The sequence below is a fragment of the Spiribacter onubensis genome (genome assembly GCF_040838425.1).
Lineage (GTDB): Bacteria > Pseudomonadota > Gammaproteobacteria > Nitrococcales > Nitrococcaceae > Spiribacter > Spiribacter onubensis.
On the sequence record NZ_JBAKFI010000004.1, the window covers coordinates 55,801 to 112,066 of the forward strand.

General features: G+C 64.0%; 55 protein-coding genes and 1 tRNA gene (1 of these 56 cut by a window edge). 32 read left to right on the forward strand and 24 right to left on the reverse strand.

The window, feature by feature from the left end; genetic code table 11:
- A protein-coding gene (locus tag V6X63_RS08045; RefSeq protein ID WP_367978582.1) for a TRAP transporter substrate-binding protein crosses the window boundary here: on the forward strand, window positions 1–182 show its 3' portion. 904 nt of this gene lie to the left of the window's left edge; only the last 182 of its 1,086 coding nucleotides appear in the window; its start codon lies off the left edge, out of view; its stop codon occupies window positions 180–182.
- A 47-nt stretch (window positions 183–229) separates the two neighbouring features.
- On the opposite strand, the gene V6X63_RS08050 is transcribed toward V6X63_RS08045, so the two are convergent.
- The 3 genes from V6X63_RS08050 to V6X63_RS08060 are packed head-to-tail and all read right to left on the reverse strand — an operon-like array spanning window position 230 to window position 3,313.
- Entirely contained in the window at window positions 230–1,600 is a 1,371-nt protein-coding gene (locus tag V6X63_RS08050) for a TRAP transporter large permease (protein WP_367978693.1), read from the reverse strand.
- Window positions 1,600–2,124 (reverse strand): TRAP transporter small permease subunit, encoded by a 525-nt coding sequence (locus V6X63_RS08055; RefSeq protein WP_367966442.1) that lies wholly within the window; start codon window positions 2,122–2,124, stop codon window positions 1,600–1,602. The genes V6X63_RS08050 and V6X63_RS08055 overlap by 1 nt, the downstream gene beginning before the upstream one ends.
- A 46-nt stretch (window positions 2,125–2,170) precedes the next feature.
- Window positions 2,171–3,313, reverse strand: coding sequence for an iron-containing alcohol dehydrogenase (locus V6X63_RS08060; protein WP_367966441.1), 1,143 nt, complete (start codon window positions 3,311–3,313; stop codon window positions 2,171–2,173).
- A 259-nt stretch (window positions 3,314–3,572) separates the two neighbouring features.
- On the opposite strand from V6X63_RS08060, the gene V6X63_RS08065 reads away from it, so the two are divergent.
- The 5 genes from V6X63_RS08065 (at window position 3,573) to V6X63_RS08085 (ending at window position 8,559) form a co-directional block, all read left to right on the forward strand.
- Window positions 3,573–4,592 carry an amino acid ABC transporter substrate-binding protein gene (locus V6X63_RS08065; protein ID WP_367966440.1) on the forward strand — a complete coding sequence of 340 codons (1,020 nt, stop codon included), beginning with the start codon at window positions 3,573–3,575 and terminating at the stop codon, window positions 4,590–4,592.
- A gap of 86 nt (window positions 4,593–4,678) precedes the next feature.
- A complete protein-coding gene (locus tag V6X63_RS08070) occupies window positions 4,679–5,866 on the forward strand; it encodes an amino acid ABC transporter permease (protein ID WP_367978583.1) in 1,188 nt (395 codons plus the stop codon).
- 4 nt (window positions 5,867–5,870) lie between these two features.
- Window positions 5,871–6,971 carry an amino acid ABC transporter permease gene (locus V6X63_RS08075; protein ID WP_367978584.1) on the forward strand — a complete coding sequence of 367 codons (1,101 nt, stop codon included), beginning with the start codon at window positions 5,871–5,873 and terminating at the stop codon, window positions 6,969–6,971.
- Between the two features lie 14 nt (window positions 6,972–6,985).
- Window positions 6,986–7,789 (forward strand): amino acid ABC transporter ATP-binding protein, encoded by an 804-nt coding sequence (locus tag V6X63_RS08080; protein ID WP_456154531.1) that lies wholly within the window; start codon window positions 6,986–6,988, stop codon window positions 7,787–7,789.
- Between the two features lie 95 nt (window positions 7,790–7,884).
- Window positions 7,885–8,559, forward strand: coding sequence for a response regulator (locus V6X63_RS08085; RefSeq protein WP_367978585.1), 675 nt, complete (start codon window positions 7,885–7,887; stop codon window positions 8,557–8,559).
- Between the two features lies 1 nt (window position 8,560).
- Here V6X63_RS08085 and V6X63_RS08090 read toward each other — a convergent pair whose 3' ends face one another.
- From V6X63_RS08090 to ppsR, 3 genes are all read right to left on the reverse strand, one after another.
- Window positions 8,561–8,989, reverse strand: coding sequence for an Rrf2 family transcriptional regulator (locus tag V6X63_RS08090; protein WP_367966435.1), 429 nt, complete (start codon window positions 8,987–8,989; stop codon window positions 8,561–8,563).
- A gap of 10 nt (window positions 8,990–8,999) precedes the next feature.
- Complete coding sequence (locus V6X63_RS08095; protein ID WP_367978586.1) at window positions 9,000–9,503, reverse strand: DUF1249 domain-containing protein; 504 nt, start codon at window positions 9,501–9,503, stop codon at window positions 9,000–9,002.
- A 62-nt stretch (window positions 9,504–9,565) separates the two neighbouring features.
- The gene (gene ppsR, locus V6X63_RS08100) at window positions 9,566–10,387 is read right to left on the reverse strand and encodes a posphoenolpyruvate synthetase regulatory kinase/phosphorylase PpsR (protein WP_367978587.1); all 822 of its coding nucleotides are present in this window, start codon (window positions 10,385–10,387) and stop codon (window positions 9,566–9,568) included.
- A gap of 77 nt (window positions 10,388–10,464) precedes the next feature.
- Between ppsR and ppsA the strand changes: the two genes are divergently transcribed.
- Window positions 10,465–12,840, forward strand: a complete 2,376-nt coding sequence (ppsA, locus tag V6X63_RS08105) for a phosphoenolpyruvate synthase (RefSeq protein WP_367978588.1) — start codon at window positions 10,465–10,467, stop codon at window positions 12,838–12,840.
- A complete protein-coding gene (locus V6X63_RS08110) occupies window positions 12,837–13,676 on the forward strand; it encodes a sulfurtransferase (RefSeq protein ID WP_367978589.1) in 840 nt (279 codons plus the stop codon). Before ppsA ends, V6X63_RS08110 begins: the two co-directional genes overlap by 4 nt.
- Before the next feature lie 16 nt (window positions 13,677–13,692).
- On the opposite strand, the gene orn is transcribed toward V6X63_RS08110, so the two are convergent.
- Window positions 13,693–14,253: an oligoribonuclease gene (gene orn, locus V6X63_RS08115; protein WP_367978590.1), complete on the reverse strand. Its 561-nt coding sequence runs from the start codon at window positions 14,251–14,253 to the stop codon at window positions 13,693–13,695.
- Between the two features lie 74 nt (window positions 14,254–14,327).
- On the opposite strand from orn, the gene rsgA reads away from it, so the two are divergent.
- From rsgA to V6X63_RS08145, 6 genes are all read left to right on the forward strand, one after another.
- Window positions 14,328–15,239, forward strand: coding sequence for a ribosome small subunit-dependent GTPase A (gene rsgA / locus V6X63_RS08120; protein ID WP_367978591.1), 912 nt, complete (start codon window positions 14,328–14,330; stop codon window positions 15,237–15,239).
- Window positions 15,236–15,730: a hypothetical protein gene (locus V6X63_RS08125; RefSeq protein WP_367978592.1), complete on the forward strand. Its 495-nt coding sequence runs from the start codon at window positions 15,236–15,238 to the stop codon at window positions 15,728–15,730. The genes rsgA and V6X63_RS08125 overlap by 4 nt, the downstream gene beginning before the upstream one ends.
- Window positions 15,703–16,215 carry a hypothetical protein gene (locus V6X63_RS08130; RefSeq protein WP_367978593.1) on the forward strand — a complete coding sequence of 171 codons (513 nt, stop codon included), beginning with the start codon at window positions 15,703–15,705 and terminating at the stop codon, window positions 16,213–16,215. The genes V6X63_RS08125 and V6X63_RS08130 overlap by 28 nt, the downstream gene beginning before the upstream one ends.
- Before the next feature lie 235 nt (window positions 16,216–16,450).
- Window positions 16,451–17,413, forward strand: coding sequence for an ABC transporter substrate-binding protein (locus V6X63_RS08135; protein ID WP_367978594.1), 963 nt, complete (start codon window positions 16,451–16,453; stop codon window positions 17,411–17,413).
- A gap of 77 nt (window positions 17,414–17,490) precedes the next feature.
- Window positions 17,491–18,510 (forward strand): ABC transporter permease, encoded by a 1,020-nt coding sequence (locus tag V6X63_RS08140; protein ID WP_367978595.1) that lies wholly within the window; start codon window positions 17,491–17,493, stop codon window positions 18,508–18,510.
- Window positions 18,511–18,528: 18 nt separating this feature from the next.
- Window positions 18,529–19,590 (forward strand): quaternary amine ABC transporter ATP-binding protein, encoded by a 1,062-nt coding sequence (locus V6X63_RS08145; protein WP_367978596.1) that lies wholly within the window; start codon window positions 18,529–18,531, stop codon window positions 19,588–19,590.
- 82 nt (window positions 19,591–19,672) lie between these two features.
- Here V6X63_RS08145 and V6X63_RS08150 read toward each other — a convergent pair whose 3' ends face one another.
- The 7 genes from V6X63_RS08150 to katG form a co-directional block, all read right to left on the reverse strand.
- On the reverse strand, window positions 19,673–20,023 hold the full coding sequence (locus V6X63_RS08150) for a carboxymuconolactone decarboxylase family protein (RefSeq protein WP_367978597.1): 351 nt from the start codon (window positions 20,021–20,023) through the stop codon (window positions 19,673–19,675).
- Window positions 20,020–21,477, reverse strand: coding sequence for a TolC family protein (locus tag V6X63_RS08155; RefSeq protein WP_367978598.1), 1,458 nt, complete (start codon window positions 21,475–21,477; stop codon window positions 20,020–20,022). Before V6X63_RS08155 ends, V6X63_RS08150 begins: the two co-directional genes overlap by 4 nt.
- Window positions 21,423–23,372, reverse strand: coding sequence for an FUSC family protein (locus V6X63_RS08160; RefSeq protein ID WP_367978599.1), 1,950 nt, complete (start codon window positions 23,370–23,372; stop codon window positions 21,423–21,425). Before V6X63_RS08160 ends, V6X63_RS08155 begins: the two co-directional genes overlap by 55 nt.
- The gene (locus V6X63_RS08165; RefSeq protein ID WP_367978600.1) at window positions 23,369–24,502 is read right to left on the reverse strand and encodes an HlyD family efflux transporter periplasmic adaptor subunit; all 1,134 of its coding nucleotides are present in this window, start codon (window positions 24,500–24,502) and stop codon (window positions 23,369–23,371) included. Before V6X63_RS08165 ends, V6X63_RS08160 begins: the two co-directional genes overlap by 4 nt.
- Window positions 24,503–24,532: 30 nt before the next feature.
- Window positions 24,533–24,730, reverse strand: coding sequence for a hypothetical protein (locus V6X63_RS08170; RefSeq protein WP_367978601.1), 198 nt, complete (start codon window positions 24,728–24,730; stop codon window positions 24,533–24,535).
- On the reverse strand, window positions 24,727–25,458 hold the full coding sequence (locus V6X63_RS08175) for a YrhK family protein (protein WP_367978602.1): 732 nt from the start codon (window positions 25,456–25,458) through the stop codon (window positions 24,727–24,729). The genes V6X63_RS08170 and V6X63_RS08175 overlap by 4 nt, the downstream gene beginning before the upstream one ends.
- A 216-nt stretch (window positions 25,459–25,674) precedes the next feature.
- Complete coding sequence (gene katG, locus V6X63_RS08180; RefSeq protein ID WP_367978603.1) at window positions 25,675–27,852, reverse strand: catalase/peroxidase HPI; 2,178 nt, start codon at window positions 27,850–27,852, stop codon at window positions 25,675–25,677.
- 287 nt (window positions 27,853–28,139) lie between these two features.
- Here katG and V6X63_RS08185 point away from each other — a divergent pair, with 287 nt between their 5' ends.
- On the forward strand, window positions 28,140–28,841 hold the full coding sequence (locus tag V6X63_RS08185) for a fumarylacetoacetate hydrolase family protein (RefSeq protein ID WP_367978604.1): 702 nt from the start codon (window positions 28,140–28,142) through the stop codon (window positions 28,839–28,841).
- Between the two features lie 36 nt (window positions 28,842–28,877).
- On the opposite strand, the gene V6X63_RS08190 is transcribed toward V6X63_RS08185, so the two are convergent.
- From V6X63_RS08190 to V6X63_RS08205, 4 genes are all read right to left on the reverse strand, one after another.
- Window positions 28,878–29,423, reverse strand: a complete 546-nt coding sequence (locus V6X63_RS08190) for a GNAT family N-acetyltransferase (RefSeq protein WP_367966415.1) — start codon at window positions 29,421–29,423, stop codon at window positions 28,878–28,880.
- Window positions 29,424–30,058: 635 nt separating this feature from the next.
- A tRNA-Ser gene (locus V6X63_RS08195) sits at window positions 30,059–30,149 on the reverse strand.
- A 36-nt stretch (window positions 30,150–30,185) separates the two neighbouring features.
- Window positions 30,186–30,518, reverse strand: coding sequence for a DUF1820 family protein (locus tag V6X63_RS08200; protein ID WP_367966414.1), 333 nt, complete (start codon window positions 30,516–30,518; stop codon window positions 30,186–30,188).
- A 134-nt stretch (window positions 30,519–30,652) separates the two neighbouring features.
- Complete coding sequence (locus V6X63_RS08205) at window positions 30,653–31,315, reverse strand: peroxiredoxin (RefSeq protein WP_367978605.1); 663 nt, start codon at window positions 31,313–31,315, stop codon at window positions 30,653–30,655.
- A 110-nt stretch (window positions 31,316–31,425) separates the two neighbouring features.
- On the opposite strand from V6X63_RS08205, the gene V6X63_RS08210 reads away from it, so the two are divergent.
- Entirely contained in the window at window positions 31,426–31,932 is a 507-nt protein-coding gene (locus V6X63_RS08210; protein ID WP_367966412.1) for a hypothetical protein, read from the forward strand.
- Window positions 31,929–32,285, forward strand: a complete 357-nt coding sequence (locus V6X63_RS08215; protein ID WP_367978606.1) for a histidine triad nucleotide-binding protein — start codon at window positions 31,929–31,931, stop codon at window positions 32,283–32,285. Before V6X63_RS08210 ends, V6X63_RS08215 begins: the two co-directional genes overlap by 4 nt.
- A 22-nt stretch (window positions 32,286–32,307) precedes the next feature.
- On the opposite strand, the gene derI is transcribed toward V6X63_RS08215, so the two are convergent.
- Together derI and V6X63_RS08225 are read right to left on the reverse strand one after the other, a co-directional pair.
- Window positions 32,308–32,766: a D-erythrulose-4-phosphate isomerase gene (gene derI, locus V6X63_RS08220; RefSeq protein ID WP_367966410.1), complete on the reverse strand. Its 459-nt coding sequence runs from the start codon at window positions 32,764–32,766 to the stop codon at window positions 32,308–32,310.
- 29 nt (window positions 32,767–32,795) lie between these two features.
- Window positions 32,796–33,590 (reverse strand): triose-phosphate isomerase, encoded by a 795-nt coding sequence (locus V6X63_RS08225; protein ID WP_367978607.1) that lies wholly within the window; start codon window positions 33,588–33,590, stop codon window positions 32,796–32,798.
- A gap of 96 nt (window positions 33,591–33,686) precedes the next feature.
- Here V6X63_RS08225 and tkt point away from each other — a divergent pair, with 96 nt between their 5' ends.
- Both tkt and fsa read left to right on the forward strand, forming a co-directional pair.
- Entirely contained in the window at window positions 33,687–35,672 is a 1,986-nt protein-coding gene (gene tkt / locus V6X63_RS08230; RefSeq protein WP_367978608.1) for a transketolase, read from the forward strand.
- 20 nt (window positions 35,673–35,692) lie between these two features.
- Complete coding sequence (gene fsa, locus V6X63_RS08235; protein WP_367966407.1) at window positions 35,693–36,346, forward strand: fructose-6-phosphate aldolase; 654 nt, start codon at window positions 35,693–35,695, stop codon at window positions 36,344–36,346.
- Window positions 36,347–36,358: 12 nt separating this feature from the next.
- Here fsa and V6X63_RS08240 read toward each other — a convergent pair whose 3' ends face one another.
- The 4 genes from V6X63_RS08240 to V6X63_RS08255 are packed head-to-tail and all read right to left on the reverse strand — an operon-like array spanning window position 36,359 to window position 41,352.
- Window positions 36,359–37,327 carry a sugar-binding transcriptional regulator gene (locus V6X63_RS08240; RefSeq protein ID WP_367978609.1) on the reverse strand — a complete coding sequence of 323 codons (969 nt, stop codon included), beginning with the start codon at window positions 37,325–37,327 and terminating at the stop codon, window positions 36,359–36,361.
- 12 nt (window positions 37,328–37,339) lie between these two features.
- Window positions 37,340–38,272 carry a sugar phosphate isomerase/epimerase family protein gene (locus V6X63_RS08245; RefSeq protein WP_367978610.1) on the reverse strand — a complete coding sequence of 311 codons (933 nt, stop codon included), beginning with the start codon at window positions 38,270–38,272 and terminating at the stop codon, window positions 37,340–37,342.
- 1 nt (window position 38,273) lies between these two features.
- The gene (locus tag V6X63_RS08250) at window positions 38,274–39,785 is read right to left on the reverse strand and encodes a glycerol-3-phosphate dehydrogenase (protein WP_367978611.1); all 1,512 of its coding nucleotides are present in this window, start codon (window positions 39,783–39,785) and stop codon (window positions 38,274–38,276) included.
- A gap of 1 nt (window position 39,786) precedes the next feature.
- Window positions 39,787–41,352 carry an FGGY-family carbohydrate kinase gene (locus tag V6X63_RS08255; RefSeq protein ID WP_367978612.1) on the reverse strand — a complete coding sequence of 522 codons (1,566 nt, stop codon included), beginning with the start codon at window positions 41,350–41,352 and terminating at the stop codon, window positions 39,787–39,789.
- Window positions 41,353–41,524: 172 nt separating this feature from the next.
- Between V6X63_RS08255 and V6X63_RS08260 the strand changes: the two genes are divergently transcribed.
- From V6X63_RS08260 to dhaL, 13 genes are all read left to right on the forward strand, one after another.
- Window positions 41,525–42,181: a DUF2291 family protein gene (locus V6X63_RS08260; protein ID WP_367966402.1), complete on the forward strand. Its 657-nt coding sequence runs from the start codon at window positions 41,525–41,527 to the stop codon at window positions 42,179–42,181.
- Window positions 42,182–42,183: 2 nt separating this feature from the next.
- Window positions 42,184–43,695: a sugar ABC transporter ATP-binding protein gene (locus V6X63_RS08265; protein WP_367978613.1), complete on the forward strand. Its 1,512-nt coding sequence runs from the start codon at window positions 42,184–42,186 to the stop codon at window positions 43,693–43,695.
- Between the two features lie 23 nt (window positions 43,696–43,718).
- Complete coding sequence (locus tag V6X63_RS08270; protein ID WP_367966400.1) at window positions 43,719–44,750, forward strand: ABC transporter permease; 1,032 nt, start codon at window positions 43,719–43,721, stop codon at window positions 44,748–44,750.
- Window positions 44,751–44,859: 109 nt separating this feature from the next.
- Entirely contained in the window at window positions 44,860–45,807 is a 948-nt protein-coding gene (locus V6X63_RS08275) for a D-ribose ABC transporter substrate-binding protein (RefSeq protein WP_367978614.1), read from the forward strand.
- A 72-nt stretch (window positions 45,808–45,879) separates the two neighbouring features.
- Entirely contained in the window at window positions 45,880–47,406 is a 1,527-nt protein-coding gene (locus tag V6X63_RS08280) for an FGGY-family carbohydrate kinase (protein ID WP_367966398.1), read from the forward strand.
- A 20-nt stretch (window positions 47,407–47,426) separates the two neighbouring features.
- Window positions 47,427–49,088, forward strand: a complete 1,662-nt coding sequence (locus V6X63_RS08285) for a glycerol-3-phosphate dehydrogenase/oxidase (protein WP_367978615.1) — start codon at window positions 47,427–47,429, stop codon at window positions 49,086–49,088.
- 61 nt (window positions 49,089–49,149) lie between these two features.
- Window positions 49,150–49,995 carry a DeoR/GlpR family DNA-binding transcription regulator gene (locus V6X63_RS08290; RefSeq protein WP_367966396.1) on the forward strand — a complete coding sequence of 282 codons (846 nt, stop codon included), beginning with the start codon at window positions 49,150–49,152 and terminating at the stop codon, window positions 49,993–49,995.
- Window positions 49,996–50,171: 176 nt separating this feature from the next.
- A complete protein-coding gene (locus V6X63_RS08295) occupies window positions 50,172–51,653 on the forward strand; it encodes a sugar ABC transporter ATP-binding protein (protein WP_367966395.1) in 1,482 nt (493 codons plus the stop codon).
- Between the two features lie 38 nt (window positions 51,654–51,691).
- A complete protein-coding gene (locus V6X63_RS08300) occupies window positions 51,692–52,723 on the forward strand; it encodes an ABC transporter permease (protein WP_367966394.1) in 1,032 nt (343 codons plus the stop codon).
- A gap of 60 nt (window positions 52,724–52,783) precedes the next feature.
- Window positions 52,784–53,770 (forward strand): substrate-binding domain-containing protein, encoded by a 987-nt coding sequence (locus V6X63_RS08305; protein WP_367966393.1) that lies wholly within the window; start codon window positions 52,784–52,786, stop codon window positions 53,768–53,770.
- 65 nt (window positions 53,771–53,835) lie between these two features.
- On the forward strand, window positions 53,836–54,588 hold the full coding sequence (locus V6X63_RS08310) for a GolD/DthD family dehydrogenase (RefSeq protein WP_367978616.1): 753 nt from the start codon (window positions 53,836–53,838) through the stop codon (window positions 54,586–54,588).
- A 30-nt stretch (window positions 54,589–54,618) separates the two neighbouring features.
- Window positions 54,619–55,623 carry a dihydroxyacetone kinase subunit DhaK gene (locus tag V6X63_RS08315; protein WP_367966391.1) on the forward strand — a complete coding sequence of 335 codons (1,005 nt, stop codon included), beginning with the start codon at window positions 54,619–54,621 and terminating at the stop codon, window positions 55,621–55,623.
- The gene (gene dhaL, locus V6X63_RS08320; protein ID WP_367966390.1) at window positions 55,620–56,249 is read left to right on the forward strand and encodes a dihydroxyacetone kinase subunit DhaL; all 630 of its coding nucleotides are present in this window, start codon (window positions 55,620–55,622) and stop codon (window positions 56,247–56,249) included. Before V6X63_RS08315 ends, dhaL begins: the two co-directional genes overlap by 4 nt.
- Window positions 56,250–56,266 lie beyond the last annotated feature (17 nt).

Here is a 56,266-nt window from a genome sequence, read left to right on the forward strand (position 1 = left end):
TCCCTGACTCGGTGCTGGAGGCCTTTGCCCAGGCTGCCCGCGAGATCAACGATGAGGATATGAGCAACCCGGACTACGCCCGGATTCACTCGTCATGGTCGGCGTTCCTGGAGCGGCTCCGTGGCTGGGACCAGACCAACAGCTTCCGCTATCGCGAGTTCATCTACCGCGACCGGGGGTAAGATGCCGCGTGTAGCCATCCGCCTCAAGCTGGGATGCAGGTGTCCGCTCAGCCGGCCAGATCCGGCAGCCAGGTGACCAGATCGGGGAACGCGACGATCACCCCCAGCATCAGCAGCTGGATGGCGATATAGGGCAGTATTCCCCGATAAATGGCGCCGGTGGGCACAGCCTCTGGCGTCACGCCACGCAGGTAGAAAAGCGAGAAACCAAACGGCGGCGTGAGAAACGAGGCCTGAAGGTTCATTGCGATCAGCACCGCAAACCACACCGGGTCCAGGCCAAAGCTGTCGGCGATGGGGGCGATGAGCGGCACGACGATAAAGGTGATCTCGATGAAATCGAGAAAGAATCCGAGCAGGAAGATCGTCAGCATCACAAAGAGGATGAAGCTCATCTCGCCGCCGGGCAGCGCGAGGAGGAAATCCTCGACCAGCCACTTGCCACCCATGGCGCTGAATACGGTAGCAAAGACCGTGGCCCCCACCAGGATGGTGAACACCATGGCCGTCAGGCGCACGGTGCTGTCGGAAACCGAGAGCAGATTGCCGCGCGAGAGTTTGCCGTAGAAAAGCGCCAGCAGAGTGGCGCCCAGCGCACCCATGGCGCCGGCCTCCGTGGGTGTCGCGATGCCGAGGAAAATGGTGCCCAGCACCGCACCCACCAATGCCAGCGGCGGAACCAGACAGCGCATCACGGCCCGCCACAGAGGACCGGTACCGCCTTCGTCATCCGCACCCGCCGGCAGTGCCGGCGCTGCCAGTGGCCGGCGCCACGCCACGATGACCAGCCACGCCACATAGGCGGCCCCCAGCATCATGCCGGGCAGCAGTGCGCCAACGAAAAGGTCCCCGACGTTCACGCCCATCTGGTCGCCAAGAATGATCAGCACGATCGAGGGTGGAATGATCTGGCCGAGCGTCCCGCTCGCCGCGATGGTGCCGGTGGCGAGTCGCTGGTCATAGCCGTACTTGAGCATCACCGGCAGCGCCAGCACGCCCATTATGACCACGGATGCGCCCACAACCCCGGTCGCCGCCGCCAGCAGCATACCCACCAGCACGACCGAAACAGCCAGCCCGCCCCGCATTCGCCCGAAAAGCCGCCCCATGGTCTGGAGCAGGTCCTCGGCCAGGCCGGAGCGCTCAAGCATCGTGCCCATAAAGATGAAAAACGGCACCGCCACCAGGGTGTAGTTCTCCATGATCGAGCCGTAAAGACGCTGGGGCAGTACGTTCAGGCGGGCGACACGAAACACGGGCTCCCATGGCAACGCCAGGCCAAGTGACGGAAGCCAGTCGCTGCCGAGCACTGTGAAAAGCAGCCCGGTGCCGGCCAGCGCGAACGCCACCGGATAACCGGTGAGCAGCAGCAGGAGCAGAACGGCGAACATCGCCAGCGGCATGAGTTCGACAAGCATCATGCGCGGCGACCGCGCAGGCGGGCGGCGGCTTTTATCGCCTGGCTGACCCCCTGGAGCAACAGCAGCGAGAAGGCGACCAGGATCATGGTCTTGATCGGATAAAGCGGCAACCCGCCGGGATTGGGACTGACCTCGAGTCGCGACCACGCCCGCGCCACGTAATCAACGCCGTAGACCAGCATGACCACGCAAAAGGGAATCAGGGCCATCAGCGCACCCAGCAACTCGATCCAGGCACGCAGGCGCGGACTGAACCGTGACTGCAGGATATCCACGCGAATATGACCGTCGTGCCGCAGCAGATAAGCGCTGCCAAGGAGGAAAATCACCGCGAACGCCTGGATCTGCGCCTCCAGCAGGGCATTGGAACTGAGTTGCATGCCGAGCTGTGCGCCAAGATAGCGGCCAATGACATTGACCACCCCCAGAATGACCAGCAGCAGAGCCACCCAACGCAGCCCCCGGCCCACGCCGTCGCTGAGCATGTCGATCCATTCGCTGAGACGCAGGAGCGGGTTCATGGGGTGGCGGAGTATGGCCAAGGCGGCAGCGGGGAGCAAGCAGCCCCTACCAGGCCTCTTCCATCGCCTGCACCAGCCTCGCCGCCGGCAGGACCACGGGGTTGCCCTTCATGGACGACGAACCGGCGGCCGTCCCGGCGATGGCCGGGAGCGATGATGGGTCCAGTCCCGATGACCCCAGACCAGGTAATCCCGCGGCACGGGACCAGACGGCAAGACGATCGATGGCCTCCTCGGCACCACAGCCAAGCGCCGCTGAAATCCAGTGCTCCACTTCATGGAGGCGCGCGGCTGTCCGGCCATCAACGGACTCGCGATTAGCCCGCAACACCGGGGGCAGTAGCGCGCCGGCAATCACCCCATGCGGCAGATCCGTCACGCCCCCCAGCGGGCCGGCCAGACCATGGACTGCGCCGAGCTTCGCATTGGCGAGCGCGAGCCCGCCACTCAGGCTGACCCAGGCCATGTCGTCACGAGCCGCTGCATCCTCCTTGTCCATCAGGCGTACCAGGGCCTGCAGACCAACAGGAATGGCATCTCGGCAGATGGCGTCCGTAAACCGGTTCGCCTGACAGCTGATATAGGGTTCGATGACCTGTGTAATGGCGTCCAGGCCGCTCGCCAGGGTCACGTTTGCTGGCGCGTAATCAGTCAATGCTGGGTCCACGATGGCCGCTGCCGGCAGCAGTCTCGGATCACGTAATGAGACCTTCCGCTGTGCAGAGGGCACGTCGATGACCGCGTTCCGCGTGGCTTCCGTACCGGTGCCCGCCGTTGTCGGCAATGCTACGAAGGGCAGCGGCTCGGCATCCAGCGCCTGCCCTCCCCCCACGATCTCTAGGTAATCGATCACCTCACCGGTGGCGGGAATCAGGCCGGCGACCGCCTTGGCCATATCGATCACCGAGCCGCCGCCCAGCCCGATGACTATGTCGGCACCCACCTCCCGGCCAAGGATGACACCCTGCTCGATCAGTTCGATGTCGGGCTCCCGCGGACAGCCAATGCCCCAGGGCTTGCGTCCGGCTTCATCAAGGGCCTGAATGAGCCAGCGCGCCCGGTCCGCATTTGCACCATGGATGAGCAGCGGACGCCGGCCGAGTGCGGTGATGGTGTGGACTGCATCCCCGGCCGTCCCGCGGCCGAAGCGGATATTACGGGGAAGGAACAGGGCGAACCCAACGGTCATTCGGCAACTCCATGGAATCCAGGGGCATATGCTCTATCGTCGCAGCCGCGCCAACCCCCGTCCATACAGACCCTGTGCGCCATAACGATGCAATCTTGCCATGTCTTGTCCACGCTGGTGCATTCATGCCATAAGGGGAGAGCAATCAAAGGACGCGGGCCGGCCGGGAGGAGGAGCGTACTCTGTTGGCACGGGCCTTGCGTACAAGAGATCGCCATGACGGCTTCGCACAACCTCGATGCAACAGGGGAACGCAGTGATGAAGAAGACGATGATCACGCTGGGGCTCGCCGCCACGGGGCTACTGGCCCTCGGAGGACAGGCTCAGGCCTCGACACTGGAAGATGTCCGCGACGCTGGGCAGTTGCGCTGCGGCGTCAGCAACGGCCTGCCGGGATTCTCGCAGCCGGACAGCGACGGCACCTGGACGGGGCTCGACGTTGATACCTGCCGGGCCGTGGCGGCCGCCGTTCTCGGAGACGCCGACGCAGTCGAGTTCATTCCGCTGACGGCCGCGGAGCGATTCACCGCGCTTCAGTCCGGCGAGATCGATGTACTCTCGCGCAACACGACCTGGACCACGACGCGTGACGCCTCGCTGGGCCTCAACTTCACCGGCACCAACTACTATGATGGCCAGGGTTTCCTCGTCAAGGAGGCGCTCGGCGTCGACAGTGCCTATGACCTTGACGGTGCCGCCGTCTGCACCCAGGCGGGCACGACCACCGAGCTCAACCTCGCCGATTTCTTCCGTGCCAATGACATGGAATATGAAGCGGTGGTGTTCGACACCTCGGAAGCCAGCGCCCAGGGCTTCGACAACAACCGCTGCGACATCCTGACCTCCGACACCTCCCAGCTGGCGGCACTGCGCACGCAGCTGAGCGACCCGGACTCGGCGGTCATCCTCCCTGAGGTGATCTCCAAGGAACCCCTCGGTCCCGTGGTCCGTCAGGGTGACGACGAGTGGTTCAACGTCGTGAAGTGGGTACTGTTCGGCCAGATCAACGCCGAGGAGTATGGCGTCGACTCAACCAACGTCGATGAGATGACCGACTCCAACAACCCGAACGTCCAGCGCATCCTCGGTGCGGATGGCAACATGGGCGAGATCCTCGGGCTCGACGATGACTTCATGGTCGAGGTGATCAGCGAGGTGGGCAACTACGGTGAGATGTTCAACCGCAACGTCGGGCCGGATACCCCGATCGGGCTGAGCCGTGGCGTCAACGCGCTGTGGACGGATGGCGGCATCCTCTACGCACCGCCGTTCCGGTAGGCCGGTCATCGGCGGCTGACCAACGGGCGGGGCCGGACCACCGGCTCCGCCTCAAGCAACGACCATCAGCGGAATAGGGCGGTAACATGACCACCGACCCGCGGCCGATTCGCCCCGGACGTCCAAGACCCTGGAACGACCCCCGGGTCCGTTCCGTCGTCTTCCAGATTCTCGCCATCGCGGGTGTGGCCTGGGTTGGTTACACCCTGTTCCAGAACACCATCAGCAATATGGAAAGCCGCGGGATCAGCACCGGCTTCGGCTTTCTCAATGAAACCGCCGGCTTCGGCATCATCATGAGTCTCATCCCGTACAACGAGACCATGAGTTACGGCCGGACATTCCTGGTGGGGCTGGCGAATACCCTGCTGGTTTCCGGGCTGGGCATTCTGCTGGCGACCATTGTGGGTTTTGTCGTCGGCATCGCCCGGCTGTCAAGCAACTGGCTGGTGGCCAAGGTTGCCCTCGCCTACATCGAAATCTTCCGCAACATTCCGCTGCTGCTGCAGATATTCTTCTGGTACTTCGCCGTACTCGGTGCCCTGCCCGGCCCCCGTCAGGCAGTGAGCGTGGGCGATATCGCCTTCATGAGCAATCGCGGCATCGTGCTGCCCAAGCCCGTGTTCGAGCCCGGCGCCTGGGTCATGGGCGCGGGGCTGGTCATCGCGCTGGTCACGATTCTGGTGCTGGCCATCTGGGCCCGGCGCCGGCAGGCGGCCACCGGCCGGATTTTCCCGGTCCTGCCAATCGCTATTGTTCTGATCCCGGGCCTGCCGCTGCTCGGCTATTTCCTCACCGGCGGACCGGTGAGCTGGGATGTCCCTTCGTTGGGCGGCTTCAATTTCCGCGGCGGCATCACGGCGATCCCCGAACTGGGCGCCCTCCTGCTGGCGCTGACGCTCTACACCGCCTCGTTCATCGCCGAGATCGTGCGATCCGGTATCGTCTCCGTCAACACGGGGCAGACCGAGGCGGCGCTGGCGCTGGGCCTGCCGGCGCGCCGGGTGCTGCGCCTGGTGGTCATCCCGCAGGCGCTGCGGGTCATCATTCCGCCACTGACCAGCCAGTACCTGAACCTGACCAAGAACTCATCACTGGCGGTGGCCATCGGCTATCCAGACCTGGTCAACGTTTTCATGGGGACAACGCTCAACCAGACCGGTCAGGCGGTGGAGATCGTGGCCATGACGATGGCGGTGTATCTGACCATCAGCCTGGCCATCTCGCTGCTCATGAACCTGTACAACCGCGCGGTCGCGCTCAAGGAGCGATAGAACGATGGCCACGCACCAGGCACTGCCCGACCAGCCGCCACCCGTGAGCCAGCGTGGACTGCTGCGGTGGCTGCGGGAGAACCTCTTCTCTACGTGGTACAACAGCGTGCTGACGGTCGTGATCGGCTATTGGCTGATCACCACGTTCGTGCCGCTGATCAACTGGGCGTTCATCCAGGCTGTATTCACCGGCGATGGCGCTGATGCCTGCAATCCCGACGGGGCCTGCTGGGTATTCGTCGAGCAGCGACTCGGGTTTTTCATATACGGTTTCTACCCGGCCGAATTCCGGTGGCGTCCCAATCTGGTTTTCGTGCTGTTCGCCATCAGTGTGGTACCGCAGTTCCTCCCGCTGTCGACGACGATCCGCAAGTGGCTGGCCATTTTTGGCATCACCGGTCTACCGCTCGCCGCCTACTTCCTGATCGCGGGCGGCCACTTCGGACTCGAGTCCGTGCCCACCTCACGCTGGGGCGGGCTCATGCTCACCCTCATACTCGCCTATGTGGGCATCCTCGCCGCGCTGCCCATCGGGATCCTGCTCGCCCTCGGCCGCCGCTCGGAGATGCCCGTCATCCGGGGCATCTGCGTGGTCTTCATCGAATTCTGGCGAGCCGTGCCGCTGATCACCATCCTGTTCATGGCATCGGTCATGCTGCCGCTCTTCCTGCCCGATGGAGTGACCTTTGACAAACTGCTGAGGGCGCTGGTGGGCATCACCCTCTTTCAGTCGGCGTACATGGCAGAGGTCGTGCGCGGTGGATTGCAGGCCATCCCAAGGGGACAGTACGAGGCAGCGGAGGCCCTCGGACTGGGTTACTGGCGCCGCATGCGGCTGATCATCCTGCCCCAGGCGCTCAAGATCGTCATTCCGGGCATTGCCAATACCGTCATTTCGCTCTTCAAGGACACCACACTTGTCCTGATCATCGGCCTGTTCGACCTGCTGGGCGCGGTCAAATCCACGCTGAGCGACCCGGCCTGGAGCAGTGTCATGGCAGAGGGCTACCTCTTCGTCGCCTTCTGCTTCTGGGTGTTCTGCTTCGGCATGTCGCGCTACAGCCACCGCCTCGAGAAGCAGTTGGAAACCGGTCACAGAAACTAGGGGTAGGATCGATCATGCAGCAGACGGGGACGGGGTCGGCGCCCGACAACATTGCCTCGCCGGTGGAGTCGGTGGCCCGAGACGAGGCCATTATCCGGGTCGATGACCTGAACAAGTGGTTCGGCGAGTTTCATGTGCTCAAGTCGCTGAATCTCGATGTGCGCAAGGGCGAACGCATTGTCATCTGTGGCCCCTCGGGATCGGGCAAATCCACCTTCATCCGTTGCATCAATCATCTGGAGGCGCACCAGCGAGGCCAGATCATCGTCGACGGCGTTGAGCTGAACGAAGACGTCAAGAACATCGAGGCGATCCGACGCGAGGTTGGCATGGTGTTCCAGCACTTCAATCTCTTCCCGCACCTCAGCGTGCTGGAGAACTGCCTGCTCGCCCCCATCTGGGTCAGGAAGACGCCACGCAACGAGGCCATCGAGACGGCCATGCACTACCTCGAACGGGTTCGTATCCCCGACCAGGCCCACAAGTATCCCGGGCAACTCTCCGGCGGCCAGCAGCAGCGCGTGGCCATCGCCCGTGCACTATGCATGCAGCCCAAGATCATGCTTTTCGACGAGCCGACCTCCGCCCTGGATCCGGAGATGATCAAGGAGGTCCTTGATGTCATGGTGGAGCTTGCCAGCAGCGGCATGACCATGCTCTGTGTCACCCATGAGATGGGGTTCGCGAAAACCGTCGCTGACCGCGTCATCTTCATGGACGGCGGCGAAATCGTCGAGACGGCGGCCCCGGGTGATTTCTTCACCAACCCGCAGCAGCCCCGCACGCGTGAATTCCTCGAGCAGATTCTCCAGCATTAAGCGCTGAACGGCCGCAAAGGCTATGAACATGCCGCCGGGCCTGCTATACGTCAGGACTGGGGCCGCGACGAGGGCGTTTGGCAAAGGACTGTGGAATGAAGCGTGCGCTGGTGATCGACCCGGATCCGATGGAACAGCATCGTGTCAGCCAGATTCTCGTCAACCTCTGGCCGCAGATTGATCTCACCACGGCGACCGGGATCAGGGATGGCCATGCCCGTCTCGGGCGCCATATGCCGGGATTGCTGGTGACCGACTTCTACCTGCCGGATGGCTCGGGGCTGGAGCTCATCGAGCAGACGCTGACACTGTACCCGGAAGCGGCGCGTGTGCTGATCACCCGGCATGATGACGATGCGCACATCCTGGCCGCGCTTCGGCACGGCATTGATGGCTATATCCTCAAGGATCAGAGCGACGCCGGTATCAAGCGCCTGCTTGCGGGTATTAGCAAAGGAGAACCGGGCCTCTCACCCGAGATCACCCGACAGATCCTTCGCCGCTTCCACCGCCAGGCGATCAGGGATGGGTCCGACGAGGAGACGTTGCGTGCCAGCGTCGACACGGTCGGGCTCACGCGCCGCGAAGTGGAGGTCCTGAAACTGCTCTCTCAGGGATGGGATCGGCACCGGGTGGGTGAGGCACTGGCCATTCGCCCATCGACCGTGGCGGGACACATCAAGGCGATCTATCTCAAGCTCAACGTCTCTACCCGGGCGGAGGCGACCCTGGCGGCCGTGAAAATGGGTCTCGTCAACCTGGAGAGCTAGTTCACTCCGGTCCGGCTGCGTTCAGCAGCTCGGGGTCGGAAGCCAGGGCCGCCAGACTGATTCCGGCCAGAAAGGTCTGGATCTGTCCGGAGAGCTCGGCCCAGAGATCGTGAGTGAGGCAACGCTCGCCGGCGTCGCAGTCCTCCTCACCGCCACAGGCCGTGGCATCCACCGGCTGCTCTACCGCCAGAATGACATCGGCCACGCTGATCGCTTCGGCCGTGCGCGCCAGGCAGTAGCCACCCCCCGGGCCGCGTACCCCCCGCACGAGGCCGTGGCGGCGCAGCTGTGCGAAGAGCTGCTCGAGGTAGGAAAGCGAGAGATTCTGGCGGCGGGAGATATCGGCGAGCGCCACCGGACCGCTGTCCTGGTGCAGGGCCAGATCCATGATGGCCGTGACCGAATACCGCCCCTTCGTGGAGAGCCGCATGGCGGAGCGTCTAGACCGCCCAGCGCCGGGCCGGTGGGCGGAACTCCCCCCATTCGCCCTCATCCACCGGGAACCCGTGCCCCTCGCCCAGACAGTACAACAGCCAGCGATTGAGGAACCGATTGGCCGCCCAGCGCCAGGCCAGCGTGCCACCCGTCTGTGAAGGCTCCGGCGATGACATCGGCACGGCGGGCGATGCACTCGCCATGAGCACTTCCGCAACGCGTGCATCGTGGTAGATGCGCACCTGCAGATCCGGCAACGCCTCCTCGCCACGGGCCCTGGGAAACCGATGCGTGAGCAGCAGACTGGTCGTGTAGGGGCACCGCTCGATGACCTCGAGGTGCAGATCAGGACCCCGATCGACGCTGGAGACCTGCGCATCCCGTTTTCCGTCGAGCTGGGGCACAAGCCGCCGCAGGTAGATGTAGTTGTTCTCGTAGAGCTCCATCAGCGCGGCGAAACTGCCCTGCTCTGGAGATTCCGCGATGGTGTTGGTTGCCTGCCTGACCATGCGCCAATCGTAGCACAGGCGCAGGGCCCCTCTGCCCCCAGACTGGCATTCGGCGGGGGAATTTAATAAAGTCGCCGCGGCAGTTGACGGGTCTGGATGATCATGGCGGCGATCTCTTCGATGGACATCGTCGTGGTATCGGAGAAGGGCAGCTTTTCCTGGTGGAACAACCCCTCCGCACGGACCGTTTCGTACTGGCACTGCCGCAGGGAGGCATATCGCGTGTCCGGCCGCCGCTCGGCGCGAATCTGCGCCAGGCGCTCCGGACGGATGGTGAGGGCATAGAGATGGTCACGATGCCGGCGCAGGACCTCAGGCAACCGGCCGCTGAGCAGGTCATCATCGGTCAGCGGGTAGTTGGCCGCGAACAGCCCGTAATGAAGCGCCATGTAGATACAGGTCGGGGTTTTCCCGCAGCGCGATACCCCCACGAGAATGACATCCGCCTGCTCATAATGCCGCACGATGGCTCCATCGTCGGCGGACAGCGCGTAATTCATCGCATCAATGCGCAGATTGTAGGCGCCCGGGTCGGCCATGCCATGGCTCTGCCCGACGGTGTGACTCGACTCCATGCCGAGTTCGCTCTCCAGCGGGCCGATGAAGGTATCGAAGAAGTCGAGCACCACGGCATTCACCCGACGCAGCCGATTGCGCAGCCCGGCATCGATGATGGTGCTGAACACGATGGGCCGCGCACCCGTCGCCCGTCCGGCGGCCTCGATGCGCTCGATCGCCGCGTCCACCGCTCCGGGGCTGTCGGTGAACGGCAGGCTGACCGGGTTGCAGTCCAGCGAGAACTGGGTCAGCAGGCTGTGACCGAGGGTCTCGGCGGTAATGCCGGTCCGGTCGGAAACAAAGAAAACGCTTCGATCGGGATTCATGACACCCTTCAACCAGGCTATCCATTATTAACCCCCAGTGTACCGGGGCCAGCATATTCTTGAACGGGAGAGCGCAAGTGAGCGAGTACGTAGTGTGGTTCGAGTCCCTCGGCATGAACGATGTCGAACATGTCGGGGGCAAGAACGCCTCACTCGGTGAGATGATCAGCAACCTGGCGGATGCCGGCGTGCAGGTGCCCGGCGGTTTTGCGACCACGGCACAGGCTTATTGGGATTTCCTCGATGAGAGCGGTCTACGCCCGAAGATCGAAGCCGAACTCGCCGGCCTCGACGTCGAGGATGTGCGGGCGCTCGCCAGGGCGGGCGCACGGATCCGCCAGATGATCATCGACACGCCCTTCCCGGGCCGCCTGCATGAGGAGATCACCGGCGCCTGGGACCAGTTGCTTACCCGCACCGGGAAGACCGATCTCGCCGTCGCCGTGCGCTCCTCCGCCACCGCCGAGGACCTGCCGGATGCCTCCTTCGCCGGCCAGCAGGAGACCTTCCTGAACGTCCGCGGCCTGGACAACGTCCTGCGCACGATACGCGACGTATTCGCCTCGCTGTTCAACGACCGGGCGATCTCCTACCGCGTCCATCATGGTTTCGAGCATGATCAGGTCGCGCTGTCGGCGGGCATCCAGGAGATGGTGCGCTCCGATACGGGCGCCTCCGGCGTGATGTTCACCATGGACACCGAATCGGGGTTCCGCGACGTGGTCTTCGTGACCGCGTCCTACGGCCTCGGCGAGACCGTGGTGCAGGGCTCGGTCAACCCCGATGAGTTCTACGTGCACAAATCCACGCTCGCGGCCGGCCGACCCGCCGTTCTGCGGCGGATGCTCGGCGAGAAGGCCATCAAGATGGTCTACGACACCGACCCGCAGAGTGATGAGACGGTCGCGGTGGTGGAGACCCCCGAGGAAGACCGCATGCGCTTCTGCCTGACCGACGCCGAGGTGGAGTCCCTTGGACGCCAGGCCATGACCATCGAGGCCCACTACGGCCGGCCCATGGATATCGAGTGGGGCAAGGATGGCGAGACCGGCCGTCTGTTCATCCTCCAGGCACGCCCCGAGACCGTGAAAAGCCGCGATGGCGGACAGAGCCTTCAGCGCTACCAGCTGCATGAACGCGGCCAGGTGCTCATCGAGGGCCGCGCCATCGGCCAGCGTATCGGCGCCGGCCGGGCCCGCGTGGTCGACTCCATCGACGACATGCACACGGTAGAGGCCGGCGATGTGCTGGTCACGGACATGACGGACCCCGACTGGGAGCCCATCATGAAGCGCGCCTCCGCCATCGTCACCAACCGCGGCGGCCGCACCTGTCACGCCGCGATCATCGCCCGCGAGCTGGGCATCCCCGCCGTGGTGGGAACCGGCACCGGCACTGAGCGCGTCCGGGACGGCATGGAGGTCACCGTCTCCTGCGCCGAGGGTGATACTGGATACATCTACCGCGGGATCCAGGACTACGAGGTGCGGGAAATCGCCCTGGGGAGCATGCCGGAACTGCCGTTCAAGATCATGATGAACGTCGGCAACCCGGACCGGGCGTTCGACTTCGCCCAGTTGCCCAACGCGGGCATCGGCCTGGCGCGCCTGGAGTTCATCATCAACCGCATGATCGGCATCCACCCGCGCGCCCTGCTGGAGTACGACCGTCAGTCGGATGACCTCAAGGCGGTGATCGACAACCAGATCAGCGGCTACGATGATCCGGTGAGCTTCTATGTCGACAAGCTCACCGAGGGCATCAGCACGCTGGCGGCGAGCTTCGCCGACAAGCCGGTCATCGTGAGGATGTCCGACTTCAAGTCAAACGAATATGCCAACCTGATTGGCGGTGCTGCATACGAGCCCGAGGAAGAGAATCCGATGATCGGCTTCCGCGGTGCCTCCCGCTACATCTCCGAGGACTTCCGGCCCTGCTTCGAGCTGGAGTGTCAGGCGCTGCGTCGGGTCCGCGACGACATGGGCCTGACCAACGTCTGGATCATGATCCCGTTCGTCCGCACGCCGGACGAGGGCCGTCAGGTGGTGGAACTGCTCGCGCGGAACGGCCTCGAGAAGGGCAAGGACGGCCTCAAGGTCATCATGATGTGCGAGCTCCCATCCAATGCCGTACTGGCCGATGAGTTCCTGGAGATCTTCGATGGCTACTCGATCGGCTCCAATGACCTCACCCAGCTGACACTCGGGCTGGATCGCGACTCCGGCCTGGTGGCGCACCTCTTCGAGGAGCGTGACCCTGCCGTCAAGGCGCTGCTGCACATGGCCATCCAGGCCGCGCGCCGCGCCGGCAAGTATGTCGGCATCTGCGGCCAGGGCCCCTCCGATCATCCGGATCTCGCGCGCTGGCTGATGGAGGAAGGCATCGACAGCGTGTCGCTCAATCCGGACAGCGTGGTCGAGACGTGGCTGTACCTGGGTGAGGAGGATCAATGACGGGATCGTCACTGCGCGTCGTCATCGAACCCGAGGCCGTCGCCGGGCGGCTCGGAGACGACAACGTGACGGTGGTTTTCGTCGGCGAGGCCGATGTCTTCGCCAGCGGCCACGTGCCAGGAGCGACCTGTATCGACTATGCGTCACTCAACGCGCAGCGTCCGCCCGTCGGCGGGCTGCTGCCGGCGATGCATGACCTGGCGCAGGTACTTGGCGAGGCCGGCATCACCCCGGAGAGCCATGTCGTCGCCTACGACGCCAGCGGTGGCGGCCGGGCCTCGCGTCTGCTCTGGACACTGGACTGCCTTGGGCATGATGGATGGTCATTGATGAACGGCGGATTGGCGGCCTGGCAGGCCGAGGATTTACCGCTCGAGACAGGAGACCGGGCCGCCGGCTGCGCGGCGGCGCCCTATCCGGCTGTCCTCGCCCACCCCGAGGCCCGGGCGGACCGCGGTTACGTACTCGATCATCTCGACGATCCGGATGTCGTCATACTCGATGCCCGCTCCCCGGCGGAGTATCGCGGTGAAGCCGTGCGCGCGGCGCGGGGCGGTCATATCCCCGGTGCCGTTAATCTCGAGTGGACCGACAACGTCGACCCCGCGAACGCCGGCCGGCTCCGCCCCCGCGCCGAACTCGAGCGCATGCACCGCGAGCGCGGGATCACCCCGGATCGGGAGGTCATCGCCCACTGTCAGACCCACCACCGTTCGGCACTGAGCTGCGTCGTGCTGCGCTACCTCGGTTACCCGCGGGTACGCGGTTATGATGGTTCCTGGTCGGAGTGGGGTAATGACCCTGCCATGCCCGTCAGCTCAGGACCGGATGACTGATTGCCGGTCCGATCCGTCAGCCGCCCCGGGCCGCCTCGCAGAGAAATGCCGAGCGATAGTGCCGAAGCTCCTGGATGGAGTCACGGATATCGTCGAGCGCGAGATGCGAGGACTGCTTTTTGACCGCATCCGCGACCGGTGGCAGCCAGCGCCGGGCGAGTTCCTTGAGCGTACTGACGTCGATATGCCGGTAGTGGAAGTAGCGCAGCAGCTCCGGCATGGCCCGATGCAGGAAGCGACGGTCCTGGCAGATGCTGTTGCCGCACATGGGCGAGACGCCGGCAGGCACCCACTGCTGCAGGAATGCGATGGTGCGCCGCTCGGCTTCGGCTTCATCGATGTCACTGTCCCGGACCCGCTGCATCAGCCCGGAACCGCCATGCTGGGTCTGATTCCAGCTATCCATGCCAGCCAGTACGGATTCAGGCTGATGGATGGCGAGCACCGGCCCTTCAGCGAGGATGTTCAGCTGGACATCGGTGACAATGGTGGCGATCTCAATGACCTGGTCGCGGTCGACATCCAGGCCGGTCATCTCCAGGTCAATCCAGATCAGGTTGCTGGCCGAGTAAGACATGAGCGCTGCATTCCGGCTGCTTTCGGTGACCGCGCAGTCTACCAGAGGCATCCCGGACCGGGATCGAAGCCGCCATGAGCCGGGCGACGGGCCTCGTCATCATGAGCACGGCGGATCATTGCCTGGTCGACGACCTGGCCGGTGGACTCCATCGATGCCAACTGCGCGGACGGCGGGCAGGCCGGCCGGTCTGCGGTGATCGCGTATGCTGGACGCCGGGTACGCCGGAAGGCGTGATCAATGGCATCGAGCCACGGAAGAACCTGATCGAGCGCGGTGATTTCCGCGGGCGACCGCGCGCGCTCGTGGCGAATGTCGATCGACTGGTGATCGTGGTGGCGCCGGAGCCGGCGCCGGACAGCCTGCTGGTGGACCGTTATCTGGTGCTCGCCCGGACGCTTGAGATACCCATGCTTCTCTGGTGCAACAAGCTGGATCTGGTGGCTCGACCATCCGCGCAGACACTGACCATGCTACGGACGCGCTGCCAACGGCTCGGGATCCCGGTACTGGCGGGCAGCACCACCACCGGCGCCGGTCTGCCGGCACTGCGGAATGAGACCCGCGGGGAGACCATCATCCTCGTCGGGCAATCCGGCGTCGGGAAGTCCTCGATCACTCAGGCACTCATCCCGGCACTGTCATTGCGCATCGGCGAGATCTCAGCAACCAGCGGCCAGGGCCGTCACACCACCAGTGAGACCACCCTCTTCCGCCGGGATGACGACGGTGCGTTGATCGACTCGCCGGGCGTCCGGACGCTGCGCCTGGATCATCTCGGCAGCGAGGCCGTGGACCAGGCGTACCCCGAGATCCTCGAAGCCGCCCGCGAGTGCCGCTTTCGCGACTGCCGGCACGACCGGGAACCGGATTGCGGTGTGCGGCAGGGTCTGGCCGCCGGCGCGATCGAGGCGCAGCGATTCGAGAACTGGCGGCGGCTGCGCCGCGAAACCGACATGGCGGACACCGCGGAGCGCGGTGGATGACGGTTTTCTTCATCATTCTCGGCCTCTTCTCCGGCGTTCTGCTCTGGTATCGCCAGGGCGACGAGGCCGTTGTTCAGGCACTGCTCTCGGGCGGTGAGCTGATTGCCCTGGTCGTGCCACTCGTCATCATCGCAATCGTCATGGCGGCCTACGCGCAGGCACTGCTACCACGACGGGTCGTCGAACACTGGCTGGGCCGGAACGCCGGCTGGCGTGGCCTGTTGATCGCGACCGCCGCCGGCGCCATCACCCCCGGCGGACCGTTCATGGCCTTTCCGCTCGTGGTCGGGCTGCGCGCCATGGGCGCCTCGCTACCGGTCTGCATCACCTACCTGACCGCCTGGTCGCTGCTCGGCCTTCAACGGATACTGATGTGGGAGCTGCCGTTTTTCGGCCTCGACTTCGTCGCGCTGCGACTGCTTGTATCGCTGCCACTCCCCCTGATCGCCGGCATCGCCAGTCAGTGGCTGGGCGAACCCCGGCACCGCTGATGCTGTTCGCCTACCTGAGCATCCTCGCACTGGCCCTGGTGTTCGCTGGCGCCGCGCATCGGCACGCGGATGTCCGCCATAGCGATGTGATGCAGCATGCCTGGAAGCAACTCGCGCCGCTGCTGGTGCGTCTGCCCATTGCGCTGGTCGCCGCCAGCTTCATTGGCGAGCTGATCCCGCAGGCGCTTTTCGGTCGCTGGCTGGGCGATGCATCCGGCGTGACCGGAATCCTGATCGCCTCCCTGCTGGGTGGCGTCATGCCCGGCGGCCCGGTCGTCACCTTTCCCTTGATCCTGGTGCTGGAGCGGGCTGGCGTGGGGGTCCCCCAGCTCATTGCCCTGCTCACCAGCTGGTCTTGTTTCGCACTCCACCGTGTCCTCTCCTACGAGCTCCCGACCCTGGGGTGGCCGTTCGTCTGGCGGCGTTGGGCCGTTACGCTGATCCTGGCGCCACTGGCCGGGCTCCTGACGCTCTGGTTCCATTGATCCAGATCAAAGTTTGGCTTATCAGAAAAGTTGATCTATAGTTAAGTGATACTTGGGCAAGGAGACCGGGCATCAACAACCGGCACGATCCTGTCACTGGCGCAAGCACACTCGCATGCGCCCGCTTTCCCCTGAACATCGAAGAGGTCTCCGGCAATCACGCCCGGTGCGCCGATCGATGGGCGACTCCGCCATTCACTAACCGCTAATACAGCGAAAGAAAACGGAGCTAACCATGAGTAAGCGTTCTCTCTATGCACTGGCCCTGACGGGTGCAATGCTGCCGATGGCCGCCAACGCCGAGTGCGGCGAGGTGTCGGTCGGTGAAATGAACTGGACCTCCGGTGGCATCATCACCGGCATCACCGCCTTCCTGCTGGAGCAGGGCTATGGCTGCGACGTAACGGTCGTGCCGTCCGCCACCACCACGGCGATCACGTCGCTGGCCGAGAACAACGAGCCCGACATCGTGCCGGAGCTCTGGGTCAACTCGGCCCCGGTCTACTTCGAGCTGGCCGAGGAAGGCAAGGTCATCAAGGCCTCCGACACCTTCAGCGACGGCGGTACGGAGCACTGGCTGGTGCCTGACTATGTCGTCGAGGAATACCCGGAGACAGCCACCATCGAGGGCATCCTGAACAATCCGGAAGCCGTCGGCGGCATGTTCCATAACTGCCCGGATGGCTGGGGTTGCCGAATCGTGAGCGACTCGCTGGCCGAGGCCTTCGACCTCGAGGGCAACGGTATCGAGGTGTTCAACCACGGTTCCGGTGAGACGCTGGCGGGCGCCATGGCGTCGGCCTACGAAAACGGCGAGCCCTACTTCGGCTACTACTGGGGCCCTACCGCACCGCTCGGCAAGTACGACATGGTGAGCGTCGACCTCGGCCCGTACAAAAAGGAAATCCACGCCTGCAACCAGGATACGGAGTGCACCGACGTGGGTGTCTCGGGCTTCCCGTCGGCGGATGTCTTCAACGTCGTGACCGCTGATCTCGCCGAGCGCGAGCCGGAGGCATTCGAGCTGATGGAGAACATCACGTTCACCAACGATGAGATGAACAGCCTCCTTGCCTGGCATTCGGATAACCAGGCCAGCATCGACGAAGCCGTCGTCTACTACCTGCAGAACAATCAGGATCAGTGGATGAGCTGGCTGAGCGACGACGCCAAGGCCAACCTCGAAGGCATGTTCTAAGGGCGACCGCCCTCGGAAACAGGCACCGGCGCGATCATGCGCCGGTGCCCCTTCCAATTCGATCAGAGGACCCGGGCATGGCGACCTACGATTTCATTTTCGACGGACTCGGACTGCGGGGCTGGTGCGGCGAGACCGGCGGCGGCACCATGAGCATGCAGGACCTGCTCGCCAAGGGAAGCGGTGAGAGCCCGTCAGTCTGGGAAACTCCCTTTCCCTCCCTCGACAACCTGCATGATGCCTGTCCGGCCATTGCCCAGACCCGGCAGCTCACGACCGGTCTGGAGAATGGCTTTCTGGGCGTGAAGGACAGCCTCAAATTCGTACTCGATCCCATCACGCAGCCGCTCAGCTGGTTCCTGAACGGCGCCCTGAATCTTTTCCAGACGGTGCCGTGGTTCATCATGATCCCGGCACTGCTGATCGTGGTGTTCCTTGCCTCTCGGTCCAGCCGTCTGGTGGTGACCGTGGCCACCATGATCCTTTTTCTCGCCTTCATCGACCATTATGACTACGCGATGCAGACCCTCGCGATCATCTTCGTCTGCTCGGTGATATGCGTTTTGTTGGGGGTACCCATCGGCATTGCGATGTCCCGCAGCGACCGATTGCAGAAGAGCGTCATACCCATACTGGACATGCTCCAGACGCTGCCACCGTTCGTCTACCTGATCCCTTTGATCTTCCTGTTCTCGGTGACCGAACCCAAGCTCTACGGTATCGCGATCATCCTCTACGCCATCGTCCCGGTGATCCGCCTGACCGATCTCGGCATTCGCCTGGTGGACAAGGATGTCATCGAGGCGGCGGACGCCTTCGGCATGACCGACCGGCAGAAGCTCTACGGCGTGCAGATCCCGCTGGCCCTGCCGAACATCATGGCAGGCGTCAACCAGACGATCATGATGAGCCTCGCCATGGTGGTCATCGCGTCGCTGGTCTCCGCGCCCGGCCTCGGCGTGCTGGTGCTGCGCGGCATCCGTAACCTCGAGCTCGGCGTCGGACTGGTCTCCGGTCTCGGCATCGTGCTGCTCGCCATCATTCTCGACCGTGTGACCAAGGCGGCCCTCGCCCGAGTCAACACGGCCCAGCAGTAAGCGGACGGAACCGAAATCATGAGCGATCAGATCAAGATCTCGATCCAGCATCTCTACAAGATCTTCGGTGACGACCCGGCCGCGGCGCTGGAACGGGTCAAGGCGGGAGTGGGCAAGGCCGAGCTGCTTGAGCAGTATGGCCATGTGCTGGGCCTGCAGGACATCAATGTCGACATGGTGGACGGGAAGATCACCGTCATCATGGGCCTGTCCGGCTCTGGCAAGTCGACCCTGATCCGTCACCTGAACCGCCTGATCGAGCCCACTGACGGCAAGGTGCTCGTGGACGGCGATGACGTCATCAGCTACGACGCCGAAGCGCTTCGGAAGATGCGCCGCGAGCGCATGTCGATGGTCTTCCAGAAGTTTGCCCTGCTGCCCCATCGTACCGTGGCGGAGAATGCGGCCATGCCGCTGATCGTGCGGGGCGAGAACAAGGACTCCGCGCTGCAGGAGGCGAGCAAGTGGCTCGACCGGGTCGGCCTCCAGGGCAATGACAATCAGCACCCCCATCAGCTCTCCGGTGGCATGCAGCAGCGCGTGGGCATCGCCCGGGCGCTGACGTCAAACTCCGACATCATGCTGATGGACGAGGCCTTCTCCGCGCTGGACCCGCTTATCCGCACCGACATGCAGGACCTGCTCCTCGAACTGCAGAAAGAGCTCCATAAGACCATCGTGTTCATCACCCATGATCTCGATGAGGCGCTGAAGCTCGCCGACCACCTCGTCATCCTCAAGGACGGCTATATCGTCCAGCAGGGAGAGCCGCAGGAAATCCTTCTGCATCCCAACGACCCCTACATCGTGGACTTCATCAGCGACATCAACCGGGCTCGTGTGCTCCGGGTGCGCTCGGTCATGGAGCACACCACGGAGGCACTGGACGGGGCGATCGCGGGCGATGTCGACGGAGATACCAACCTGGAGGCGGTGATCGCCGAATCCGAGGGCGATACCAACCTGACCTATCGGGTAGTCAGTGACGGCGAGCAGATCGGTGTACTGGACATGAAAACCCTGGTCCGGGCCCTGGTGCCGACCAGCGCGGCGGAAGACGGGGTACGAGGCAAGTACTGATCCCCCGCGCGCTGTCCGTGTCCGATCAAAAAGGCCCCTCCGCGGAGGGGCCTTTTTCATTGCGGGCGGATGTCATCGCGCCTCAGGATTCGGCGGCGAAGCGATCAAATGCTTCAAGCGCCTGCGAGCCGTAGACGAACGACGGCCCACCTCCCATGTAGAGGCAGACACCAAGCGTCTCCAGCACCTCGTCCCGGGTGGCGCCATAACTGGCAGCCGCTTTCGCGTGGAACGCAATGCAGCCCTCGCAACGGATCGCCACACCGATGGCGAGTGCCATCAGCTCCTTGTCCTTGGCACTCAGCACGCCGTCCTTTTCGGCGGCCTTTGACAGCTGGGTGAAGCCCTTGGCCACCTCAGGATGTCCCTTGCCGAAGTCCTGCATCAGCTTCGAGAGTTCCTGGGCGGTCTGGGGCCAGTCCTTGTACATCATTTCGCTCCTTGGTTGAGAGATCCAGTTTCAAAGGCAAAGACCGTCATGGCGATCTGGGCATCTGCCCGGGCCTGAGAACGGGCCTGCTCCGCGTCAAGCAGGCCATTCTGCGCGGCCAGCACCTCGGGCAGACTCCCCACCCCCTGACGGTATGCCGACATGGTCGCATCGGCGGTCCGACGCGCCGCCACAACGAGCGCATCGGCGCTCTCCCAGGCCGAAAGCGCCGTCGCCAACCCTTCGTAGGCCGTCACGATCTCGGCCTCCGCCGCACGGCGGACCGCGGCGAGCTGCGCCTGCGCACCCGCCACCTCGGCCTCTGCCGCCCGGCGCCGACTCTCACGGAGTCCTCCGTCAAACAGCGGGACTTCGACGGTGAGCAGCGCCAGGGTATCGGTGGCCGGGATATCAAAGCTGCTGCCATTAATGGCAAGGCCGCCATTGTTCCGGGCCGCCGATGCCACCAGACCGACCTTGGGCCGGAAGGCCGCCTCCGCGCCATCGCGAGCGGCCCGCTGCGCCTGCAGGTTGACCACCGCCTGGAGGATATCCGGCCGGTGACGCAATGCATCGCGAACCACCGCATCGAGGCGTTCCGGCATCGCCTCCGGCAACGGCATCGGGCGGGTCGACACCTCCACACCGCGCGCCGCCGGCAGCCCTACGGTGGCCATCAAGCCGGCATAAGCCGACCTCGCGTCCCCCCGTGCGCGGACGGCATCGAGCCGGGACTGCGCCAGCGCCTGCTCCGCCTGGGCCACCTCCACGACGTTGCCGACCCCACGTGCCAATCGGGCCTCGGCCGATGACAGAATGCGCCGACTGTTCTCCAGTGCCCGCTCGGCGGCCTCGGCCTGGGTCCGTGCGGAAAGCAGCGCATGATAGTCCCGGCTCACGTCCAGCATGGTCTGCTGATGCGCCAGGTTGAAGCCAAGGTTCTCAGAGATGGCCAGTTTCTCGGCCAGCGCCACCGCCGACTCCCGCTCGCCGAAGTCGAAAAGCATCCATTCGACGAACACGCTCGGTATCGTTGAGGTAGCCGTGTTATCCACTGTGGTACTACCGATGCCGGGCAGATCATAGGTGATGTCTGAGCGCCCGCGGCCGGCGACGAGCGCTGCCCCGATCTGGGGGAAATAATCGGCGCGTGCGGTATCCACGGCGTAGGCTGCCGCCCTGGCCTGCTCCCAGGCCAGGCGGGTCTCGGGGTCGAGGCGCTGGGCGAGGTCGATCAGGCCGGGGAGACCATAGCGTCTGGTCTGATCCACGCCAACGGCACCCGGATCCGGCTGCATCAGCGCCTGGTCCACCGCCCCGGCGAGCTCGGCCGGCACCGACCACTGCCTTTCCGGCTGTGCCGGGGCGAGGTTGCCAGCGTGGTTTGCGCAACCGACGAGCGTCAGGAGGAGAGCGCCGGCTGTAGCGACTCTGCCTGCGAGGGAACGGTTCGGCATCCAGCAATCTCCTGGAGGTGTTTGACAAGGGCCGCGTCGAGCGGGTCGGCGGCCACAGGGTCGGTGGCACCAGCAATCGCGGCCTCCCGTCGCGGCGCCAGTAGGCCCTGCGCAAAATAGTCGGCATCCTGCTCGAAGGCCCCGGCCAGCGCGGTCAAGCCGGCCACGTCAGTCTCTCCCCGGCGTGCCCGGCGTCGCTCCAGCACGGAGGCGATCGCCAGTGTCCGGAAGGCCTCATCAGTGGCTGCGCACCACTCCGGCGTGATGGAATCCACCTCCACGGCGCGCTCGAACAGGGTGTAGTCCTGCAGATCCCGGGCCCGACCGAGACCGGCGAGGATCTCGGCGCGTCCTGTCGCCGGCTCCCGCCGGAGCCCTGCAGCAACCGCTCGGAAGGTGCGCCCGATGCCGTCGGCGACATCCACCCGCATGGGCAGCGGCCAGAGCGTAACGAAGGCGAAAGCGCAGGCCAGTGAACCAAACAGGATACCGAGAATCCGGCCTGTGGCCGGCTCGAAATCGTAGCTCGGCCCGAAGTTGAGCCCGAAGGCACCGAGGGCATCCAGGACAACAAGGAAGAACGCCAAAACGATCTGGAACCCTGCATAGGCAATACGCTCCGAGCCCATGCCGATCCAGCCGCCGATGGAGGCCACCACGAAGACCAGCAGGGCGAGCTGACCCACATCGTTCATCAGCGGTATCAGATAGATCAGGCTGAGCGCCGCAAGCGCGGCACCGATCAGACAGCCGACCATGCGCAGCGTCATCTTGTGGACCGACTCGCCGAGGGTCGCCTCGGAGACGTAATAGCACGTGATCATGCAGGTATGAATGCTGACCCAGTCGAGCCCGGTGAACAGGAAGATACAGGCCATCACCGCCAGGGTGACCTTGGTGGCGAACTGCCAGTGCCTGGGCTCCAAGAGCAGCGACCGGAAGCCACCCCCTTCCTTGGCCGTCGCGGGCGCCTCCGGGAGCCGTTCGCCGTTCAGGATACGGCCCACGCTGCGGATGCAGGCAGCGACATCCTCGGCGGTGGCGGCGACGAGTGGCCGGGATTCGGTCGCCATCGTAATGCTTGCCCGGGTCATTGACTGGACATCAGCGAGTTGCGCTTCCAACATCGTCCGGGTCTGCGGGTCGGCCTCGGCCTCATCGAACGCCGCCACGGCGAGCATGAGTTCCAGCAGTTCGCGGTCGAGCGCCATCAGCCGATTCCAGTCGGCCTTTGAGGTCGAGAGCTTGGCGAACTTCTCCAGATCCTCCACCTTCGCCGGGGCCGCCGTGACGATCTCGGCAAAGGCCGCGGCATCCATCCGCCCGGCCAGTCGGTCACTCACCGCGGACAGGCGCTCGGCCATGCGATCCTCCACCACCCCGATGGCATTGCGGCCGAACAGGTAGGCCAGCACGCCGATGGTGATCATGGCGATGATGACGATGGGCGCGACCCAGGCGATGCTATGCGTGAGCAGCTCCACCTCATTGGGGATGGGCAGATTGACCACGTCCGGCAGGATCACGAGGAAAGTCAGCAGAAAGGCGAGCGTGCTGGCGATCGGCCCCAGCGGCGTGGCACTCGCGAGCCACATGCCGACAAACGTGATGCCGGCCACCAGCGCCATGCGCGCAGGTGGGTTGTCGAGCACCATGCCAAGCATCGGGATGGACACGGCGACCACGAAGATCGAGAGGAAGACGAACACCACTGCCACGGCGATGGTGCCGTTGGCATCCGGGCGGTAGGCGAAAAACACGAGATACGCCGCTAGTCCCGCCTCGGGAATCCGGAGGGTCATCGAGACCACCACGATCGCTGTGCAGAGTCCGCCGATGGAAACCGCGTCGCGAAAGCGTCCGGGGCGAGGAGCCAGGTCGGCCAGGATGCTCAACGCATGCCTCCAGCGGCGTTGTTTCCGTCAGAAGTGGGCGGATCCGCCGGGGAAAACACCACCCGCGCCGAGGCGCCCAGGTGCTGTAGTTGATCCGGCGGATCGCTCAGCCGTACCCGCACCGGAAACCGCCGCGCCACCTGCACCCAGTCGAGGGTCGCCTCGACGTAGGGGAGTTGCCCGGCGAGGTCGACATCGTCCTTCGGCTGGATTCCTCGGCCAATGCTCTCGACCTCGCCCTCGACTGGCGAACCGGGGTTGATGGCGACGGTCACCTCGGCGGGATCGCCAGTGCTGATCCCCGCCAGATCGGTCTCGCGGACAAGGGCGATGGCATGCCAGGAATGGTCGTCGATCAGGGTGAAGATCGACTCACCGGGTAGGAGGTACTGACCAGTGGACGCCGTCAGACCGGCGACCAGTCCATCGAACGGCGCCACTACGGTTGTCCTGTCAAGCTCCCACTGGGCAAGCTCGACGGCGGCCCTCGCCGCATCGCGCTCCGCCTCCAGCGCCTCGGTGGTCTCCACCAGATCGACGCTGGCCTCGGCGGCCTGTCGCGCCTGGCTTAGTGAGGTGCGGGCATTATCACGCGCCGTCATCGCCTCGTCGTACATCTGCTGCGACACGACCCCCTCCTCGGCAAGCGGAGCGAGCCTTTCCACCGTGCGCTCGGCGAGGGCAAGATCATCCTCAGCCCGCTGGATCTCCTCCATGGCGCCACCGGCATTGGCGAGCTCCGCCTCCGCCCGGCGGCGTGCCTCGGCGAGTTCGGCACTGATCGCGGCGAGGTTGGCCTCCGCCTGCCTCAGCGCAAGACGATAGGGCACCGGATCGATGCGAAACAGGATGTCCCCCTCACTGACCCGCTGATTCTCCTTGACATGCAATGCACGGACCTGGCCCGCCACGGGCGCACTCATGAGGGTGGTTTCCGCGCCAATCTGGGCGTCGCTGGTTCTAGGGCTGGTATCGAGGGTCCGGACAACCCGCTCACCCATCACGCCGGCGGCGACAACGACGACAACCAGCAGGGCGATGCCCACGATACGACGGAAGCGGCCCGGCCTCTCCCGGCCTTCGCCCTTCCGGCCGGCAACCATTCGACGCATGTCCTCGCGATCCGTCATCGCAGCATCCGCAGACGCGGCCCGCATCGATCAACGACTGCCATAGAGAAACTCCCAGAGAATGAACGTAACCAGCAGAAAAAGCGCAAGGTTGAACACCGGCTTGAGCGGGATCGCCCGACTGAGCCCGACAAGGCGCAGTGCCGCCGTCAGCCCGATGGTCAGCACCGCTGCGCCGGCGACCACGAGGATCCAGCCCGGGAACAGCGTACCGAACAGCGGGATCAAGACACCTGCTCCGTGGCGGCATCATCACCGCCCGCCCGCTGCCGGCGGAACTCGCCGACCCGGACCCACGCACGTCGATAGTTCAGCAGTCCGCCCGCGAGGAACAGCACACTACCGACGAGGTACTGGCCGCCGAGGAAATTGAACAGTTCCGTTCCCAGTGGCGAGTCACCGACATCCCACAGGTAGGGAATGGACGCGGTGGTGAACAGTACCGCGCCAGCGACAAAACTGATGCCGGTGAGCGTATAGAGCTGCAGGGCATGTTTGCTGAAATGGTGAACCTGAAGCACATTCACGAACGGCGCGGCCGTGAACAGCACGCTGCCGATGATGAAACACCAGGCCCCGGCAACAATTAAATTGACAAAGGTGAAAAAGAACACGCTGCCGACGAGGAAAAGCATCGTGCCGATCAGGTATCCGCTGGCAGCAACCAGCTCGAGACGACGCCCCTGGTCAGAATGATGGTGATAGCGAATCACTTCCATCAGGTCATGCCCCGTCACGATGAGATAGAGCACCGAGCCAATGAAAAACGCCCAGACCCCGACGTTGATCTCTGCGGCCAGCTCCGGGAAGAAGAAGATACTCCCGAGGACGAACGCAATGCCGCCAAAAATATAGAGAATCGCATTCACGCTCTCCCAGACAAAGGTCTTGCCAGCCTTCTCGGAGGACTCCAGCAGGTCATACGCCCGGCTGCGATTGACGAAAAGATGAGGCATTGGGATCGACTCCTGAAAGCTAATGTCGGAATGCCCCCCTCCCTCCTGGGGCCACTCCGGAATTCTGCAGCGTAATCTTGCCATGAAAAGCCGCAACCGCCGAGCCGGAACCGCTGTCAGACGATCAGCCATCGCGCCACGAATTGGCGGAGAACCATAAAAAAGCCCCGTCGCGCGTAAAACGCGACGGGGCCGCTGAGGTGAGGAGACGAGAACTTACGCTTCGAGATCGAAGCGGTCGTTGTTCATCACCTTGGTCCAGGCGTTGACGAAGTCGTTGACGAACTTCTCCTGGTTGTCGTCCTGGGCATAGACCTCGGCGTACGAGCGCAGAATGGAGTTGGAACCGAAGACCAGGTCAGCCCGGGTTGCCGTCCACTTGAGCTCGTCCGTCTGCCGGTCGCGCACCTCGTAGCTGTTGCTACCGGTGGGCTTCCAGGTGTTGCCCATATCGCAGAGGTTGACGAAAAAGTCGTTGGTGAGCGCCCCGACACGATCGGTGAACACTCCATGCCGGGTGCCGCCATGGTTAGTGCCCATCATGCGCATGCCGCCAACCAGCACTGTCATCTCCGGCGCCGTGAGCCCCATCAGCTGAGCGCGGTCGAGCATGAGCTCCTCGGCGCTGACGACATAGTCCTTCTTCATCCAGTTACGGAAGCCATCGGCCTCCGGTTCCAGAACATCGAAGGAGGCCGCGTCGGTCTGCTCCTCGGTGGCATCACCGCGGCCGGGGGCGAACGGCACGCTGATGTCGACGCCGGCCGCCTTCGCCGCCTGCTCAACACCCACATTGCCCGCCAGCACAATCACGTCGGCCAGGCTTGCGCCCGTCTCCTTCGCGATCGGCTCAAGCACGCCTAGCACCTTCTGCAGCCGCTCGGGCTCGTTGCCCTCCCAGTCCTTCTGCGGTGCCAGACGGATGCGGGCGCCATTGGCGCCGCCGCGCATGTCCGAGCCGCGGAAGGTGCGGGCGCTGTCCCAGGCGGTGGAAACCATCTCGTCAATGGTCAGGCCGCTGTCGGCAATCTTTGCCTTGACCGCATCGACGTCGTAGTCGGTGCTGCCCGCCGGCACCGGATCCTGCCAGATGAGGTCTTCATCCGGAACGTGCGGGCCGATGTAGCGTGCCTTGGGGCCCATGTCGCGGTGCGTGAGCTTGAACCAGGCCCGTGCGAACACGTCGTCGAAATAAGCCGGATCGTTATAGAACCGCTCCGAGATCTTGCGGTAGGCCGGATCCATCTTCATGGCCATGTCGGCGTCGGTCATGATCGGGTTGAGGCGGATCGATGGGTCCTCGACGTCGACCGGCTTGTCCTCTTCCTTGATGTCCACCGGCTCCCACTGCCAGGCACCCGCCGGGCTCTTCTTGAGCTCCCAGTCGTAGTTGAGCAGCAGATAGAAATAGCCGTTGTCCCACTCGATCGGGTTGGTGGTCCAGGCGCCTTCGATGCCACTGGTGACCGTGTCACGACCCACGCCCCGGGTGGTGTGGTTGTTCCAGCCAAGGCCCTGTTCCTCGATGTCCGCTGCCTCCGGATCGGGACCAAGGAGTTCGGCATCCCCGTTGCCATGGCATTTACCGACCGTGTGGCCGCCGGCGGTGAGCGCAACAGTCTCCTCGTCGTTCATCGCCATTCGCTCGAACGTCACGCGGACCTGCTCGGCGGTCTTGAGCGGGTCGGGGTTGCCGTTGACGCCCTCCGGGTTCACGTAGATCAGCCCCATCTGCACCGCGGCCAGCGGGTTCTCCATGGTCTCGGGGTTTTCGACATCTTCGTAGCGCTCCTCACTCGGCGCCAGCCATTCCTTCTCGGAGCCCCAGTAGACGTCCTTTTCGGGATGCCAGATGTCCTCACGGCCATAGCCGAAGCCAAACACCTTGAGGCCCATGGACTCGTAGGCCACCGTGCCGGCGAGGATGATCAGATCGGCCCAGCTGACCTGGTTGCCGTACTTCTTCTTCAGCGGCCAGAGCAGGCGACGGGCCTTGTCGAGGTTGGTGTTGTCCGGCCAGGAGTTGAGCGGCGCGAAGCGCTGGTTGCCGGTGCCGCCGCCGCCACGGCCATCGGCCGTCCGGTAGGAGCCCGCGGCGTGCCACGCCATGCGGATCATCAGCCCGCCGTAATGGCCCCAGTCCGCCGGCCACCAGGACTGGCTGTCTTTCATCAGCGCGCGCATGTCGTTCCACAGCGCCTGGTAGTCGAGCTTCTTCACCTCCTCGCGGTAGTTGAAGCTCTCGCCCATCGGGTTGGTCTTGGTGTCATGCTGGTGGAGGATGTCCAGATTCAGGGCATTCGGCCACCACTCCATGTTGTCACTGCCCTCGGTGGTCGCCCCACCATGCATCACCGGGCATTTTCCGGCCTTGTCCATATCAGCTGCTGCCATGGTCTGTCTCCACTCGTACGATTGCTTTGCTTGTTCGGGCTGACGGGGTGCCCGCCTCGCGGTATCCCCGCTCAGGCTGCAGTTATAACAAACACAGCCAGAAATGGAATTTGTTGCTGCCAATGAATTCTATAGGCTCGATGTATTGAAGGTCGCGTTAGCCGTAGCCTGCATCAATGACTGGACTCGATGGTCCGGTCGCTAAAGGTCGCTGTCGCTCACCGGCAACGGCATACTCCCGCGAGCCGAGCTGTGTGAACAGACTAAAGACGCCTGGAGACAAAGTGATGTCAACAACCACCGCTTTCCCCATCCGGCAATGGCCAACCCTTACTATCACAGGCGAGAGCGTGAAATACGCCGTACATCGCATATTTTGTGTAGGACGCAACTATGCCGCTCACGCGGCCGAGATGGGGGCGGAGGTCGACCGAGAGGCTCCCTTTTATTTCACCAAATCGGCGCTTGCGTTTGCCGAAAGCGGTCAGACACTGCCGTATCCGCCCGCCACATCGAACTATCACCACGAGGTGGAGTTGGTCGTAGCCATCGGTGCCGAAGCCTTCCGTATAGCACCCGCTCAGTCCAGGGGCGCGATTTACGGGTATGGCTGCGGCCTGGATATGACACGTCGCGATCTGCAACTGGCTGCCCGCGAGAAACAGCGGCCTTGGGATACCGCGAAAGATGTTGAGCACTCCGCCGTTATTGCAGACATAACGCCGGCGGACCGGTTCGGTGTTCCCGCCAGCCAGCGTATTCGACTGACCGTTAACGGGGAGCCCAGACAGGCTGGTCGGCTGAGTGATCTCGCCTGGGGCGTTGACGAGCTGATCTCCGATCTCTCGCATTATTACCACCTGGCACCAGGCGACCTGATCATGACCGGGACACCGGCTGGCGTGGGACCAGTGCGCCCGGGAGACGAGATTGTCGGCGAAATTGAGGGGCTGACACCTGTTCACCTGACCGTTGGCCAGCCAGAGTGAATTATTGCCTATGCGATCGGTCTGTCGCTACGGCGATTACCAGACGTCCGGACGATTCATGGCCTCGACGCAGTGCACCGCACCAGCGAGCGGATGGATAGGCTTGCCATCCAGTGCGACCGCCAGCCAGCCCATGGGCTGGCTGAGGTCGAAGGGCGCCGGCAAGGTGAACGTCGAGACGGGTCTGAACCCCAGCTGTCCGTAGAAGGCGGGATCGCCATAGGTGACCACGACGTCGACGCCCTCCGCCTTGAGCGTCCGTAAGGCATCAGACAGCAGGTCCTTTCCGATGCCCTGCCCCTGATGATCCGTGCGGACGGCAACCGGCGAGAGCAGAAATACGACCCGCGCATCCTCCGAATAGACCAGACGCGTGAAGATTGCGGCGGCGAGTGGCGCCGATTCATGCGTCTGATCAATGGTGAACAGACGCAGTTCTTCCGATGCCGTTGTATCCAGCAACTGCCTGACCAGGTCGCCGATCAGCCGTCCTTCGGCTTCTCCTTCCGAATCGGTGAACGTGCGCCGGAACAAGTCAGCAAGCGCTCGCTCGCGACCGGAGATCTGCGTGCTTTTATACATGCTTGACACGCTATGCTGATGATGGACGTAAAGGGCAACACCATATTACACAGCACGTTAGTCTTCCGCCCCAGTGAACCATGCCAGGAAACCGGGGAAGCCAACAGAAGGCGAGAATTTAATCCTCGATTAGTCCGATGGTTAGGAGATTCTTATTATATTTTTTCCAGAGGATGCAGAGCGTCTGCTGACTGACGCGAGACGTAATGTGTGCGGCGCTATTACGTCGAACGTCAACAAGCCGCCCAGAGAACCTACAGCAGTGCAGGAAAGCAGTGTGGATTGATTCGGCCCTCATCCTTCGGGCCTCACCCTTCGGGCGCCTCGCTCAAGCTCGGCGTCCCAATCGCCATCGGCGATTGGTCGAACCCGCTCACTGTCTGTACCGAGGGTTCAAACCCCGGCCACTGTCAGATACAAAAAAGCCCCCGACGGGGGCCCTTTTGTATCTGGCGGAGAGGGAGGGATTGATTCGGCCCTCATCCTTCGGGCCTCACCCTTCGGGCGCCTCGCTCAAGCTCGGCGTCCCAATCGCCACCGGCGATTGGTCGAACCCGCTCACTGTCTGTACCGAGGGTTCAAACCCCGGCCACTGTCAGATACAAAAAAGCCCCCGACGGGGGCCCTTTTGTATCTGGCGGAGAGGGAGGGATTCGAACCCTCGGTACGGGGTTACCGTACACGCGCTTTCCAGGCGCGCTCCTTCGACCGCTCGGACACCTCTCCAGAAAGCGTGCAGCTTAATTCACTGCCCTGCGGCGATCAATCGCTACCCTTGCCGGGGCCGTACACCGGCATCGGGAACGGGGTGACATTACCATCGGAATCGGAGATCCTGGCCTGGCCTTCCTTCTCGACCTCATCGACGCGAATCACCGCATGCATCGGTACATAGGTGCGCTTCACGCCAGCAAACTCGCTCTTGAGCTTCTCTTCGGCCGGATCAACCACGACCTGCGTCCGCTCGCCGAAAGTCAGCTCCTCGATTTCGACGAAACCGAGCAGTCCACCATCGGAGATGTTGCGGGCGTAGATCTCGTAGACCTTGCCCTGATTGTGGAAGATAACGCGGTAGATTCGCTCTGCAGACGCCATGCCCGCCCTGCCGGTCGTTGCTGCGGAAAAGCGTTCTAGTCTAACACGACCTGCCGGATTCAGGTGGCCGCCCGGAGGCAGCCCCCCGGACGCTCATCCCCGGCATCGAACCCGGCCGGCCCGCCTACCGCGGCTCAGTCCACAGGCTGCTTCGCGACGCGCAGATATGGCTTGAGCGTCTGCCAACCTTCCGGGAATTTCTCCCGCGCCTGCTCGTCGGTCACCGCCGGCGGAATGATTATGTCATCACCGTCCCGCCAGTTCACAGGCGTCGCCACGGTATGCCGTGCATTCAACTGAAGAGAATCGAGCAGCCGGAGGATCTCATTGAAATCCCGGCCGCTGGTCATCGGATAGACAAGCATGGCCTTGATACGCTTGTCAGGCCCGATAACGTACACGGCCCGCACGGTGGCGTTGTCCATGGCCGTCCGGCCTTCGCAGCTGTCACCCTCATCCTCCGGCAGCATATCGTAGAGCTTGGCCACCTCGAGGTCCGTATCGCCGATCATGGGGTAATTGGGTGCGGTGCCCTGTGTCTCCTCGATGTCTTTCGCCCAGGTGGCATGATTTTCCACCGGATCCACCGACAGCCCGATGACTCGTGTCCCGCGACGATCGAACTCAGGCTTGAGCTGGGCCATATAGCCCAGCTCGGTGGTGCACACCGGCGTAAAATCCTTCGGGTGCGAGAACAGGATGGCCCAATGGTCGCCTATCCAGTCATGAAAGCGGATCTCGCCCTCCGTGGTCCGGGCCGTGAAATCCGGTGCGATGCTACCTATGCGCAGTCCCATCAATGGCCTCCTGCAGGTTGTTTGTTCGTTCCGCGGAAAGGCACGATAGTCGGTATGAGCGGCACATCAAAAGATTAAAAGCGCATCTCGATATAACTTGGCGGTATAGAATGCACGCTTGGGAAGGCCAGAACTTCACCGACGTCGATCTGCTTACGCAACGTCGCGACCCCCGACGCTTCCAGGTGGGCTGCGCGACGTCCAGCGGCGGACGGATCATCCTCCAGTGGTTCCGCAACATGCCGGAGATATCGCAATGGCTTCGGCGGATGGAGCCGCAGCGCTGGGGGCTTCGCGGCCCGGCGCTGATCGCCATCAAGGCCGAGCTGGAGCCGGTCCTCACCCGGGTTGATGTGCATGGACTCGAAGAGGCGAGCCGGATTGCCCACAATGCCGTCACGGATGGGCATTATCAGCTGCTCTGGTGGGGCGATTTCGCCACCTTCGCAGCGGGCGGCGATCACTGGTCGGATACATTCCTGACCCGCGAGGGGCTGACAGCCGTCGACGCATCCGACAACGAACAGGCGAGGGAACTCGCCGCCTCACTGCGCGACCGCGTCGACGAGGCGGGGCTTGCGCAGCCCCGGAATTCAGACTTAGGCTCGTCGTCATGAACAAGCCATGCATTTTCTGTGAAATCGCCGCCGGGCGGATGAACGCGGAGATCGTCCATGAGGATGAGCATGTCGTCGCGTTCCGCGACATTCACCCGCAGGCACCCATGCATGTCCTCATCATCCCGCGCAAGCACATCTCCAGCATGCTGGAGATCGCCCCCGAGGATGCCGAGCTGCTCGGCCATATGCACCTGACGGCCCGCAAGCTCGCCCGGGATCTCGGCATTGCCGAAGGCGGCTACCGCAGCATCTTCAACTGCGGGACCGACGCCGGCCAGACCGTCTGGCATATCCACCTGCACCTGATGGGCGGGCGCAGCATGGGCTGGCCTCCCTGGCCCGGCAACTGAGCCGACGAGGCGACCCGCCGGTCTAGGCGCCGGCGTGGTACTTGGCGTCCACCTCGTTGATCGCCGCGACGTTGCCTGCCGAGCGGCCCTCGGGATCAAACTCGCAGGCCAGGAACGCATCAACGATCGACTTGGCCAGCTCCGGCCCCACGACGCGCGAACCCAGCGTAATGATCTGCGCATTGTTCGACAGCGCGGCGCGCTCCGCCGAGTAGGTATCGTGGCACTGCGCGGCGCGGATGCCCGGCACCTTGTTCGCTGAGAGGCACACACCGATGCCTGTACCGCAGACCAGTATGGCCCGGTCATAGGACCCGTCGAGCACCGCAGAGGCCACCCGGTCGGAGAGCATTGCATAGAACGCGTCCGGCCCCTGATCGGTCCGGGAGACATTCTCCACGTCGTGGGTCTTCGACAGGTGTTCAGCGAGCACCTCGGCCAGCCCTTCTCCGGCACTGTCTCCGGCAACGGCAATCTTCATGGCATCTCCTCCTGCTGGATGGGAATGAATCAGGCGCATGCGTCGGCACACAGGCCGACGATCTTCAGATAGCCATCCGCCTGCCAGGCGGAACGGCCGATGAACAATCCATCGATTCCCGGCTGATCCACGTAATCGCGGCAGTTGCCGGCGTTGACCGAACCGCCATAGAGACAAGGGACCGGACGCCCGAGTGTCTCCTGCGCGACCCGAGCGATCGCGGCATGCCGCTCGCCGGCATAGGCTGCCGTCGCGGGCGTGCCCCCCTCCCCGATCGACCACACGGGCTCATAGGCAAGCAGAACGGTCGATTGGCGATAATCGGCCGGGACGCTACTCAGCGCCATGCGGACCTGATGATCGAGCACCTCGTCGGCTCGGCCGTCCGCTTTCTCCGCCGCCGTCTCACCGATGCAGATCAGCGGAGTCAGACCATGACGCAGTGCCGTGGCCACTTTGAGGGCGACCGTCTCATCGGTTTCCCCGAAGTTGGCCCGACGCTCCGAATGACCGAGCTCGACCATTGTTGCGCCGCAATCCCGGATCATTGCCGCCGATATCTCGCCAGTCCAGGCACCGGCTTCCGCCCAGTGCATGTTCTGCGCGCCGACAAGCAGGCGGCTGCCGGCCAGTGCTTCGGCGACCGGCGCAATACTCGTGAAAGGCGGTATCACGAAAGGCTGCAGCCGTTCGGAGAAAGCCACGGTGGTCATGGCAGATGCCCATTGCCGCGCTTCATCGCGGGTCTTGTTCATCTTCCAGCTGGTCCCGATCCAAAGCGACCCGTTTGCCATCCAATCGCCTCTCCCTGGTTGGCCAATCATCGCAATGCGTGCTTTATAACACGCCTCGGCTTTTTTATAACATAGAGAGTTGATAAATTAAGGCCTCATCCGTCTACCGAGGAGACAAGAACCGACATGTCCACCGATCATGCTTCACTCGCCAACTGCATTCGCGCGCTGGCGATCGACGCGGTAGAGGCCGCCCGGTCAGGTCATCCCGGCGCGCCTATGGGCATGGCCGACGCGGTGACGGTGCTGGCCCGCAACCATCTCAAGTTCGATGCCACCGCTCCCGAGTGGGCCGATCGTGACCGGCTTGTCCTCTCCAACGGACACGCCTCCATGCTGCTTTATGCGCTGCTCCATCTGGTCGGCGTCGAGAACGTAACGCTCGAGACCCTGCGCAACTTCCGACAGATCGGCTCTCCCGCAGCGGGACACCCGGAGTTCGGCCACCTGCCGGGGGTCGAGACCACGACAGGACCTCTGGGCCAGGGCTTCGCGGCCGCCGTCGGCATGGCCCTGGCGGAGAGGATGCTGCGTGCCCGGTTCGGCGAGTCGATGGTGGATCATCACACCTATGTCCTGGTGGGTGATGGCTGCCTGCAGGAGGGCATCGGCCAGGAGGCACTCTCGCTGGCCGGGCATCTCGGCCTCGGGAAACTGATCGTTCTATATGATGACAACGGCATCACCATCGATGGCGATACGCGGGTTTCATTCTCGGAAGACGTGCCGGCCCGGTTTGCCGCCTGCGGGTGGCATGTCGCCGAGTGCGACGGACACGATCCGGAGGCGCTGGATGCAGCGATCACGGCCGCCAGGGCCAATACCGATCAGCCCTCGATGGTCGCCATGAAAACAACGATCGGATTCGGTGCCCCGACCAAAGCGGGTACTGCGGCCGCCCATGGCGCACCGCTCGGTTCCGATGAGGCGGCGGCTGCCAAGCAAGCTCTGGGCTGGGAGGCCGAGCCATTTACGATTCCCGATGCGCTGGCGGCAGCCTGGCAGGCCATCGGCGCCCGCGGGGCCGGGGCCCGAGCGGCATGGCAGACCCGCATCGATGCAGCCCCGGCGGAGCAGCGCCGGGAATTCCAGCGCTGCATGGCAGGCGAACTCCCGGCAGCTTTCACTCAGGCAGTCCAGGCCGCCCGCGACGCGCTGCTGGCTGCGCCACAGACAGTCGCCACCCGCAAGGCGAGCCAGATGGCACTGGACGCGCTGGCCGACAGCCTGCCCGAACTCGTGGGTGGCTCCGCCGATCTCACCGGGTCCAACCTCACGCGGGTACCCGCGGTTGAACCGCTGTTCACACGCGAATCACCCGGGCGATACATCGGCTACGGCGTAAGGGAATTCGCCATGGCAGCGGCCATGAACGGCATGGGCAATCATGGCGGAATCATTCCCTATGGCGGCACCTTCCTGGTCTTCTCGGACTATGCCCGCAATGCCATCCGGCTGGCGGCGCTGATGAGGCTGGGCACCATTTTCGTCATGACCCACGACTCCATCGGGCTGGGCGAGGACGGCCCGACTCATCAGCCAGTGGAGCATCTCGCCGCGCTGCGGGCCATCCCCGGCCTCAATGTCTATCGTCCCGCCGATGCCATGGAGACGCTGGAGTGCTGGGAACTGGCCATTCGTCACCGTCATGCGCCCTCGCTCCTCGCCCTCTCCCGCCAGGCCACGCCTCAGCTTCGGCAGGGGGAGAACGGCATGAATCTCTGTGAGCGCGGCGCCTACATACTGCGTCGCTATGGCAGCGGGGATGACCTCACCTTGTTGGCCACTGGCACTGAGGTGGCGCTCGCCGTGGAGGCGGCGGACACCCTTAACGCAGAACATGGCCTCGGCGTGAGGGTGATCTCCATGCCCTGCTGGGAGCATTTCGAGGCACAGCCGGCGGATTACCGGTCGGCGGTGCTGGGTGATGCACCCCGACTGGCCGTGGAGGCGGCCGGCAAGTTCGGCTGGACCCGCTATGTTGAAACCGAAGACGATGTCATCGGCATGACCGGTTTTGGCGCCTCGGGCCCGGGTCCGGCACTATACGGTCACTTTGGCATCACCGCCGCAGCCATCGCCGAGCGCGCGCGCACGCGCCTCGGCCTCTGATCAAAAGGGAGAGAGCATTCATGAAATTTTTTGTTGATACCGCAATCGCCGACGACATCCGCGAGTTGAATGAATACGGGCTGCTTGATGGCGTCACCACCAATCCGTCGCTGGTGGCGAAATCCGGGCGCGACTTCAAGGAAGTGGTTGGCGAAATCTGCCAGATCGTCGATGGCCCGGTATCCGCCGAGGTCGCCGCGATGGATTTCGACGGCATGATGGCAGAGGGACGCATCCTCGCGGACATCGCCGACAATGTCGTGGTCAAGCTGCCGCTGACGCTGGATGGCCTCAAGGCATGCCGCCGGATGCGCGCCGACGGCATCCGCACCAACGTCACACTGTGCTTCTCCGCCAATCAGGCGCTGCTCGCCGCAAAGGCGGGGGCGAGCTATATCTCCCCGTTCCTGGGCCGGCTCGACGATATCAACCTCGAAGGCATGGAACTGATCCGCGAGATCCGGGTGATTTATGACAACTACGGTTTCGACACCGAGATCCTCGCCGCGTCCATTCGCAACGGCAACCACGTCAAGGAGGCGGCCATTGCCGGTGCTGATGTCGCCACCATCCCGCCGGCGGTCATACGCGGGCTGGCCAGCCATGTCCTCACCGACAAGGGACTGGATCAGTTCGTGCGCGACTGGCAGGCCACGGGTCAGTCGATCCGCTGAAGGCGGCATGACTCAGGCGACGGGACGACGCAGAACGCGCCGTGCCGTCGCCTCGTCGACGATCAGCCCGGTGAGCTTGCCGCTCGCCAGCACGGCGGAGATGCTCTCCACCTTCTCGATTCCTCCAGCGATCGCGACGAGATCGTGATCACGGGTATCCAGCAGGGAAACGGTCAGAGTGCGTCCATCAAGGGGCGTCGCCACCAGGTGACCGGTGGCATCAAAGAAGTGGCCAAGCAGTTCGCCGACGGCGCCCGACTCAACGATGCCGGCCAGCTCCGATTCGTCGATCATGCCGGCCCGAACAAGCTGTGCCTCCGCATCCACGGTACCCAGCCCGACCAGCTTGACCGGCGCCGACTGCGCCATCTCGAAGACCTCATGCACGCCGCGCTGGGCAAGCAGCACCGCTTTATCCTCCGCGCTGTTGGCGCAGAAAGGCACCGGCATCACATGGGCCGGAGAATCGGTCCGCTCGGCAATCCGGTGCATGACATCATGGGGATTGGCGGCGAAATTGCGGGTCAATCCACCCAGCAACGACACAAACCGCGTGTCCTCCGCCGTGCGTTGGGGCAATTCGGCCACCGCCGCAGCCAGCGTCCGGCCATGCCCCAGACCAATGGGGTCAGCGCTTGACTGATCAATCAAGCGTCCGAGATAGCTCGCCCCGGCAATCCCCAGTGCACGGAGCGGCAGCCCGGGCTCGGCAAGATCCGGAGCGACCTCACAGACCCGCAGCCCGTAGCGCTCGGAGAGCTCGGCCTCCATCTCCAGGCACTCGACGATATCCCCGTCGATGCGCAGCTTGACGGCGCCCTCCGCGACGGCGCGGGCGATGAGCCGATGGGTCTTGACCGATGGCAGGCTGAGCTTGCGCGCCACGGCCGCCTGCGTAAGACCGCCTGCATAGTGCAGCCACGCAGCGCGCAGCGCCAGGCTGCGCTCGTCGATTCCATTCCCGTTACCTGCCCGGCCCACGTCCGATCCTCCCTAATCCGCGAGATCCGCCACCCCGGTGTCGATATGCGGGGCCCAGAAGGCCACACTCTCGGCGATACCCGCCACCACCTGTCGATCGTCGGGCTCGCGCTCCTTGAAGCTGAGTTCCAGACAGATCTCGTTATCCTCTGCACCGCCCTCACGGAGTGCCTCAAGCAAAGCTCGGGGCTGTATTCGGCCGCACGCATTGTACTGCGCGGTAAAGGGCCGGTGACCGCCCTTGTCCATGAGGCTCTGCTTGATATGGATAATCGGAGAGACTGGCGGGACTGCCCTCGCCCACGCATAGGGATCGTAGTCATCGGAGTCGTCGCTTGTGACATCGCCGTGATCGATATCGGCCATCATCCACATCGGCAGGGGCAGATCCGCATCGGTGATCCGCTGCTGCAGGGCGAGGCTCGAGGGAATGGTCTCCCCGAACTCACGGCCGATACTCATCGGCTCCCAGAAGATCGAGTCGAGTCCCGCCGCGCGAGCATGTGCCGCGACCTGCGACCAGCACTCCAGCACCGTCTCGATCATCCCCTCGCGCCGTACCGGGTCGTCAAAGTCGTGGTAGGTGAAAATGGCGAACTGAGTGCCGATGGATCGCCCGCCCAGATCCGCGATCACATCAGCGAAGGTCTTGAACCACTCGACATAGTAGGCCCGGACCTCGGGATCCGGGTGTCCGAAGTGGTTGAGACGCCCGTAGGGCCCGGTCATCCCCGACGTGATCCTGACTCCGGTTCGTGCCAACACGCGATTCATATCGCGCGTCAGCCGCCGGAGGGTGCTCGCAGGCCAGCTCGGGTTGATGAATTCGTGGGTGAGCTGTAGATCCCGGATGCGGAGCCGTGTGGCCACCGTCTCAATCAGGTCATCCGGCTCGGCAAAGCGATTGACCAGCGGATTGGTGTTCAGGGACAGGGATAGCGCCATCTCAGGCCGCCTTCCGCGCCCGATCACGGAACCAGGCCGCAAACGCCTCACGCTGCGCCGCATCCAGATGCAGGCCATGCTTGGTCCGTCGCCAGAGAATATCCTCAGGCGTCCGCGCCCACTCGTTCTCCGTGAGATAGCGGGCCTCCGCCTCATAGAAAACGCCGCCGAAATGGCGGCCGAGATCAGCAGGGGAGCTGGCATCCCCGACGATGGATGTCACGCGGGTGCCGTACAGCCGGCCATAATGCTGCCGGAGTTCGGGCGACATCCACGGATACCGGGCCTTGACCGACTGCATGAACGCCTCATAGTCCGCATCCGGCATATCCCCGCCCGGCAGGGGCGCGCGATCGGTCCAGTCATCGCCCATGTTCGGGAAATGATGCCGGATCTGCCGGATGCCCCGCTCCGCGAGTTCACGGAAGGTGGTGATCTTGCCACCGAAGACGTTGAGAAGTGGGGCGCCCTCCGCCTCGTCCAGATCAAAGACGTAGTCACGGGTCACCGCCGAGGGGTTGCCCTGGCCATCATCGAACAGGGCCCGGACGCCGGAAAAGGTCTCGAGCACGTCCTCGCGCCGCAGTTGCTCCTTGAAATATCGGTTGACCGCGGCGATCAGGTATTCGATCTCCTCCTCATCGGCGACCACATCCTCAGCACGACCCTCCCAGGGAATGTCGGTGGTGCCGATCAACGCCTTGTCGCCCTCGTAGGGGTTGATGAAGATGACGCGCCTGTCATGGTTCTGCACCAGATAGGCATTGGTACCTTCCCAGAACTTCGGGACGATGATGTGAGAGCCCTTGACGAGGCGGACATTGCGGCTGGAGTGGGCATTGGCAACGCGAGTGATGACATCGGTCACCCAGGGCCCGGCCGTATTGACCAGCGCCCGGGCCCGGAATTCGCGCTTCTCGCCGGTCAGCGAGTCCGTGGTCTCGATATGCCAGCAGCCCCCTTCGCGACGCGCCGCGGTGCAGGGGCTGCGAGTGAGCACCGTCGCGCCGTGCTCGGCGGCATCGCGGGCGTTGAGCACCACCAGACGGGCGTCATCCACCCAGCAGTCGGAGTACTCGAAGCCGCGCTTGTAGCGATCCTGTATCGCCGCGCCCTCGGGATCCCGGCGCAGATCCAGCGTCCTCGTGCCGGGCAACCGCTTGCGCCCGCCAAGATGGTCATAAAGGAAAAGCCCGAGCCGGACCAGCCAGGCGGGGCGATCCTGTGGCGAGTGCGGCAGCACGAAACGCAGTGGCCAGATGATATGGGGCGCCGCGTTCATCAGCACCTCCCGCTCGATCAGTGCCTCCCTGACCAGCCGGAATTCGTAGTATTCGAGGTATCGCAGGCCGCCATGCACGAGCTTGCCGGAGCGCGAGGAGGTGCCCTCGGCGAGGTCGTCCTTTTCGCAGAGTACGACACTGAGCCCTCGACCCGCGGCATCCCGCGCCATGCCGGCACCGTTGATGCCGCCCCCGATCACGAAAAGATCCACGGTAGGTAGGTTGGACATCTCAAACTCCCTTTCTGTCGGCAAGACTGGCCCAGACGGGCAGAAGATCCTGCCTGGCCTGCTGGTAGGCGGGCAGCAATGACTGATAGCGATCGGCGATGGCCGGGTCCGGGGAGTCCCGCTCGCCGAACAGTGGCACCACCCAATCGGCGATGCACGCTTCCATATCGGGGTAGGCGCCGATGGCCACCGCCGCCATCATCGCGCAGCCGGCGGCTCCGGCCTCGTCGCGGCTGCAGACCCGTACCGGCGAGCCAACAGCAGCGGCCAGCGTCGCCCGCAGCGCGGGGGATCGGACCGCTCCACCGCTGAGCCGCAGTTCCTTCGGTGGATCACCCATGACGGCGTAGCAGTCGGCGGCAGCCAACGCCATGCCATCGACGACCGCGCGGAGCATTTCCTTGAAGCCATGGCGTGTCGACAGACCGATGAACCCGGCACGGGCCCGGGCCTCGACGAATGGACCGCGTTCGCCTGCCTCGGATATGTAGGGGTGGTAGAGGAGATCCGCCGGTGTCGTGTCGCGAAGCCAGGCGTCAAGACGAGGGACGAGGTCGCGACCCGTTACCGGCTGGCCGAACTCGGTCAGCATCTCCGCCATGACGCTGAGTATCCAGTCGATGTTCAGCGTCGCCGCCATGTTGGTCTGCACCTGCGTGACCTGTCCCGGCATGGGCAGACAGATGACATAACCGGTGCGCTCGGCGTTGAGCCGCACATCCCGGTCCGCACGGCTACGCAGATGCACGCCGGTCGACCCGATGGCCGAACAGGCCGTACCGGCCTCCCCGGTGTGCACGCCAGCGCCCATCGCACTCATCACCATGTCGACGTAGCCGAGGCAGATCGGCGTCCCGGCCCGAAGCCCGGTGGCTGCCGCGGCCGACTCGCTCAGCGGATGGGTCTGTTCAGTCCCCTCGATGATGGGGGGCAGCAACCCTCTTCGATGGCTGAGCCCGAGGGCCTCGAGTACCGTGCCGTCATAGGCGCGGGTGCGGAAGTCGCCGAATGTGAAGCTCGCCTCGGAGGGGTCCGTCGCGACGACACCGGTGAGATTGAAATAGAGCCAGTCCTTGCAGTGGAACGCCACGTCGGCCTGGTTGAGCCGCTCCGGGCAATGGCGGTCCATATGGGCCATCTGCGCGCCCTGCTGGCAGGTATTCAGCCCCGTTCCGGTCGCATCAAAGCGCGCCCGATCGGCATCTGACCGAGCAAGCGCGGCGGTGGTGGCGGCGGCCCGGGCATCCAGCCACAGCCAGGCATCCCCGACCGGCTCGCCCTTCGGCCCCATCAGCCACGTGCCATCGCCCTGACCGGTGACGGCGACCGCAGCCGTCCGGGAAGCCAGCCCCTCCACTTCATCGCCGAGGGCCCGCAGCGCATCGGCGGTGTCGGCCCAGGTCTGCGCGAGCGGCTGTTCGGCCCGGCCGTCATCTGCGGTGGTATAGCGGTTATGCCTCGAGGCGACCGCTACCTGACGGCCGTCGAGCGTGAACGCCACCGCCTTGATCACCGAGGTGCCGGCATCGATACCGATGATCAAATTATCCGTTGAATGTTTTTTCATATTATGTAATTTATTTCACCCAGGCCTTGCGGTGTCAACCGACCTGAACCGGAGACGGGGGACGCAGGGAGGCGAGATAACGCTTGACAGCCTGTGTGAGATATCACAGTTTAAATCTATGTTTATCGCATAGAGACCGTCAGGTCCGCGGTAGAGGCAGGAGGAGAGAAGCATGGCGTCCGTGACCGCCGAGACCCCGTCCGTACGGCGTAAACCCCGCCGCACAGTATTATTGTCGGCACTGGCGGTGGCGGTGTTTGGCGTCGCACTTGGCCTGGACACCACTGTGGTATCGATTGGATCGGAGGCGGATCAGCGCGAAGCCGAATTCTCGCCGGCAGCCTTCGGTGAGGAGCAATTTCCACGCATCCGGGACTATGTAGTCGGCAATGCCGTCCCCGCCCCCGTCCTCAGTGAGGCCATCGACGCCGATCAACGCGCCGCCGCCGATGAATATGGCGTGAGCGCGGGCATCGGCGCGGTGATTCCCGTCCGCTTCACCGGAACCGTGGGCGACGGCAGCAGCGGCGTGTTCAATGTGTCTGTCGACGGCATCCCAAGCGATCGCACCATTCGCGTGCAGACCGGCCCGGCAATCAATGGCACGGACCTGCGCGACGCCACCGGCACCATCAGCTTCGGCCAGTTCACCAACCAGATCGAGTATCAGGACGCGGGCTCTGGCATCAACAACGCGATGAAAGCGGACGTGCTGCAGGGACTTGACCGCGAGACGCTCCCGGGGCGGCAGATCGAGGTCACGGGGGTTTTCAAGCTGATCAACCCGAATAACTGGTTCGTCACCCCCGTTGCCCTGGAGGTCCGCTGAGCATGGGCGACAATGTCGTACTGGCCGCCCGCCATATCGCAAAATCCTTTGGCGGCGTGCAGGCCCTCAAGGGCGTGAATTTCGACGTCCATGCAGGTCAGGTCACGACACTGTTCGGAGAAAACGGCGCGGGCAAGTCGACGCTGATGAAAATCCTCTCCGGTGTCATTCAGCCAACCGCAGGCGAGATACTGCTTGACGGCCAACCCGTGGAATTCGAGTCCACCACGGACGCGTCCCGTCACGGCGTCTCCATCATTCACCAGGAACTCAGTCTCGCGCCGAACCTCAGCGTGCGGGACAACATCTTCCTCGGGCGGGAGATTCCCGGGACGGGCGGTGTGGATTACGCCGAGGAAACCCGTCAGACGCGGGCGCTGATGGAAGACCTTGAGGAAGCCATCGATCCGCTCGCGCCCGTCGACTCGCTCCGCCTGGGCCAGCAGCAGATCGTTGAAATCGCCCGGGCGCTGTCCGTGAATTCACGCATCCTGATTATGGATGAGCCCACATCCGCGCTTTCCGCCTCGGAGGTCGAGGTCCTGTTCGGCGTGATCCGTGAGCTGAAATCGCGCGGCGTGTCCATCGTCTATATCTCCCACCATCTCGAGGAAGCGCTCCAGGTCACCGACCAGGCCGTGGTGCTGCGCGATGGCGACATGGTGGCCAGCGCGCCACGCGACGAGATCGACCTGCCCTGGATCGTGCAGAAGATGGTCGGCAGCCACTTCGATCTGGGAACCCCGCCGCCGCTGAACCCCGATGCCGACCCCGTTCTCGAGATCCGGGACCTGAGCATCCGTATGGAGGCGGCCGGCGGCAAGGCGGTCAATGACCTCAACCTGAGCGTCCGGCCAGGAGAGATCGTCTGCATCTACGGCCTGATGGGCGCCGGTCGCAGCGAACTGCTCGAGTGCCTGGCAGGCCGTGTTCCCCCCGAGCATGGACAGATCCTGATGCGGGGTGAGGACATCAGTGACATGACCATCCCCGAGCGGATAGACAATGGCCTGGTGCTGGTTCCAGAGGACCGTCAGCGTGATGGTCTGGTACAGACCATGAGCGTCGGGGAGAATCTCTCGCTCGCCTCGATCCTGGATTTCTGCCGCCGGGCATTCGTCTCGGACCGTCTGGAGCGGGGAATCGTCGACCGGGCCATCAAGGAGGTCACCGTCAAGACGGATGGCCCGGATGCACCGGTCACCTCGCTCTCGGGCGGCAACCAGCAGAAGGTCGTCATCGGCAAGATGCTCGCCACCTCGCCCTCGGTCATGCTCCTCGACGAACCCAGTCGGGGCATCGATGTGGGCGCCAAGGGAGAGGTCTTCCGGCTGCTCGCCCAGCACGCCGAGGATGGACTCGCGGTGATCTACTCGACATCCGAGGTCGAGGAATGCATCGCCATCGCCCACCGGATCATCGTCATGAACCGCGGACGGATTGCCGCGGAGTTCAGCAACGACATCACCAAGGAGGAAATCATGGCCGCCTCGGGCGAAGCCGTGATCGCGTAAACGCCATGGAGACCACCCAGACCATGACCGAAAACACTGCTCAACCTTCGGCCTGGCAGCGATTCAACCCCGGACGCATACTCCTTGAGGGCAGGGCGTTCTTCGCCCTGATCACCATCATCGTGGTCTTCTCTCTGCTGTCACCGCATTACTTCACGGTCAGCAATTTCCTGACGATGTCCTCGCATGTCGCCATCTTCGGCCTGCTGAGCGTGGGGATGCTCATGGTGATACTCACCGGCGGCATCGATCTGTCGGTGGGCTCGGTCCTCGCCGTCTCCGGTGTCTTCGCCGGTTTCCTCATGCAGGGCGTGGAGATCGAGTCCGCCGGGGTCATCCTGTATCCGCCGGTCTGGGCCGTCGCCGTCCTCACGATCGCATTCGGTGCGTTCATCGGTGCCATCAATGGGGTGCTCGTGGCCATCTTCAAGGTGCCCGCTTTCGTCGCCACGCTGGGCATGCTCTATGTAGCGCGGGGCGTGGCGCTCCTGATGACCAACGGCCTGACCTTCAACAACCTCGGCGGCAGCGCCGAACTGGGCAATACCGGCTTTGACTGGCTCGGTTTCAACCGCATCGCGGGCGTTCCGATCGGCGTGATCATCCTGGCCCTGGTCAGCCTGGTCGCCGCCCTGCTGCTATCGCGGACCGCATTTGGGCGCTGGCTTTATGCCACCGGCGGCAACTACCGCGCTGCCGAGCTCTCGGGTGTCCCCACCCGGCGTGTCACCATCAGCGTGTACGTCTTCTCGGGCATGTGTGCAGCCATCGCCGGGATCGTGCTCAGCTCTCAGCTGACCTCGGCCGGCCCCACCGCCGGATTCACCTATGAACTGACCGCCATCGCCGGCGTGGTCATCGGCGGCGCGGCACTGGCCGGGGGACGTGGCACGGTGCGCGGCACCCTGCTGGGCGCCTTCGTGATCGGCTTTCTCGCCGACGGGCTGGTCATCATCGGCGTCTCGGAATACTGGCAGCAGGTCTTCACCGGCGCCGTCATCGTGCTCGCCGTCCTGCTCAATTCACTGGAATACGGCGGCCGCAGGAAGACCTGACGGCCGCGCGACCGACTTCACCGCCATGGAGACGGGGATCACCCCGCTGCGGAGGAGAGCCGGCCGGTTTATCGGCCGGGCAATCAGCACTAAAAGGAGATCGACAACCATGTTCAATCCACTCAAGCATCTCGGCCGCGCCGTGCTGGCGGGCTCCATGCTCTTCGCCGGTACGGCATCGGCGGAGGGACTCATCTCGATCATCATCACCGATCCGTCCAATCCCTACTGGTTCACCGAGGGTGAAGTGGCGCGTGAGACCGCCGAGGAGCTGGGCTACGAGGCGAATGTCGCCGCCCACAAGGGCGACACCAACGCCGAGAGCCGGCTCATCGATACGGCGATCACCAATGACTCGGTCGCCATCATCCTCGACCCCGCCAATGCGGATGGATCGATCGGTGCGGTACGCAAGGCCGTGGATGCCGGTATCCCGGTCTTCCTCGTGAATGCCGAGATCAACGAATCGGGCCTCGCGGTGGCACAGCTGGTTTCCAACAACGCCCAGGGCGCTGCCATTGGCGCAATGGAGTGGGTTGACCTGCTCGGTGGATCAGGTGATTACGTGGAGCTGTTCGGCAACCCGGCAGACAACAACGCGGCAACCCGCTCCAACGGTTACGAGACAGTCATCAGCCAGTACCCGGACGTCAATCGCCTCGCGATGGAAGTGGCCAACTGGGACCGGACCCAGGGCTACAACAAGATGGCGGCGATGCTGCAGGCCAACCCCGATATCGACGCTGTGATCTCGGGCAACGACGAGATGGCCCTGGGCGCCATCGCCGTACTCAAGGAGCGTGGCATGCTCGATGATGTGCTGGTTGGCGGTTTCGATGGCTCACCCGATGCCGTTGAGGCCATCAAGGCCGGCGAAATGGCCTACACCGTGCTTCAGCCCGTGGCGGTGTTCGCCGAGGAAGCGGTGATTCAGGCCGATTACTACATCAAGAACGGCGAGCCGATGGTGGCCGATGAGAAGCAGCTGTTCGACTGCATCCTCATCACCGCGGACAACGTCGATCAGTACACGGCACCGTTCGTGCTCTCCAACTGATCCGAACCACAGGGCACCGGCATCACGCCCGGTGCCCTGCTTCTCTCTCCATCGACCCGCGGGGTCCGACCCATGGCCTGTCTGCTGGGCATCGACAATGGTCTGACCGTCACCAAGGCGGTCGTCTTCGACGAATCCGGGACCACGTTGGCCGTGTGCCGGGAGCGCGTCGCCCAGTCCCTGCCCCGGCCACATCATGTCGAGCGGGACATGGATGGGCTCTGGGACGCAACGGCGCGGGCGATCCGCACCGCCCTCGAGCAATCCGGCCGCTCCGGCAGCGATATTGTCGCGGTGGCCGCGACCGCCCATGGCGACGGCCTCTACCTGGTGGACTGCGGGGGCGCGGCGCTGGGACCGGGCATTCTCTCCCTTGACAGTCGCGCCGGGGATACGCTGTCAGCCTGGCAGCGCACCGAACTGCCCGAACAGACGCTGTCGCTATCGGGTCAGCAGCCGCATGTCTCGGCGCCCTCCACACTGCTTGCCTGGATTCGCGACCATGAACCCGCGCGTTATGCGCGGATCGGCCATGTACTCGGCTGCAAGGACTGGCTCCGGCTGTGCCTGACCGGCGAGCTGGGCATGGATCGTACCGAGGCGAGCACTGCCTTCACCGACGTGAACACCCAGGACTACAGCCCGGCATTGCTCGAGCTGCTGGGTCTCTCCGCCGTGCAGCACGCGCTGCCGCCGATGCTGCACTCCGCCTCGGTGGCCGGACGCGTCACCCGCAAGGCCGCGGCAGTCACCGGCCTCGTTGAGGGCACGCCGGTCGCTGCCGGGCTGCATGATGTCACCGCCTCGGCACTGGGTATCGGCGCCCACAGACCCGACGTGGTGGGGATTGTCGCCGGCACCTACTCAATCAACGAGGTGCTCTCCACCACCCCCGCCACTGACCCTCGCTGGTTCTGTCGCAGCGCCGTCCGGCCCGGACAGTGGAACAACATGGCGATTTCACCCGCCTCCGCCACCAACTACGACTGGTTCATCGACACGCTCTGCACCGCCGAACGCGATGCGGCCGCGGCCGACGGCCACAGTGTTCACGAGCAACTCGCGCCGGAGATCTCGGCGGCGCTGGCACGACCCTCGACACTGCTCTATCACCCCTATCTCTACGGCTCGCCCCACGGCGCCGTCGCCTCGGCGGGCTTCCTCGGGCTACACGGCTGGCATGGGCGTGGCGATATGCTGGCGGCCGTGCTGGAAGGCATCGCCTTCAACCATCGCGTCCATGTGGATGCGCTGCGGGAGGGCTTCCCGGCGCGGGATATCCGTCTGACCGGAGGCATTTCCCGTAATCCGCGGATTGCCCAGCTTTTTGCGGATGTGCTTGGACTGCCTGTCACGGTTTCCGCCACCGAGGAGGCCGCCGCCTGGGGCGCCGCTCTCTGCGCCGGGGCTGCGGTTGGGCTCTACACGGATTTCGACGCAGACCCCCGTCCACTGGCCGCACTGGAAGTGCGCTTTGAACCGGACCCCACCGAACAGGCGATCCGGGAGCGGCGCTACCGGATCCACCAGCAGGTTGCCGGCGGGCTGATGCCACACTGGGAAGCCCTCGCCGACCTCGAGGCATTGGCAACACAATGACACAGGAGCCTCAGCCCGAGATGCAGGACGAAGCATTCGACGTCATCATCATCGGCGCCGGAATCAATGGCGCCGGCCTTTTCAGAGATCTCTGCGAACAGGGGCTCCGCTGCCTGATCGTCGACAAGGGCGACTTCGGAGCCGGCACCTCCGCCGCCCCCTCACGACTGATCCATGGCGGACTGAAGTATCTCGAAACGGCCGAGCTGCGGCTGGTGGCGGAGTCCACCCACGAGCGCAACCGCCTCCTGCGCAACGCCCCGCATGTCGTCCATCCGCTGCCGTCCATGCTGCCCGCTTTTTCGTGGCTGCGCGGGACCGGGGCTGCGCTGCGGACCCTGTTCGGCGCAACCAATGCACCACGCAGCCGCGGCGCGCTGCTGGTCAAGATCGGACTTGCCCTCTACGACTTCTACGGCGCCCGCGACCGGGTCATGCCCCGGCATCGGCTGTTCAGCCGACGGACCGCGCGGCGCATGATCCCCGCGCTGACCGAGCGTGTAACCGCCGCCGGGCTCTACTACGACGCGGTGGTGACCGCACCGGAGCGGCTCGTGCTTGAGCTTGTCGAGGACGGCCTTGCCGCCAGTCCCGAATCCATGGCCTGTAACTGGACGCCGCTGCGGGAGCGACAGGCCCATCAGCTTGTATTCGACCGGCCGGATGGCCGCCAGCTGACAGCGACCACCGGATACCTGGTGAATGCTGCGGGTCCGTGGATCGACAGCGTGAATGCGCGGCTGGGGGAGAAGACGGCATTCATCGGCGGCACCAAGGGCTCACATATCCTGCTCAACCATGACGAACTGGTCCGTCAGCTCGACGGCCGGATGATCTACTTCGAGGCCGACGATGGGCGGATCTGCCTGGTATTTCCCTACAATGGACGGGCCCTCGTGGGCTCGACCGACATCCCCGCCGACGATCCCGACCGGGTCCGCTGCGAGGAGGATGAGGTCGACTACTTCCTAGAGAGTCTGCGGCAACTGCTGCCGGCTCTGGCCTTCTCCAAGGATCAGATCATCTATCGCTACAGCGGCATCCGCCCTCTACCCAACAGCGAATCGGACGTACCTGGGCTGATCAGCCGCGATCACTCCACCCCGCTGCTCGATGAGACCCCGGAGCGCCCGTTTCCAATCCTGTCACTGGTCGGGGGCAAATGGACGACCTTCCGAGCCTTCGCCGAGCAGGTGGCGGACCAGGTGCTGGATACGCTGCAGCGATCCAGAATCAGGGAGACCGGCGCGTTGCCCATCGGTGGTGGCCGTGACTTCCCCTCCGGCCCGCAGACGCGGGATGCGTGGCTCGATGCCCTTGAGCAGCGGACGTATCTGCCCCGTGCACGCCTTGAGACGCTGCTCACGCGCTATGGCACCCGGGCAGCGTCCATCGCCGCCCATGAAGCAGTGGCGGCGACAGCCCCCATTGCCGGCGCCCCGGACCACACGGAAGCGGAAGTCGACTGGCTGGTCAGGAACGAACAGGTGGTGCATCTCGAAGATCTGGTCATGCGCCGGACGCTGCTCGCCATCACCGGACAACTGACACGGGAAGGGCTGAGTCAGATTGCCAGTGTAACCGCCAGGGCCCTCGGCTGGGATGCGGCTCGCACCGATCGCGAAGTCGGACGCCTGGTCGACCGCCTCGCCGGCAGCCATGGGGTATGCATCGCGGCATGATTGTGCAACACCCCTTCGCAGACGCTATCCTGCTCCCACGCGGAGACAGGGGAACCGTCGCATGGCCTTGAACGGCTCGCCGTCCAACGACGCACTGGACGCGCTTTTCAATGAGCGGGCACCGGCTGACAGTCGCCGTGCAAAACAGCTTGATCGACGTCAGAAGATCACCGAACTGGTCATGGCGGAAGGCTCGGTACGTATCGAGGATATCACCGGGCGCTTCGGCATCAGCCTGATGACCGCCCATCGGGATATAGACGAGCTCGTGGCCCGGGGATTGCTCCGCAAATACCGCGGGCTGGTATCGGCTGCGCCGACCTCGCTCATTGAGGCGAGCGATGTTTACCGTGCCGCGCGGCAGCAGGATGAGAAAAAGGCACTGGCCGAACTGGCCATGAAATTCATCGACTCCGGCCAGGCTCTGCTCATGGATGACAGCACCACCGTGCTGCAGATGGCGCCGCTGCTGGGCGAGAAGACGCCCCTGACCGTCATCACCAATTCGCTGACCCTGATGAATGCCCTGCACGAGGTCCGGGACCTGGAACTGATCGGCCTCGGCGGGCGCTTCCAGAACTGGTGCAACGCCTTCATCGGGCCAGTCACCCGCCAGGAGATCGGCCTGTTCATGGCCGACACCTATCTGCTCTCCACCTCGGCCATCATGCGCGGGGAGCTCTTTCACCAGTCACCCGAGATGGTCGAGACCAAACGGGCGATGTTCGAGGCCGCCCAACGCCGTATCCTGATGGCTGATCATGCGAAGTTCGGGCAGCGTGCCCTGTATCACCTGGCCAGTATTTCCGAATTCGATATCGTGATCGTTGATGATCAGATAGACCCCGAGAGTCTCGCCATGCTGCGCGAGACCGGTGTCGAGCTGCATATCGCCCGAACCCGCTAGACGACTTCATGGCGCCGTTCGGCGCCCTCGGCGCCCACCGCAACCGCATTCCATGTCCCCAGTCTGCCCAGGCGGTGGTGCCGTTATTGGCTTGCCTGGCCAACAGCGGCCGACTACGGTTTGACATTTGTCAGACCGACTTCTATAAATGTAAAAAAATTAGAGGAGAGCCCATCATGGACGCGCCACTGCTTGAAGTAGTCGGCCTGCAGAAGTCATTCGGCGGTGTCGCCGCGCTGAAGGACGGGCGCTTCCGGCTCGAGCGCGGCACGGTCCATGCCCTCTGCGGCGGCAACGGTGCCGGCAAGTCCACTTTTCTGACCATCATCATGGGTATCCAGGTGCGTGATGCCGGCACGATCCGCTGCAAGGGCGAGGACGTGGTGTTCGCGACACCCCGCGAGGCGCTTGCCCACGGCATCTCGATCATTGAGCAGGAGCTCAGCCCGGTCCCGGCGATGACGGTGGCCGAAAACATCTTTCTCGGCCGCGAACCGGTCCGGGCCCTCGGCCGCGTCGACTTCCGCCGCATGAACGAGCAGGCCCAGGCGCTCCTGGACCGCCTCGGTTTCCAGATTGCGGCGACGGATCGCATGGGCGAGCTCTCCGTGGCGAAGCTGCAGCTCGTGGAGATTGCCAAGGCGCTCTCTTACGATGCCGAAATCATCATCATGGACGAGCCCACCTCGGCACTGGGCGAGAGCGAGGCCGACCAGCTCTTCGAGGCCGTTCACAAACTCAAGGCCGAGGGCAAGGGCGTCATCTACGTCAGTCACAGGCTCTCCGAGATCCTCGAAATCGCCGATCACTACACGGTGTTCCGCGATGGTGCTTTCGTCGAAGCGGGCGAGATCGCGGATGTCAGCAAGACCGACCTGATCCGGATGATCGTCGGTCGCCCCCTGTCCGAGGAGTTCTTCAAGGAGAACCGGCCCACCGACGAGGTGACGCTGTCAATTGACGGGATCGATGCGAGTCACGGCGTTCACGATGTCAGCTTTGATGCGCATCGGGGCGAAATCCTGGGTTTCTATGGACTGATGGGATCCGGCCGCACGGAGATTTTCGAGCGCCTGTTCGGCCTGTCGGAATGCCGGGCCGGCACCATCACGCTGCAAGGCCGGCAGGTTCAGTTCAACGATCCGGCCGAAGCCATCGACAGCGGCCTCGCCCTGGTCACCGAGGATCGCAAGGAGAGCGGGCTGGTGCTGCTCGCCTCGGTGCGTAACAACCTCTGCATGGCAAGTCTTCCCGCCGTCTCCAACCCGACCGGGATGCACCCCGCCGCTGAACGCGACGCCGCGCATCGCATGATCGAGATGTTCGGCATCAAGACCAGCACCGACCGGCTCGAGGTCTCCGGGCTCTCTGGCGGCAACCAGCAGAAAGTGGTTCTCGGGAAATGGTTTCTGACCAACCCGGACATCCTGATCCTCGATGAACCGACCCGGGGTGTCGACGTCGGCGCGAAGCGAGAGATCTACCGGATCATGTCCGACTTTGCGAGCCAGGGCGGAACCGTGCTCATGAGCTCTTCAGAGACCGACGAAATCATCGGCATGGTGGACCGGGTGGTCGTGATGAAGGACGGCACGGTCTCCGGCGTCCTCTCCCGCGAGGAAATCGACGCCGAAACGCTCGTCCACCTCGCCGCCTGACCGAACAATCAATCCATAATCTTGAGGAGAGCAAGGGCATGAGCAACGAGTCGAGTCAGCCCGGGCCCGCCGAGCAGGCGCCGGCGGAGAAAAAGGACAGCCAGGCGGCCCTGCATGTCACGGCATTCGCTCAGCGCTTCGGGATCGTCATCGCCCTTGTGGTTCTCTGCGTCGCACTTTCGATTTTCAATGAATACTTCCTGACGACGCGCAACATTCTCAACGTCCTGCGGCAGACGTCCATCAACGGCATCCTGGCGATCGGTATGACCTACGTCATTCTGACCCGGGGCATCGATCTGTCCGTGGGGTCCGTGGTGGCGCTGGCCGGCGTGATCTCCGCGGCCTTTGCCACCACCTCATCGGTCGCCGGCATGGCGGGGGGTCCATACCCCGCCGGTCTCGCCTTCGCGGTGGGCATCGCCGTCGGCATTGGCACCGGTACGGTCTGCGGGATACTGGTTGCGCGCTTCAACGTGCCCGCATTCGTGGCGACACTCGGCATGCTGTCCGCCGCCCGGGGGTTGACCCTGATTGCGGCCGACGGGCGCCCGGTGCCCGCGCTCACCGACAGCTACCGCTGGATCGGCACCGGCGACATCGCCGGCATCCCTTTGCCGGTGGTCATCTTCGCGATGGTTTTTCTGGCGTCCTGGTACGTGCTCTCGTCAACGCGGTTCGGTCGTCGGGTCTACGCGGCGGGGGGCAACCCACACGCCGCCAAGGTCTCCGGAATCAACGTCCGGCGAATCCGGCTGGCCGTCTACATCATCTCCGGCGCCCTGGCCGGGCTGGCCGGCATGATCCTCGCCGCCCGCACGGGCTCTGCCCTGCCCCAGGCCGGCATCGCCTACGAACTGGACGCCATCGCCGCGGTGGTCATCGGCGGTACCAGCCTCGCCGGTGGTGTCGGGCATGTGGCCGGAACGCTGATTGGTGCGCTGTTGATCGGCGTCGTGAATAACGGACTCGACCTGATGGGAGTGGAATCCTATTACCAGCAGGTCATCAAGGGTGTCTTGATCGTGGCAGCCGTGCTGCTCGATCAGTCGCGGAACAGGCGGGCCTGAAACGGCCTGCCTCGATTTCCGGTACTGCCGGGAAGTTTCTACCAATGGAGGAGATAAGGAATGAGAAAAGAAATCATGCTTGGTCTGTCGACCGCCCTCGCTGTCGCCGCGACACCCGTGGCGGCCCAGGATGAGCCATTCAAGGTCGGCGCTGCGCCCTACGGGCTGCAGGCGGAGTTCATGCAGATCTGGACGGAGGCCATGGAGGAACACCCGGCGGTGCTCTCCGGCGAGGTCGACCTGACGGTCTTTGACGGCCGCTATGACGCACTGGTGCAGCAGGATCAGTTCGAGACGATGATCACGCAGCAGTATGACGCCATCATCTTCGCCCCCATCGATATCGAGGCCGGCGCCACGGCGGTTCAGGCAGCCTATGATGCGGGAATCCCAGTGGTTGGCTCCAACACCCGGGTCAACAGCGACCTGCTGCACTCGTACGTGGGCTCTGATGACGTGAAGTCGGGCTATATGGAGGCCGAGATCGTGCTCAACGAGCTTGGTTGCGAGGGCAATGTGGTCATCATTGAGGGGCCGATCGGCCAGTCCGCGCAGATCAGCCGCTTGAAGGGCAACATGGAGGCTCTCTCGGAATGCCCTGACGTGCAGGTGCTCGAGCAGCAGACCGCCAATTGGTCGCGTGCCGAGGCCCAGACGCTGATGGAGAACTGGCTCACCGCCCACCCCGGCGAGATTGATGGCGTCATCGGGCAGAACGATGAGATGGCGCTGGGTGCGATCGAGGCGATCAAAGCCGCGGGTCTCGACCCGCAGGACTTCGCCATCGCCGGCATTGATGGCATCACCGACGCTCTCTATGCCGTCAAGGCAGGCGACATGGCATCCATCCTGCAGGACGCCCGTGCCCAGGCCCAGGGCGCTCTGGATGTCGCCCTGAAGGCCGTTGATCCGAGCTACGAGCCACAGTCCGACATCTGGGAGCAGTACCCGCAGATGCCTTGGAACAACGGCGAGGACAAGCTCTACAACGTCCCGTGGACGCCGGTCACCCCAGAGAACGTGGACAGCCTCCTCGAAATGCGCTGATCGCAGGAGCGGCCGGCATCTCCCGTGGGGATGCCGGCCCATTTCACCGTAGAGAGACGACACCAATGGATTTCGACTTCCCCCTGACAGACCGCGTCGCCCTAGTGACGGGTGCAGCATCGGGTATTGGAGAGGCCATTGCCCGGGCGTACGCCGGCAAGGGCGCGAAGATCGCGCTCTGCGATCTCGATCGTGATCGGACGGAGCGGCTGGCCCATGCAATGGACACCGAGGCCATAGCCTATCGCTGCGATGTAGCGGATGCAGACAGCGTGCAGGCGTGCGTTGCCGGCGTGGTCGAAGACTTCGGCCGTATCGATATCCTCGTCAACAGCGCCGGCATCGTGGATCTGGCCCCGGCCGAGCATCTGGATCCCGCTGTGTGGCGACGGACCATCGATATCAATCTGACCGGCAGCTTCCTGGTGGCCCAGGCCGTGGCGAATGTCATGATCGGCCAGGGGCATGGTGGCAAGATCATCAACATGGCCAGCCAGGCTGGATCGGTGGCAATTGACGGGCATATTGCCTACTGCGCGTCAAAGTTCGGCGTCATTGGAATGACGAAGACCATGGCCCTGGAATGGGGAAAGCACGGCATCTGCGTGAATTCGATATCGCCCACGGTGGTGCTCACCGAACTCGGCAGAAAAGCCTGGGCCGGACCGAAGGGCGAGGCGATGAAGGCCCAGATCCCGGCCGGCCGCTTCGCCGAGCCGGAGGAAATCGCCGCCGCCGCCGTCTACCTCGCCAGTGAGGGCGCGAACATGATCAACGGTGCGGATATCCTCATCGACGGCGGGTACACCATTAAATAAGCGCATGCATGCAGGGAGCCAGACAGAGCCATGCAACGATTCATAAACAATCCGGATCATCTCGTCGACGAGGCCGTCAGGGGGTTTGTGAAAGCCCATCGCGATCTCGTGACACTGCATCCCGACAATGAACGGGTCATCATCTCACGGAGCGCTCCCGTCCAGGGCCGCGTTGGCATCGTCACCGGCGGCGGCTCCGGACATGAACCCGCATTCATGGGATATGTCGGCCACAACATGGTCGACGCGGTGGCGGTTGGGGAACTGTTCTCCTCCCCAACCGCGAAGAGCTTTTACGACGCCATCAAGGCCGCCGACGGCGGAAACGGCGTCTGCGTGCTGTATGGCAACTATGCCGGCGACAACATGAACGTGAAGATGGCCGCACGCATGGCGGCCAAGGACGGCATCCAGGTGCGCACCGTCGTGGCCAATGACGATGTCTGCTCGGCGCCGGCCGCAGAACGGGAAAAACGCCGGGGCGTGGCCGGTGAGATCCTGATGTGGAAAGTCGGTGGCGCGAAGGCGGCGACCGGTGCATCGCTGGAGGCGGTTCAGGCCACCGCACAGAAGGCGTTGGATGCGACGCGCTCGGTGGGCGTGGGGCTTGCTCCCTGCACCCTGCCCGCGAATGGTAAACCCAATTTCGAGATCGCCCCGGGGACGATGGAGGTCGGCATCGGCCATCATGGTGAACCCGGCATGGAGGTGGTCGGCCTCAAAGCGGCGGATGCCGTTGCTGATGACATGCTCGACATCGTCCTCACCGAGCAGAATCTCGACGCCGGCGATACCGTCGCCGTTCTGGTTTCGGGGCTCGGGGCCACGCCGATCAACGAGCTCTACATACTATATGATCGAATCGCCACACGGCTCGAGACGATGAGCGTCGAGATCATACAGCCGCTGGTGGGCAACTATTTCACGTCCCTGGAAATGATGGGCGCCACCCTGACGGTCATGAAACTGGATGACGAACTCCGTGGACTGCTCGCCACCGAAGCGAACAGCCCCGGCCTCAGGGTGATGCCATGAGCGGCGTCAGCAATGCCAACAATGCCCCGATCATCCGGGACATCGCCGAGTGCATCGTCACCAATAAGGCCTATCTCTCGGAGATTGACGGCAGGATCGGCGACGGAGACCACGGCAACAATATGGCCAAGGGTTTCGCGATGGCCGAGGAACGGATCAGCGACGATGATTCGCTGGCGGACGGCCTGTCGATCCTCTCAAACGTTCTCATGACCGAAATCGGCGGCTCCATGGGCCCACTGTACGGCATGATGTTCGAGGATATGGCAGAGGCCATCAGTGACCAGCCCGTGATTGATGCAACGCAGTTCCAGCGGATGCTTGAGGCGGGTCAGCAGGCGGTCATTTCCATCGGTTCGGCGCGGGTCGGGGATAAGACCCTCCTCGATACGCTCTGTCCGGCGACCGACGCATTCGCCAGCACGCCGGGCAGCTTCCAGGCCCGGCTGGAGGCCATGAAAGCCGCCGCGGCCGAGGGCCGCGACAGCACCCGCGACATGATCGCCCGTGTCGGCCGCTCAAGCCGGCTGGGCGAGCGCTCCAGGGGCGTGCTGGATGCGGGCGCCACCTCATGCTGTATGATTCTATGCACGTTGGCCGACGGCATCATCCGCCGCCTGGCCTGACCGACCTGCACGGGCGC

What these genes read in the sequence shown, in the direction of transcription:
- tkt (WP_367978608.1), top strand. Translation starts at nt 33,687, where the DNA reads ATGTCCACCGATCATGCTTCACTCGCCAACTGCATTCGCGCGCTGGCG.
- V6X63_RS08135 (WP_367978594.1), top strand. Translation starts at nt 16,451, where the DNA reads ATGAGTAAGCGTTCTCTCTATGCACTGGCCCTGACGGGTGCAATGCTG.
- V6X63_RS08200 (WP_367966414.1), bottom strand. Translation starts at nt 30,518, where the DNA reads ATGGCGTCTGCAGAGCGAATCTACCGCGTTATCTTCCACAATCAGGGC.
- V6X63_RS08250 (WP_367978611.1), bottom strand. Translation starts at nt 39,785, where the DNA reads ATGTCCAACCTACCTACCGTGGATCTTTTCGTGATCGGGGGCGGCATC.
- V6X63_RS08300 (WP_367966394.1), top strand. Translation starts at nt 51,692, where the DNA reads ATGAGCAACGAGTCGAGTCAGCCCGGGCCCGCCGAGCAGGCGCCGGCG.
- V6X63_RS08205 (WP_367978605.1), bottom strand. Translation starts at nt 31,315, where the DNA reads ATGGGACTGCGCATAGGTAGCATCGCACCGGATTTCACGGCCCGGACC.
- V6X63_RS08150 (WP_367978597.1), bottom strand. Translation starts at nt 20,023, where the DNA reads ATGATGTACAAGGACTGGCCCCAGACCGCCCAGGAACTCTCGAAGCTG.
- V6X63_RS08070 (WP_367978583.1), top strand. Translation starts at nt 4,679, where the DNA reads ATGACCACCGACCCGCGGCCGATTCGCCCCGGACGTCCAAGACCCTGG.
- V6X63_RS08085 (WP_367978585.1), top strand. Translation starts at nt 7,885, where the DNA reads ATGAAGCGTGCGCTGGTGATCGACCCGGATCCGATGGAACAGCATCGT.
- V6X63_RS08255 (WP_367978612.1), bottom strand. Translation starts at nt 41,352, where the DNA reads ATGAAAAAACATTCAACGGATAATTTGATCATCGGTATCGATGCCGGC.
- V6X63_RS08275 (WP_367978614.1), top strand. Translation starts at nt 44,860, where the DNA reads ATGTTCAATCCACTCAAGCATCTCGGCCGCGCCGTGCTGGCGGGCTCC.
- V6X63_RS08315 (WP_367966391.1), top strand. Translation starts at nt 54,619, where the DNA reads ATGCAACGATTCATAAACAATCCGGATCATCTCGTCGACGAGGCCGTC.
- V6X63_RS08260 (WP_367966402.1), top strand. Translation starts at nt 41,525, where the DNA reads ATGGCGTCCGTGACCGCCGAGACCCCGTCCGTACGGCGTAAACCCCGC.
- V6X63_RS08110 (WP_367978589.1), top strand. Translation starts at nt 12,837, where the DNA reads ATGACGGGATCGTCACTGCGCGTCGTCATCGAACCCGAGGCCGTCGCC.
- orn (WP_367978590.1), bottom strand. Translation starts at nt 14,253, where the DNA reads ATGTCTTACTCGGCCAGCAACCTGATCTGGATTGACCTGGAGATGACC.
- V6X63_RS08265 (WP_367978613.1), top strand. Translation starts at nt 42,184, where the DNA reads ATGGGCGACAATGTCGTACTGGCCGCCCGCCATATCGCAAAATCCTTT.
- V6X63_RS08290 (WP_367966396.1), top strand. Translation starts at nt 49,150, where the DNA reads ATGGCCTTGAACGGCTCGCCGTCCAACGACGCACTGGACGCGCTTTTC.
- V6X63_RS08145 (WP_367978596.1), top strand. Translation starts at nt 18,529, where the DNA reads ATGAGCGATCAGATCAAGATCTCGATCCAGCATCTCTACAAGATCTTC.
- V6X63_RS08155 (WP_367978598.1), bottom strand. Translation starts at nt 21,477, where the DNA reads ATGCCGAACCGTTCCCTCGCAGGCAGAGTCGCTACAGCCGGCGCTCTC.
- V6X63_RS08280 (WP_367966398.1), top strand. Translation starts at nt 45,880, where the DNA reads ATGGCCTGTCTGCTGGGCATCGACAATGGTCTGACCGTCACCAAGGCG.
- V6X63_RS08165 (WP_367978600.1), bottom strand. Translation starts at nt 24,502, where the DNA reads ATGACGGATCGCGAGGACATGCGTCGAATGGTTGCCGGCCGGAAGGGC.
- V6X63_RS08270 (WP_367966400.1), top strand. Translation starts at nt 43,719, where the DNA reads ATGACCGAAAACACTGCTCAACCTTCGGCCTGGCAGCGATTCAACCCC.
- rsgA (WP_367978591.1), top strand. Translation starts at nt 14,328, where the DNA reads ATGAGCCGGGCGACGGGCCTCGTCATCATGAGCACGGCGGATCATTGC.
- V6X63_RS08215 (WP_367978606.1), top strand. Translation starts at nt 31,929, where the DNA reads ATGAACAAGCCATGCATTTTCTGTGAAATCGCCGCCGGGCGGATGAAC.
- V6X63_RS08095 (WP_367978586.1), bottom strand. Translation starts at nt 9,503, where the DNA reads ATGGTCAGGCAGGCAACCAACACCATCGCGGAATCTCCAGAGCAGGGC.
- V6X63_RS08065 (WP_367966440.1), top strand. Translation starts at nt 3,573, where the DNA reads ATGAAGAAGACGATGATCACGCTGGGGCTCGCCGCCACGGGGCTACTG.
- V6X63_RS08225 (WP_367978607.1), bottom strand. Translation starts at nt 33,590, where the DNA reads ATGATTGGCCAACCAGGGAGAGGCGATTGGATGGCAAACGGGTCGCTT.
- derI (WP_367966410.1), bottom strand. Translation starts at nt 32,766, where the DNA reads ATGAAGATTGCCGTTGCCGGAGACAGTGCCGGAGAAGGGCTGGCCGAG.
- V6X63_RS08190 (WP_367966415.1), bottom strand. Translation starts at nt 29,423, where the DNA reads ATGTATAAAAGCACGCAGATCTCCGGTCGCGAGCGAGCGCTTGCTGAC.
- V6X63_RS08305 (WP_367966393.1), top strand. Translation starts at nt 52,784, where the DNA reads ATGAGAAAAGAAATCATGCTTGGTCTGTCGACCGCCCTCGCTGTCGCC.
- V6X63_RS08090 (WP_367966435.1), bottom strand. Translation starts at nt 8,989, where the DNA reads ATGCGGCTCTCCACGAAGGGGCGGTATTCGGTCACGGCCATCATGGAT.
- V6X63_RS08125 (WP_367978592.1), top strand. Translation starts at nt 15,236, where the DNA reads ATGACGGTTTTCTTCATCATTCTCGGCCTCTTCTCCGGCGTTCTGCTC.
- V6X63_RS08060 (WP_367966441.1), bottom strand. Translation starts at nt 3,313, where the DNA reads ATGACCGTTGGGTTCGCCCTGTTCCTTCCCCGTAATATCCGCTTCGGC.
- V6X63_RS08285 (WP_367978615.1), top strand. Translation starts at nt 47,427, where the DNA reads ATGCAGGACGAAGCATTCGACGTCATCATCATCGGCGCCGGAATCAAT.
- V6X63_RS08080 (WP_456154531.1), top strand. Translation starts at nt 6,986, where the DNA reads ATGCAGCAGACGGGGACGGGGTCGGCGCCCGACAACATTGCCTCGCCG.
- V6X63_RS08245 (WP_367978610.1), bottom strand. Translation starts at nt 38,272, where the DNA reads ATGGCGCTATCCCTGTCCCTGAACACCAATCCGCTGGTCAATCGCTTT.
- fsa (WP_367966407.1), top strand. Translation starts at nt 35,693, where the DNA reads ATGAAATTTTTTGTTGATACCGCAATCGCCGACGACATCCGCGAGTTG.
- V6X63_RS08210 (WP_367966412.1), top strand. Translation starts at nt 31,426, where the DNA reads ATGCACGCTTGGGAAGGCCAGAACTTCACCGACGTCGATCTGCTTACG.
- dhaL (WP_367966390.1), top strand. Translation starts at nt 55,620, where the DNA reads ATGAGCGGCGTCAGCAATGCCAACAATGCCCCGATCATCCGGGACATC.
- V6X63_RS08185 (WP_367978604.1), top strand. Translation starts at nt 28,140, where the DNA reads ATGTCAACAACCACCGCTTTCCCCATCCGGCAATGGCCAACCCTTACT.
- V6X63_RS08075 (WP_367978584.1), top strand. Translation starts at nt 5,871, where the DNA reads ATGGCCACGCACCAGGCACTGCCCGACCAGCCGCCACCCGTGAGCCAG.
- V6X63_RS08140 (WP_367978595.1), top strand. Translation starts at nt 17,491, where the DNA reads ATGGCGACCTACGATTTCATTTTCGACGGACTCGGACTGCGGGGCTGG.
- V6X63_RS08295 (WP_367966395.1), top strand. Translation starts at nt 50,172, where the DNA reads ATGGACGCGCCACTGCTTGAAGTAGTCGGCCTGCAGAAGTCATTCGGC.
- V6X63_RS08175 (WP_367978602.1), bottom strand. Translation starts at nt 25,458, where the DNA reads ATGCCTCATCTTTTCGTCAATCGCAGCCGGGCGTATGACCTGCTGGAG.
- katG (WP_367978603.1), bottom strand. Translation starts at nt 27,852, where the DNA reads ATGGCAGCAGCTGATATGGACAAGGCCGGAAAATGCCCGGTGATGCAT.
- V6X63_RS08310 (WP_367978616.1), top strand. Translation starts at nt 53,836, where the DNA reads ATGGATTTCGACTTCCCCCTGACAGACCGCGTCGCCCTAGTGACGGGT.
- ppsR (WP_367978587.1), bottom strand. Translation starts at nt 10,387, where the DNA reads ATGAATCCCGATCGAAGCGTTTTCTTTGTTTCCGACCGGACCGGCATT.
- V6X63_RS08055 (WP_367966442.1), bottom strand. Translation starts at nt 2,124, where the DNA reads ATGAACCCGCTCCTGCGTCTCAGCGAATGGATCGACATGCTCAGCGAC.
- V6X63_RS08050 (WP_367978693.1), bottom strand. Translation starts at nt 1,600, where the DNA reads ATGCTTGTCGAACTCATGCCGCTGGCGATGTTCGCCGTTCTGCTCCTG.